Source organism: Bacillus sp. N447-1, from assembly GCF_022701035.1.
Lineage (GTDB): Bacteria > Bacillota > Bacilli > Bacillales > Bacillaceae_G > Bacillus_A > Bacillus_A cereus.
Window position 1 is genome coordinate 57,672 of the sequence record NZ_CP065509.1, and the last position, 57,671, is coordinate 115,342.

Here is a 57,671-nt window from a genome sequence, read left to right on the forward strand (position 1 = left end):
TTTATGGATACCTCATTTTAGAATAACTAACTTATAGAAAAAATTGAATAATTTTCATGTGTAAGGAAATTTTAAGAAGGATATAGAGGGGATATTTTCCTTTTGTTTTCTAGATAAATGATTACTTACAAAAAAACATTTAGTGGAACGGTTTTTTAAAGCTATTCTGTCAAGAAATTACTAACAATTGGGTTCAAAACATAAACCACTCGATAAATGGGGTAGTATGATGAAAAAACTTAGTAGAAAGCGTTTGAGAAAAGATATTCAGGAACTTGAGAGTGCAAGTATGCTGCTCCAAAATGATCAAGAGTGCGAACTCAAGCAGAGTGTATCTGCGAATGAAGAAGTTTTGAGACAAGTTTTTGAAAATTGTTCCGATATTGTTTTTCGTCCAATAATCATAGATAGTCAAAATAAAATTCTTTTTATTTATATAGATGGATTAATTGACACTAAAGTTGTGGAACAAGTTGTTTTGAAACCAATGATGTTCGAAGGTCTGCCTAGTGGAGTAAAGAGTGTGGATTCGGTAGGAGAAATTATACAAAATCAGCTAATTGCGGTTTCTCAAGTAAAGACAATCTCTAAAGTTCGTGAGGTTATAGAAGCAGTATTGAAAGCGAATGTTGTCATTTTAACAGAAGGAGAAAGTCAAGCTCTAGTCGCTGATTTAAAAGGTTTTGAAAAACGAGGTATTGAAGAGCCGGCTGCCGAGATCTCTGTTCGTGGCCCTCGGGACGGGTTTACGGAAACGATAAGGGTCAATACGAGCCTGATTCGCCGAAGAATTCGAAGCCAAAAACTAAAAATGGAACCTTATTCGATTGGGGAATTGTCACAGACAGATGTGGTAATTGCCTATATTGAGGGAATTGCACCTGATTCGGTTTTGGATGAAGTTCGCCAAAGGGTAAAGCGAATTCAAATTGATGGAGTATTGGAGTCAGCTTTCATTGAAGAGTTTATTGAGGACCAACCCTTTTCACCCTTTCCACAAATTCAAAATACTGAGCGGCCAGATGCGGTTTGTGCAAGTTTATTAGAGGGAAAAGTCGCCATTTTAGTAGATAACACACCTTTCGTTTTGATTGTTCCTATGACATTTTGGACTGGTCTACAAGCAGCGGAGGATTATTATGAACGCTCCATCTACACAACTTTTGTTCGATGGATACGTTTAATATTAATTAATATTTCATTATTTCTTCCTTCTCTCTATGTTGCTATTACAACCTTTCATCCTAAATTAATTCCGACAAATTTGCTTATTAGTATTGCAGCTGCGCGAGAAGGCATTCCGTTCCCGGCTGTCATAGAAGCGCTAATGATGGAGTTTTTATTTGAAGGCTTGAGGGAAGCGGGGGTTCGGTTACCAAAACCTGTTGGATCAGCAGTTAGTATTGTCGGAGCACTTGTTATCGGGCAAGCTGCTGTGCAAGCAGGTATTATTTCCGCACCTTTGGTCATTGTTGTGGCGACGACCGGTATTGCGTCATTTGCGTTCCCGCGCTACAACTTAGGAACAGCTTACCGGATGTTACGCTTTCCGATGCTGTTATTGGCAGGGATGCTCGGGCTATACGGTGTTGCAATAAGTACCCTTGCGATTTTGATTCATTTAACTAACATTCGTTCTTTTGGCATTCCGTATTTAAGTCCAGTTGCACCACAAACTCCTCGTGATTTAAAGGATGTTTTTCTCCGAACACCTCGTTGGAATATGACCCACCGCCCAATAATGGTATCTGGTGAAGAGAAAGTCCGTTTTCCAGGTGGACAAAAGCCAGATGAGAAACGGGGAGGGGAAACAGAATGAGCCTGCACAAGGCACTCTGTATGATACTGGTCATTTCTTTATGCTTCTTGACGGGATGTTGGGATCGGACAGAATTAAATGATTTGGCAATAGAATTAGGATGGGGACTTGATCAAGCGAAGAATAATAAGATTGAAATTAGTGCTCAGTTTATTATTCCATCAAAAATGGGAATGGGACAGAGCGGAAGAAGTAATGCAGGAAAAGCGTTTTTTACAGAATCGGGAACGGGAAGGGATACACATGAAGCTATACAAATGATGCAAACAAAAATGTCGAGAGAAATTTTTCGAGGGCACCAGCGTGTAATATTGATTGGAGAAAAAATGGCTAAAAGTGGTCTTGCTCCAGTTTTAGATGCATATAGCCGCGATCCTGATATTCGATTACGAGCAGGTGTGTTTGTCATAAAAGGGAATACTGCAAAAGATTTTCTGAAAGCATCCATCCCTTTAGAGTCTATCCCGGCACTTGGGGCACTTAAAGAGCATATGCAAATAGAGGCAGCGGGAGATATGTCTTTATTAAATTTTCTTATTGCTGGTACGAGTGATGGAATCACCCCGATTTTGCCCGTTATTAAACTAAATGTGTCTCATAAAAAAGGAAAAACTGAGGTCAAAGGGTTTCAAATTGTAGGCGGTGCTATATTTAACAACGATTTCAAATTGGTAGGATACTTGAACATGCAGGAATGGTTAACTACTCTTTGGATAGTGAATCGTTTAAGTAAACAGACAGTTACAGCAACGGCCTCTAAAGGAAATGGTAGTGCAAGTTTATATATGACAAAGATCAATAGAAAAATCATACCTACTATACAAGGGGACACAATTAAGTGTGACATTGTTTTTTCTGGTGAAGGAACAATTCAGGAGAACAATACGAATTTAGATCTTTCGCAGCCAAAAAATCTTACTCTTTTAGAACATGTATTGGAAAAACAGTCCGAAAAGGAAGCTCTCCAAACTATTAAAAAGGTTCAAAAACAATACGGAACCGATATCTTTGGATTTGGAGAAGCCATTCATCAAAAATATCCATCTGAATGGAAAGAGTTAAAAAAGAATTGGAGTAAACAATTTCGAAAAGTGGAGGTTTCTCTTCATACAAAGCTTACTATTCGGCGAGTAGGACTGACTGGACCACCGTTGCAGTTGAAGAAAAATGAAATGAAAAAATAAGGAGGAATATAGAGTGTGAGAAATTCGATGAAAATCTCTGGCAGGCAAATCTTTTGGATGATGTTCACTTTTGAAGTGGGACAATCGCTCCTTCTAGTTATTCCAGCGACGATTCGTACTGTCAAACAAGATGCGTGGATCTCGATTTTGATTGCAGGAGTGATAGGGGTTGCTCTTACTTTTTTGGCAACTACACTTGGTTCGCTTTATCCGAAACAAACTCTCATTGAATTTAGTCAAACTATTCTTGGTAAATGGCTAGGAAAGCTACTGATGATTCCTTACTTCTTTGGGTGGTACATGATAATTTGGATAACCGTCCGTGAATTTGGTGAATTCATTATTATCGCTTTGTTTCATAATACACCTTTGTGGGTCATTGTCTTTACTGCGATGTTATTGCTCATTTTTATCATTTACCAAGGAGGGGTGGAAGGTATTGGACGTTTAAGTGAAATCATAGGGCCAATTGTACTTTTAATGATAACGTTTGTAATCATTTTGAATGTTGGCAATATGAATTGGGATTATATGCGGCCTATTTATCACGATTCTGGCTGGCTTCCCATCCTTAAAGGTTCCTATACTCCTGTAGCCGCATTTTTTGGAGAGGCTGTTATGATGATGATGTTCGTTTTCTTTATGGATAAACCAGAGCAAGCGTCATCAAGGGCGATGTTGGGGGTAGGATTAGCCGTTTTCATGGTAACGATTGGAACATTAGCGGTCATTTTAACATTCGGTCCGAATTTATCTTCAAGTTTTTTGTATCCGGTTTACGATTTGAGCCGATACATATCTGTCATGGAGTTCATTCAAAATGTGGATATTTTGATAGTTATTATTTGGTTTTTTAGTATTTTTGTGAAATTGGCGTTATACATGTTTATCGCTTGTTATGGAACAGCACAAATATTTCATTTGAAGGATTGGCGAAAAGTAGCGTTAGTTCTTGCTCCTATTTCGTTCATCATAGCTGTGTCAGTTAAAAATATCCAAACATTTACCCATTATTACTACATATTTTTCGTAATTCCAATTGCATTTCCCGTTTATGAGCTAGGGATTCCTTTACTGTTATTGGTGGTTGGCAAAATTCGAAGGAAATATGCATAAACTCAATCGGTAATATGTTTGGAGGGCAGGTATACTTTTAGTTTTTTGACTAATATAAAAAGAGAAAAATCCTATTCATAAGTGTAGGATTTTTTGTTTGTATATTACGTTACAAGAGTTTCTTTATTTTCTCCGGAATGTCCTTTTTAGAAATCTATGCAACAGAGTCTTTATAGTAAGAGTATTTTGTTTTGGATAATCAAAAAAACGTATATCGCAATATAAAAATTCACTTTAATACTAAAGGATACATGAGAACGATTCCTATAAATTCTTCTCAATAATTGAAAATAAAATCAATCCAGATTATTATATTGTTATTGTAATTATAAATGTAATTACATTTTATTGAAGGAGGATACAAAGATGAAAAACTCAAAAGGCTCTATTGAATCAGAGATAAGCAAAGCAATTACTCACTGGGAAAAAGACTACCTAGGACGCGGGTCTATATCCGTTAAGACAGATATATTAAGGGATATGATTATCGTAAATCTACAAGGTATTTTAACGCCGGCTGAATATACGGTTTGCGAAACAAAAGACGGTATGCTAACGATAAAGAAAAATCGTTCGGAGCTAGTTGAATCTGGAATTGAAGATTTGAAAGAGATTATACTAGAATTAACTGGAGAAAAAGTGAAAAGTTTTCATACGGATATAAGCTCCCGTACTGGTGAACGAGTAATGATTTTTAAATTGTTTCATAATCTTGAGGAAAAATTTTAAAAATTAAAACCACCGTAGGGTTAGTGGGAGATAATTAAGAAACCTAAAAGTTTTGCGCTGTATTTAAATTTATTAACATTATAATAATTAATAACTTGAAATTATTTACGTATACTGAATTTTAATTGGAATAACGCTCAAAAAACTGATAAATAAATTGACAAACTGCTTAATATAGTTTATCTTATAATTGTTTTAAAAATTAATAGATGCTTATTTTAACTGTTTGCTATAATTAAGGCTTTAGCATTTTTTAATATGTAATATTGACTAAATGAAAAAGTTTCTTAATTGAAAGATAGCGCATAACATAAATTGATATATTGATTGCATAATCTAGGAGATCAGAGATATACTGTTATTTTTAATAGAGTAATACATACATTACTATCCTCTATAAAATGGGAGCTCTTCAAAAAACTTTATTGAAGTTAGTTGAAGTGAAACCGACAATCTCCATAATTCAATGATGATATAAAATCATTGAATTATGGAAGTTGTCGGTTTTTTTTATGGGAAAAAACGATGCACGAAAAAGAGTGAATGAAAATTGAAATTTAAAAAACTATCGTAATGAAAAGGAATTTTTATAGGCTATTTTCGCTTAGAAGGGAGTATTTAACATGTTAATTTCGCTGAGTTCATCAACACTGTTAACTTTATTTTTTATGGCGCTTAGTGCTTCTTGGCTAAGTGGATTATTATTTTTAAATGCAAGGATACCTTTACGTTTTGTTCATATCCATATTGGTATCGCTGCTTTACCTTCATTGGTTTCTTTACTCGCACTTGTTAATAACAATGGAGATAGAGTTGTGGGGCCTTGGCATCTAGATACTTTAGCTTGGTTAATGGCTTTCTTTGTTCTTACAATTGGTTTAATCATTCAGCGTTTCTCTGTACGTTATTTAATGGGAGATCGCTCATATCGAAAATACTTTGCACTTTTTACATTTACTACAGGTGTATCTTCGGTTGCATGGTTAAGTGATGATCTTCGCTTAATGCTCATTTGTTGGGGAGCAACGCTTATAGGATTGGTTCTACTTATAGGGCTAAATAAAGGGTGGAAAGTAGTTAGTGAAGCAACTAAAATCTCTGGCTACCTATTTACAATAAGTTGGATTGCCTTACTATCAGCTATCATTTGGCTTTTTCAAGTAACAGGACAGTGGCAGTTAACATCAGTTTTAACGAATGAAAATGTAGTGCTACATGGAACATTGGAGAGAACAGGAATTAACTTATTAATTATATTAGCGGTGATGATTCCAGCAGCACAATGGCCTTTTCAAAGATGGTTAATTGAGTCTGCTGTTGCTCCAACTCCTGTTTCTGCTATTATGCATGCGGGTTTAGTAAATGCTGGCGGTATCATGTTAACTAGATTTTCACCTCTTTTTCATGATGATATTGCACAAATAATTTTACTAATTTTCTCTAGTATTTCTATCTTAATAGGTACAGGAATTAGTTTAGTCCAAGTTGATTATAAACGTCAGCTAGTAGGTTCAACTATTGCACAAATGGGATTTATGCTTATTCAATGTGCATTAGGCGCCTATTTAGCGGCTATTATTCATTTAATTTTACATGGTTTGTTTAAAGCTACACTATTTTTACAAGCTGGTTCTTCCGTGCAACGTTTTGGGGTAGTGAATCAGTCTAATGAAAAGATGTCCAATTTATGGATTATAGTTGGGCGTGTTTTAGGATTATTTATAGCAATTACTTTCTGGTTTATGACTTCTGGAGAGGGGTATCAACTAGTTAGTGCGTTAATCTTAGGCTGGTCACTATACTTTTCATGGAAACAGCTTGTTGTTTTTGGAGAGGGAAGAATGGGACGAATTGCTGGCGTAATTGTTTTGATTGGATTTTCTCTCATTTACTTTACCGTTCATAATTCTCTTTATAAATGGTTGCATACTGATATTTATCAAAGTGTTCAACCTTCAGCTCCAGCCGTTATCTTTGTTATATGTATTTTACTATTTAGTAGTGTTATTAGTACTTTCGTTACTCGTCATCAATCTTCTACTTTATTCGCTGTACTTTATCTTTGGTTAGTTCGAGTAGGTGAGGCGAGACGAAAGTCAGTAGAAAGTCACCCAAGCTATCTGAAACATTATGTATCAAAGGGAGGTAATTCGTGATGAGCATACCGTCAATATTAAAGAAAGATACAAACATTGATATGCAAGAAAATAATATAAATGATTTAGTTGCATCTGCTAGCCGAGTTATTGCGCCACTTTGGCCTATCTCTACGTTTGCAGCTCACCACCCTTGGATGGGACTTGAAAAGCAATCATTTGAACAAGTCGCAAATTGGTTAAAAGAAGCTCGTAATGTGGATATTTATCCTAGTGCCTCCATGATTCATTCGGCAAAAGCGAAAGGTGAGATTGAGGAATCATTTTTACAAATGAGTTTGTCTCGTTGGCTGGATTCACAATCTTTTCATATTCCGCGAGAGAAAGCAGAGCGATTTTGCCAAGCAGCTTTAAAGTTAGAAAAATTACCTTCTAGTCTATTATCATCGCCAGAAGTAAATAAATTGGCAGAAGAAATGAATTATATAAATACAGCAAGTATGCAAGCCTCTGTTATGCAGCCAATAAGTTCGCTTATAGAGAGTCAAAATAGTGAAAACCTATCTGATGTTCTTAATTATCATATCATTAAATGGTGTAAATTATATCTTGATGAATCCGGATCAAATTGGACGATGCCAAATCGAGAGAAAGGTTTTTATCGCGCATGGCAACACCTTATTAAATTTGATCCAGCGCTCAGTAAAAATGAGCGTAAAGTTTTAAAAAATTGGGCACAAGATGCCGAAGTAGCTTTAGCGAGAGCATTATCTGAACTAGGAATTTCTGAATCTAACATACAATCTTACCTTGAAGGGCACTTACTTTCTTTGCCTGGGTGGGCAGGAATGATACGATGGCGCTCACAACAATCAATTCAGGAACAGGAACTTCTCATAGAATATTTAGCAGTTCGAATTTCTATGGAGCTGGCTATTGTAAAACCTTATTTACCTTTAAAAAATCAAAAGGTTGAGAAAAAAGTTTCGATCGTCCCACTTATAGCTTCTTGGATTTATTGGGGGAATATTTCAACACGGGAATGGTTACAAATGCCTGCTACTGAACAAAGTGAATTATTAGTATTCGCTTATCGTTTTGATGAAAATATTCGCAAGAAACTTTGGCTGGAAGCTTGGGAACAAACGCATGCAGAGCAATTAAGGGAGAAGATTGCTTCTACACAACGTGCAACCAATGATAAAAAGCGTGTATTAGCTCAATTAGCATTCTGTATTGATGTACGTTCAGAACCGTTTCGTCGCCACCTTGAAAAATTAGGTCCGTTTGAAACATTTGGAATAGCTGGTTTCTTTGGGTTACCAATTGCAACTAGTGAACTAGGTAGTAATAACAACCATCCTTCTTTGCCAGTTATACTCAAACCGAAACATCAAATAAAAGAGCTCACAAATGAAAATGAACTTAAATCTTATGAGCAACGTAAGAGGGTAGGCAGTTCGGTGCGTTATACTTTTAAAACGATGAAACAGAACGTACTGACAAGTATGGCGCTACCTGAGTTAAGTGGTCCTTTACTTGGTCTACAGATGGTGACAAGAAGCTTTGTTCCAAGAGGAGTTGGTGGTTTCATTCGTAACCTTCGTAAAACTATGTTACAAAAACCTGATACAACATTCTCGCTTAATCATGCTCATGACACAAAGGGTGAGATACCTATCGGTTTTACGAAAGAAGAAAAAGTGAACTATGTGCGTCAAGCTTTAAAAATGGTGGGACTGACAGAAAAATTTGCTCCTTTAGTTGTAATGTGCGGACATAGTAGTCAAAGTACGAACAATCCTTATGCTGCAGCACTTGAGTGTGGTGCTTGTGGCGGAGCAGCAGGAGGATTCAATGCAAGAGTTTTTGCTACTTTATGTAATCTCCCAGAAGTGAGAGAGGCGTTGTTTGCGGAAGGTATTAAAATTCCTGAGGATACCATTTTTGCAGCAGCTGAACATAAAACAACAGTGGATGAATTGGAATGGATTTACGTCCCAGAACTTTCGGAAACTGCGCAAGAAGCATTTGATTGTATCGAATCGATTATGCCAAATGTGAGCCAACATGCAAATAGAGAGCGTTTAACGCAATTACCAAATTTTAAAACGAAAATAAAAAATGCGAGTAAAGAGGCACATCGATTTGCAGAAGATTGGAGTGAAATACGTCCAGAATGGGGATTAGCTCGTAATGCATCTTTTATTATCGGGCAACGAGAATTAACTCAGGATTGTGACTTAGACGGTAGGGCTTTCCTCCATAATTATGATTGGAAACAGGATGAAAGTGGCGATATATTAGCTAACATTATTGCAGGACCAGGAACAGTAGCTCAGTGGATAAATCTACAATATTACGCTTCAACTGTAGCTCCTCATTATTATGGTAGTGGAAACAAAACAACCCAAACCGTAACCGCGGGTCTAGGTGTTATGCAGGGAAATGCAAGTGATTTGTTGCCAGGCTTACCTTGGCAATCCGTTATGCAGTCAGATAGTGAGACGTATCATTCACCACTTCGTTTACTAATTGTAATTCAAGCGCCTAGTCAATATATAGAACGTTTGCTAAATAATGATTTCACATTTCGAGAAAAAGTTCAAAATGGATGGGTTAGACTTGCAAGTGTTGATCCAGAGGGACACTGGAAAAACTGGTAACAATCATGTAATGAATTATCAACTATTGTTACTAACTTAAAAGTTTCATAAATACAATAATGAAGAAGGAGTGCTCCATATGAATTCAAAGAATAAAAAAGTTTTATTGTTAACAGACATTAAACATGAAATAGAGCCTATTATCCAACAAGTAACTAACATTCAACAAGAAAACATGTTGACTATACACAGCTACGATTCTGTAATTGTACATCCTTATGGAGATATAATGAGATCTATTATTATTGCTATTTATCAAGAAAATGTTGAAGAAATTTTTGTTGTAGGAATAGAGGATAAAGAAACTGATGTAGTTAATCTACAAATTCAACGTGATTCCATAAAAAATAACAGGGAACTAGACTATCTCTTTGAAAATTGCATGCCTGAATTTTCAAGTGGTAGCCTTGATGAATGGCTAAGTGGAAAAGAAAATGTTAGTGAAAATATTGAGAAGAGTATAGATATGATTTGTCATCATCCACTAGTACCGTCTGATGTTAAAGTTCATGGTTTCAAGATTGATAGAACAGGGGAAAAAGAAACGGTTGTTAAAGTTTCTGTTAATAAAGTAGTGAAACAAATGCATTCTTATGTGTAAGTTATCGATAGATAAGCAACTTTTATTTGGTAGATACTATAATATGTTAAATATTTGGATTTATTTCCTTTAAAAGAGTAAAAGAAATCTTCTATAAATGGAGGTCTTTTGCTCTTTTTATAATAAAAATAAAAATTATTTGACGTTTTTTCGAAAAATTTTTAAGACAAGGCTTTTAGGTTTATGAAAACCTTTATTCATGATAGCAAGATAATTTTGATAAGAAGTATATAGTAAGAATGATTTGGAGATACCGATGGGGATATAACTATTTTATTTAGGACGGTGCAATTAAAATGGATTTACAGAAAGGGAAATTATATTGGAACACGACTTTTTCTAATACACCTTCTTATCCTCGTTTGGACGAAGATATAAAATGTGACGTACTAATAATAGGAGCAGGAAGTTCGGGTGCTCAATCAGCATACTATTTGAGTGAATCAGATTTAAATATTGTTATCGTTGATAAAAGAAAGGTAGGACATGGAAGTAACCTTACAAATACAGCACTTATTCAATATTTAGGTGATAAGATGTTTTATGAACTTGTAAATACATTTGGGGAAGAGTATGCAGTTAAGCATATGAAATTATGTGAACAAGCTATTAATGATATTGAATATGCTGATCAAAACTTGCCTTATTGCTCTGACTTTAAACGACGTGACAGCTTATATTATGCAAGTTATGAAGAGGATATAAAGAAATTAGAAAAGGAACTGTATTATTTACATAAGCATGATTTTAAAGCGGCTTGGTTATCAGAAAAACAAATTGGACAGAGATATCCATTTAAAAAACGTGCAGCTATTTATACGTATAATGATGGTGAAATAAATCCTTATAAATTTACACATAGTTTATTAGAACAAGCCTCTAATAAAGGAGTTCACATTTATGAAGATACAGAGATTGTTGGCAAAAAGTTAGAGAAAGAATGTGCTATCTTTTATACAAAGGAGGGCAATTCTATTACTGCCAATAAAGTAATTGTGGCTGCAGGATATGAAGGATTGGAATTTAAAAAGGAAAAGAACGCTACACTGATTAGCTCATATGCAATTGTTACTAATCCTGTGGAAGATTTATCTTCTTGGTATAAACGCACTCTCATTTGGGAAACTGCGAGACCATATATTTATATGAGAACTACTGTAGATAATAGGATTATTATAGGTGGATTAGATGAAGATACAAACATTGCTCAAGAAAGAGATTCAAAATTAATCCATAAAAAAGAGAAATTAGTGAATGAATTTAATAAGCTCTTTCCCAATATAACAGTTGAACCTGAATTTTATTTAAGTGCTTTTTATGGTGGTACTCATGATGGTTTACCTATAATTGGAATGTATGAAGAGTTTCCAAATTGTCACTTTATCTATGCGTATGGAGATAATGGATTAGTTTATAGTATGGTACTTTCTAAAATTGTTCGAGATATAATTATTAACGGTTCAAGTCCAGATTTGAATTTATATTTACAAACTAGACCAAAACTAAATGAGTAAACTGCATGTATACAAAATCATAGTAGTAAGGAGCATATTTAGGATTCCATTATAAAAAGCTATTTTAAATGTATTAGTTTCATGTGACTATTTGTTATGTTTATGAATGCTTAAATAAAGCATTCATAAACAATATTATTTGTTAAATCCATTCATTTTACTAAGTTCAGTTATTTGTATAATCCATTCTTTTTAGGTAGGGTAGAGTTGCTTGGATATGATGATATTCCCATTCTTCCTCAATGGTAGGGTAAAGATTAAATAAGTATTTTTCTTCATCATTTGTTACACTTGCTTTAGGATTGCCAGTAAGTTTAAAATAAATGTCGCACCATCCGCTATAGTTTGTTAACATGAATAAAAAATTAGGACATGTGAATTCGATGAGGTATATTTCTTTCTCTAATTGAATATCTGATAGTAATTCTCTTGCAGTCTCATAAGTAGGCTTCTTTTGGTAACCATTGCATGAATGCCATGCCCAAATGGGTAAATCTATAATAAATTCAATACCTTTCTGTTTCATGTGTCTTACAATGTATTTATATGCTGTGCAATCTTCTTTACTAACAAAAATAGGATCGGCTATAAGCTTACCTTCATTCAAAAGTGTATTTATGGCATTTTGGTTTTGAAAAGTCCATAGGATTGTTGAATCTATAGATGTATTTAAGTTTGATTGTTTATAAAATTGTTTTTTCATCTTTCTCTCCATTTTCTTTTTATTTTATAAGAGTTTAAGATAAGTACAAAGTGCATTATATTTTTATCTTTATTAAGAGTTGGAAAAATCCATTAAAGATAGAAGAGTTTGTTTGCAATTACAAAAATGATTCTTATAATCATTTAAAAATAACAGAAGTATTTGTTCTAATAAAGAATGAATTGTGCTTTAAGAATTAGAAAGGATAGCCATGCAAAATAAAATTATTGTTATGTTTCAAAAAGATTTTCGTTTATATGATAACCCAGCTCTATTTGAGGCTGTTCAGTCTGGTGAGGTTCTTCCTGTATATATACAAGATGAAACTTTTTCAATAGGAAGTGCGTCAAAGTGGTGGTTGCACCATGCTGTAATAGATGTAAAGAAGCAACTTGAGGCATTGGGCTCTACTTTAATAATTCGTAAAGGACGTACGGAGGAAGAAATACTTTCTCTCATAGAGCAATTAGATATAACGGCTGTATATTGGAATATTTGTTATGATCCGGACAGATTACAATCTAATCAAAAAATGAAAATGATGTTAGAGGATAAAGGTATTATCTGTAAAGAATTTAATTCGCATTTATTATTAGAACCGTGGATTATTAAAAAGAAAGATAACACTGAATATAAGGTGTTTACGCCTTTTTACAATGCATTTCAAAAGCAGGTAATACCTAAACCTTTTAGCAGAGTGCAGAGTATAAAGTGGGGGAACTCTTTACCAGCAAGCTTATCTGTTTCAGAATTACAATTGTTGCCGATTATACCGTGGACATCTCATATGGAAGTAATATGGGATCCGACAGAAGAAGGGGCATATAAAACATTCAAGAAATTTTTCTCTAGTAAATTAGTCTCTTATAGTGAAGGAAGAGATTTTCCAGGTCAAAATGTCCATTCGATGTTGGCACCGTATCTTTCATTTGGTCAAATATCAGTAAAGCTAATGTTTCATTACTTAATAAATAAAAGTACCGAAAGACAATGTAGTCTTTTTGAAAAACAAGTTAATAGCTTTATACGTCAATTAATTTGGCGAGAGTTTTCTTATTATTTACTATATCATTATCCATTTACAGTATATAAACCTCTTAATAAGAGCTTTGAAAATTTCCCGTGGGATAAGGAAGAGGAGTTATTAAGAGTATGGCAAAAGGGGAAAACGGGTTATCCGTTTATTGATGCGGGAATGCGAGAACTATGGCAAACAGGTTTTATGCATAACCGGGCAAGAATGGCTGTAGCCTCTTTTCTTGTAAAGCATTTGTTAATTCCGTGGCAAGAAGGAGCAAAATGGTTTATGGATACACTACTAGATGCTGATATTGCAAATAATACAATGGGATGGCAATGGGTTGCTGGAAGTGGAGCAGATGCATCACCGTACTTTCGTATTTTTAACCCAATCACACAAGGAGAAAAGTTTGATAAAAATGGAGAGTATATAAGAAGATGGGTACCAGAATTAAGAGATATCCCAAACAAATATATACATAAGCCTTGGGAAGCACCTGAGCATATTTTACAAAAATCCAATATAAAACTTGGGGATACATATCCTTTTCCGATTGTTGATCATAAGGCAGCACGGGAGAGAGCCCTTTGTGCATATAAAAGTATGAAAGAATTTGTATGAAATAGGTTAAACAATATGTATTTTGAATTTTAATATTAGAATTTTATCCATTACAAGGACATACTAATCATATAAAGTTTCTATAATCTTCTAGTAAAAAGGAGAATGTTTATGAAAAAATCTAGTATTATAGTATTTTTACTAACATATGGTTTGTTTTATGTTTCTAGTGTTTTATTCCCTATTGATCGTACTTGGTATGATGCGTTAGAAAAGCCGTCTTGGACACCATCTGGTATGACAATCGGAATGATATGGGCTGTATTATTTGGACTTATTGCATTATCAGTTGCAATTATTTACAACAACTATGGATTCAAGCCAAAAACATTTTGGTTTATTTTCCTTTTAAATTATATGTTCAATCAAGCGTTCAGCTACTTTCAATTTAGCCAAAAAAATTTATTTTTAGCAACAGTAGATTGTTTACTAGTCGCTATTACTACGTTACTTCTCATTATGTTTTCTTCCAATTTATCTAAAGTATCGGCATGGTTGCTAATCCCATATTTTTTATGGTCTGCATTTGCTACATATTTATCTTGGACAATTTATAGTATAAATTAAAGACGTAAATGAAAACTTGAGCACAAAGAAAATGCTCGAGTTTTTATGTTTATTAATGATAATCTAAAGTATAGAATATACACATCTTAGGGAGGTCATATGTGTGAAGAAATGGATAAAAATTGTTCTGTACTCTGTATTAGGTATTTTAATGATCGGAAGTATTACTTTTTTAACTTGGTCTCAGTTTACTTATAAACCAACGAAAGAGGCTTTGTCTTTAGTAGATGATAAAAAAGATGCAGATTATATAGTTTTTGGAGAGAAAGATGCAAAAATAGGAGTTATTTTTTATCAAGGAGCTAAAGTAGAAGCCGAGGCTTATAGTTACTTAGGAGAAGCTCTTGCAAAAGATGGGCATTTTGTAGTAATGCCTAAGTTACCATTAAATTTAGCGATATTTGGAATAAATGAGGTAGATAGTGTAATTGAACAGTATCCGGAAGTTCAAAAATGGTATGTTGCAGGGCATTCAATGGGAGGAGCTATGATTTCTAAGTATGCCTTCCAACATGAAGACAAGGTAGACGGGATTATTTTCTTAGGTTCGTATCCTGCAGATGACTTCTCTACTAAGTCGATTCCGATGTTATCAATTTACGGGGAAGTAGATGCTTTAGCAACTGTAGAAAAAATAGAGAACAATAAAAAGTTCATGTCAAAGAATACAACTATGCACATGATAAAAGGGGGCAATCATGCTCATTTTGGCATGTATGGTGAGCAAAAAGGTGATAATGCGAGTTTAATTACGGCAAAAGCACAACGAGATGAAACAGTGAAAGTAATTGAAGAATGGTTATTGAAACAATGATAACGAATTTAATAAATCTACCGAAAGAATTATCCAAACGGTAGATGGGAGAGAGAATAAAGAGCCAAATCGTATGAATTGGCTCTTTTATTTATTTGCTATCTCCAATTGTCCCCTTATTTTCTCCGGAATATCCTCTTTAGAAATAATATCGTAAGAATACACATACTTTCCTTTTACATGAATTTTTAAGTAAGTTTTTCTTATAAAATCATTAGGCGTGTTCGTTCCAACATTATATTCTTTTTCATTGCTTAATTCATCAACAGCTTTTAGTGAGTACATAGCTTTTCCTTTTTGATGATAATCCGGAACACCATATCCTTTCGCAACGGCATATACATTTTTTTCTTCAGCAATCGGATTAAATCTGTCTAAATCACCGCGTAATATGAAAGGTAGTAAGTATATAGGAAGGCCTATTCCTAATATGCAAATTACAAACTTCTTCATGGTCATTTCTCCTCTTGTTCATTTACAGGATTCAGTATAGAAAAAAATTCTTATAAATATAGAGGGAAATTCCTTAAAGTTTTCTTAATAAAGTTTTACCATGTGAAAAAAACTAACTTGAGCATTAAGCTTGCGGAATGAATAACCAAATAACTTTTTCTTTATTTTTTGATATTTCTTAAGAACCTATCAAGAAATAAGTGAGTTTTAGGATTTAGAATAAATGTATCTTACAGTAATAAGAGAATTATCTAAATAAATTAGAGTGAGAACAATTAAAGAAAATATCTTGTGGGGTGCTGCTTTCTTTTAGAATAGAGAACCCCATGGGTCAGTTACATGTAATGCAGCGCTGTGCTTCTATGTCACTGAAAAATCTAATGATAAAAAAAGAGGGGGAAGGCATTTTTTATTGAAGTTTGTTAATGATAGATTTTTAACTAGTTAGGGGGGATCGTAAAATAGATTATTAATCTCTTTAATAATTTTTATTTTCCTTATAGTTGGCATATTGTATTAGAAATTTTTAATTTTGAAAGGAGAATCAATAATTATGGATAAGAAAAGAAGAATAAGTAATAAGCTATTACTTGTCAGTGCAATTTTTACAATAGCAATTCCCTCAGTCTCATATGCGGAGGAAGTAATTTCACCTGAAAATTTTACGAGTTCTTCAAGTTTGTATGAGGGACGGAATACGGAAATATTGAAAACAAGCTTATATCCTGATACATATAATTATCCGTTTAACTACCAATTTAGTTCGAAATTAAAGGAAGCAAACACAACTATAAAAAAGTAGACAATAGTGATGATGAAAATCCTATTATATCTACTACTCTTTCATTTATTCGCCATATGAATAGTGAAGATTATAAATCTGCATTTGATTTAACCTCAAGGTCATTACAGAAAATAATATCCGAAGAATGGTTGAAGAGCTATTGGGAGGGACTGCCAGTTCAATTACAAGCAGGTTCTTTTATAGAAATTGGAGAGGTTACACAAAAAGAGACAAATCCTGTTCATACAAATGTGGAGATTCAATTAGTTTTTGAAAAAATGACTGTACCTTTACTAATTAAACTAGATCCATCTGGAAAAATAGACGATTTTCAACTCAGCATGTCGTTTAGTCCTGTTGCAGAGCGTCCATCATATAGTAAGCCTGAGTCATTTGTTGATAAAGAAGTAGTAGTTGGAAGTGGTGCATTTCCATTACCAGGAACATTGTCGGTTCCAAAAGGAAAGGGGCCTTTTCCAGCGGTTATTCTTGTTCAAGGATCAGGAGCAACTGATCAGGATGAAACAGCGTTTGCTTTAAAACCATTTCGCGATTTAGCTGAAGGTCTTGCATCGAAGGGAATTGCTGTCCTTCGCTATAATAAAAGAACGTATGAACATGGGTTGAAAACACAATTCAGTCCCTTTTATACAGTTGATAAAGAGACAACAGATGATGCTCTTCTTGTAACTCAATTTCTTAAAAATGAGCCTCTAATAAATAAGAATCAAATATATATTCTTGGTCATAGTCAAGGTGGAATGATGCTTCCGAAAATGATTGAAAAAGACCAAAATAAAAATATTGCTGGAGCAATTGTAATGGGAGGGCCAGCTCGTACGATCCAAGACGTTGTTTTAGATCAATTTGAGTACCTTTTCTCTATTGGAGCAATGAACCTGGATCAATATAAATTCTACAAATCGCAATTTGAATTATTAAATGATCCCAATTTCTCTGGTCAGAATCCCCCAAAAGATTTTTACTTAGGGTCAGCAGTATTTTGGGATTCTATACGGAAAATTAAAGCGGCAGAAATGTCAAAAGAACAAAAGACACCGCTTCTTATTATTCAAGGAGAAAGAGACTATCAAGTTCAATCAAAAATTGAAATTCCTCTTTGGAAAGAACAATTAAAAGAACGAGATAACGTAGATTATCGACTATATCCAAAGTTAAATCATTTCTTTACAGAGGGTGATGGGGAAATAAGTAAGCCAGATGAATATTATAGTCCTGCTAATATCCCTGAGTATGTTATAAATGATATTGCTGCTTGGGTGCAAGGCAGATCGCAATTAAATTAGCAACCATATGTTTTAATAAGGACTTTCTTTCCGTAATCAAAATAGAAATATTTTGATTAGGTTGTATGTTTTTTTAAAGCACTCTTTGAAAAGGAGTGCTTTTTTATTTTGCTATGATTTCTATAAAACAATGGGCTTACCTTCCAAACAAATCGTTATTTGGAGCGCTTTTATCAAAGCAAAGTGCTTGTGACATTTCTTTGATATTAAAAACATGAATAACCTATTGTGTAAAATTTTTTGAAAATTTAGGTTTAACATCTTTAAAATAGGTGTATTACATATTACATAACAACTAAATAAAAAATAAAAAATCTAAAGGAGGAAAGATACGATGCATACGAATGAAAGAAAAACGGTAGTTTATGAATATCAAAATGAACAGGAAGTAGTTATGAAAGTAAAAGAGCTAGAATTGCAAGGGGTTCGCCACGATGACATTTATGTTTTAGCACATGAAAAACATATAACAAAAAGGATTGCGGATGATACAAACACAAATACGATTGGAGTAAAAGAACAAGGATTGGGAACAAGTATTATCAACTTTTTCTCCAAAAAAGGGGACGAACTTCGAAATCAAATGGAAGAAATGGGGTTGTCGAAGGAGGAAGCTAACTTATATGAAGAAAAACTAGATCAAGGGAAGATTTTACTCCTAGTAACAGCTGAAGTACCAATGGCGAATGCTAGGCAGCCGCAAAACTATCATTCTCTGTAATAGATTGCAACATCTGATAAATAGGTAAGGGAATTATTTTAGTTTGTAGCATGGAAGAAAATAAAAATAGAAAAGGATGAGAAAAATGAAACATACAATATTTAAATATGCTGTGATTGGAATTACGACCGGAGTCATAGTCTCCCTATTAAAAAAAGAAAATCGGAAAGCTATACAAACAAAAGGAAAAAGCGTAAAAGAAAAACTACAAGAAGGAAACATAAAGGAAACATTGGAGAAGGTAACTGAGACAAGTAAACAATTTTCTGTAACTGCAGCTAATGTTGCAAAACAAACATTACCACAACTGCTTACAGCCACACCAGTTGTCATTTCTACCATTAAAGACTTAACAGAAAACGAAAATAATAAAAAGAAAACAGGTGAAAAGGATTACGAAATAAATGAAAATAGTAAGAACTTAGACGGGGAAAAAACGAAAAATGAAAAGAAATATGTGAAAGAAGGGAAAGAAGAGAGTGCCTAGATTTAATTCTAAAAATAGAAAGTGAGGAAAAAAGTATGAAATCTCTGTATGCAATTGATGTAGGAATTGGCTTTACCAAAAGGGCATATCGACAGGATGTAGATTCTGAGATGACAATCAAGAGTGAAGCTTCCACACTAGCCCCTGTACCTAATCATGCTGAAAGTGAAGATTTAACAAAGGTAAGTTTTATAGACTTAGATTTTGCATACTACATGGGAAATGAAGCACATCAATCTGACGCTTCGTTTCTTCCTCCATTTGACGAAGAAATAGAAAATTATTATGAAAGCGAACGATTTAAACAACAAATATTTGGTTGCATTGCAAAGGATTATAAAGAAAATATCGTGTTACCTCTAGTTGTTACCGGGCTTCCCGTTACTTGTTTTGGTAGTCAGCATGAGCAATTACAACGTGCACTAAAAAAAGAAACTTCCGTACAAATTGATGGGAAATTTATTCATATTACGGTGGAAAATGCTTTGATTCTTCAGCAACCAGTCGCTTTACATGCCTATTTCTTAAAAGAGGGAATTATTCAGGAACGAGATCGCATCTTAATTATTGATGGCGGATTTCGTACAGTAGAAATGACAGATATGAAACAGAATGTCATTTTAAATCATTATGAGGCGGAACTAGGATGTAGCAAGCCTTTGAAAAATATTAAGAATATCGTGCAGAATCATGAGGGTGAAAGTAATCAATTGCATATTAACGACATGCCAAACATATTAGAAAAAGGATATGAATGTCGAGAAGAAAATCATGAGACAAGTCAAATTCATACTTTGATTCAAAAAGAGTTGGATGCACACTTCCAAGACGTCATGCGTGTATTACAAGAACAATTTAAGTTAGAACAGTATAACACTATTATTTGGACAGGAGGAATAGTAGATCTCCACAAAAAACGAATTGAAAAAATGCAAAGTGAAATTTCTTCTTTCCGTATGGTAGACGCTTCGAAAGAGGCTGCACTCCATGGATACTACATTATTGGGAGTCAAGTATTTGACGACATCACCAATCAATCTGCATATGAATCCAAATTATAATAACGAATGAAATGGAGTTCGTTGAATAGACGTACCAAATTATGTAGCTTCTTTTCCACATATAATAAATTCTTTATAAGAAAAGATAAAAGTGATTGTATAGAGGAAATGTTTAAAATTGAAAATAAAAATAACTAATATATAGGGTCTTCCTTTTAAAAGAATAAGACCTCCTATGTTATTTATTTTGTAATTTAGATGATCTAAAAACTTTTCCTCCAAGACATGAATACCTACATACAAATTTCGTATTACGGATATGATTCGATCAAACATAAAACTATTTAGAAAGGAAGAATAATATGGAATGCATAAAAATGACGAAATGGAGTTGGTATCATGTGAAAACTAGTGAGCTTGAAAAACTTTCTTCTATAATCCCTCGTGATGTAACATCTTATTTCGCTCAATTTGTAAAGAAAATAAGTTCTCCTTGTGAAAATGGATTATATGTTTATACGTTATCACCAAGTCAAACTTGTGTATATGGTTCGTTTTTATATGATCAAGATAAAAAGGACGCCAAAATTCAAAAATTTCTTCATTATTTCGTAGCTCATGGAATACTGATAACAGTTCAGGAAAAAGAGGAAGAGGATTTCCAAAAATTAATACATAATTTCTCTATGGGTACAAAAAATTGTAATAGTTCCGCTGAAGGATTATGTGCTATCTTATCAATGTTTATATCTCATTATTTGCGAAAGGTTGACTACTTTGAAAACAATTTCAGAAATGTATTATGGGATTTTTATCATCATAATAACATAGCAGTTTTAGAAAGGATTTATCATATTCGTCATGAATTATTTATGAACACACATGTGTTTCGCTTAATACAAGAAGTGTTACAAGGCCTAAAAGAAGCTTGGTTAGAAAAACTAACAAACACCCTTTGTTATAAACAAACACACGTAAAATTAGAGCGTGGATTACAACTTGTTAAAGAGTACCAAGAAGAATTAGACACGATGATTCATTTACAAGAAGTTGTTTCTTCTCATCGTGGGAATGAAATTATGAAAGCTCTTACTGTATTAACTGCTGTGAGTACGCCTTTGACAGCCTTAGGAGCATTATGGGGTATGAATTTTAAATACATGCCTGAACTAGAATGGAAATATAGCTATTTAATCGCTCTCTTATTTATTATTTTCACAACAGCGGGTATGTATATGTATATGCGATTCAAAGGATGGACAGGTGACTTATTACGAGTAAAGAAAAAGAAATCTTTTTTTAAATCTAATTAATCCTGTTTATAAAAAATATGATAGATATATGGTTTGTAATATTTATTAATTGAGATAGCACCATATCCCCATCAAGTTAAAGTTTTGATGTCCTCGCAATGATAAAAATGGTGAATATTTATATGAAAGATTAGAGCTCTCCTTCCTGTAGGAGAGCTCTAATCTTTGTTTAAAAACTATATCATATACTCTGAAATTTGTCCGGATTCAATTTAGAATATGGCAAAAGAGAACTTGCGATTAAAAACAAGCTCTCTTTAAAAGAAATAACGTAATTGAGATACTTATATATTAACAATTGTTTTCTTCTAATTCCATATGTCATATGTTGAGAAATAAATTATAAATAGATTGATAAAGCTAAAATGAATGATTGACATAATATTTTGACGATAATATAATGAATCTCGAATTCAAGATAACTTGTAAAGGATTGGTAATTATGAGCATGATTAACGATGAGAGCTTATCTTTAAAGTTATTTGTTATATTATCAAGGGCAGTACAGTCAATTACTAAGCGTATTGAAGAGGATATAAAAAGTTATGGACTTAATCCAACTGAATTTGCAGTGCTTGAGCTACTGTATAGTAAAGGCGATCAGCCTATACAAAAAATTGGAGACAAAATATTACTTGCAAGTAGTAGTATCACGTATGTAGTGGATAAGTTGGAAAAGAAGAGGTTCTTAATACGAAAACCATGTCCTAAAGACCGCCGTGTCACGTATGCGTCAATTACTTCAGAAGGTATTGAACTAATGGATATTATTTTTCCTCAGCATAAAGAGGCGATTCAGCAAATATTTGGTGGTTTGGACTATATTGAGAAAAAAATGATAATCGAAAAGTTGAAAAAATTAGGGTATTATGCACTCGAACTATAAATTTTTAGAAATATATCTCGAATTAGTAATGTCCTAATTAAATATAATTTAAATAAATAGGAGGAAAAATTAATAAATGGTAGTAAATTTATTATAATACAAAATGAATAAAGCGTGTAATTTCAATCGGTATAATATGAAATAAAGTTGTTATGTTAACGTATACATATCGTCCTTTAAATTATAAATCTTTCATAAAGCGGAGAGTGGGTATCAAGAATGGAATTACGTCATTTAGAGTATTTTATTCAAGTTTGTAATAATAATAGTTTCACTAAAGCTGCGGAAGTTCTAGGTATTTCACAGCCGACTTTAAGTCAACAAATACGAGTTTTAGAAGGTGAACTTGATACACCCTTGTTTCATCGAGTTGGAAGAGGTATCAAAATGACAGAAGCGGGTAAGCTGCTATTTGATAAAGGAAAATTTATCATGCAACAATTTGATGACGTTTATAATGAAATTTTTGAATTAAAGGGTGTAAAAAGAGGTGTGATTACTATAGGAGGTTTATTAGAGGATCTCACTTATTTAACACCTTATATTATGAAGTTTCAACAACATTATCCCAACATTGTAGTAAAGATTATAGAATCCGAAGTTGCTGTAAATCAAATCGTTGACAAAAATATTGATTTCGGGATTACACGTAGTGCTCAAATTCCAGACACATTAACAAGCACCCTTTTGTATAGTGAAGAGCTCGTTCTTGTCATTCCAAAAAATCATCCTTTGAATGAAAAATCATTTGTTTCTTTTCGAGAATTAGTAGGGCTCAGTAGAGTAATGGTTTCATGTAGTTGTCGTGAATCTATTAAGATATATTGTGAGAGTTTAGGGTTATCTTTATCTGAAGCAAATATAGAAACAAAATCTTCTATTTCTCTATTGAGCCTTGTATACAATGGACATGGGGTTGCCATAATACCTCTTTCACTGGTTAATTTTGTTAATAATGATACTTTGAGCATAGTTCGTATTACTGATCCAACACCAAGTCAAGATATTAATCTTATTCACTTTGATGATAAATTTTTAAGTTTTGCAGCACGTATCTTTATGCAGAAGTTAAATGATTCTCAAAAAGTATCAGTGTAATAGAAATAATAATGATTTTAGTGTAACAATTGAAAAATTAAGATCTATATTAAAGTCAAAGGGCAGTGGATTTATATGTGTGGTGTAGTCGATCAAAAGGGGATACCATTGACTTTTAATTAAGGAAAAAAGGAAAGACTTTGCAAGGAGAGAAGGCTGTCAAAAACAAGTTAAGTTAATTAATTCTTCGGTCTTATCGCATAGTAACAGATTCCATTAGGGATATACACTACTATTTTAAATTTACATATCCTTATTGTAGAAAGAAAACCACCGGCATTATACCGGTGGTTTTGATTTAGAAAGCAAAGCAAGTACAACCAATACCCCATTTAGTTCCATCTTTTCCTATTACGGTATGAGTGTGTTGATGGAGAGGGTTACTACAACTATGTAACTTGTTATCATGGGAATCGTGAGAAAGTATAGTGTTGGCTAGGTTAGCACCACCATACCCATAAACTCCCGTCGGTGACCAATCAGGTGATGCTGGCGGCAATTCAGGTGATAAGTTTTTAAATTCATTATTTCCATAAACAACCTGCCCACCCATAATGGTGAGTAATGATTCAAGGTCTTTGATTTCTTCTTCCGGCACAGTAAAGTAGTCAGCAGACAATACAGCAATATCAGCAAACTGACCTACTGCCAGGGTTCCTTTTTTACCTTCATCACCAGAGAACCACGCACTTCCTTTTGAATATAATTCCAGGGCTACTTTTCTATCAAGTTTATTTTTTTCATCGTATATGGAAAGCCCACCAATGGTTTTTCCAGCAACCATCCAGTAAAGAGCAACCCAAGGGTTATAGCTGGAAACCCTGGTTGCATCACTACCGGCGCCAACAGGTATACCAAGGTCTAACATACGATAAATCGGAGGTGTACGCTTTGCAGCTTCCTTTCCGTATAAGTCAACAAAGTATTCACCTTGAAAAGCCATGCGGTCTTGGATGGCAATACCGCCATTTAAAGCCTTAACACGTTCCATACTACGATCTGAGATTGTTTCTGCATGATCAAACCACCAGCGTAGCCCATTAAAAGGAATTTCTCTGTTAACTTCCTCAAATACATTTAAGAAACGTGTGATTGACTCGTCATAAGTTGCATGTAAACGGAATGGCCAACGGTTTTCCACCAATAGAGAAATTACTTTCTTTAAGTCGGCTTCCATTACTGTAGCTAGTTCGGGCCGTGGCATTTGAAATTTTTCAAAATCGGCTGCCGAGAATACTAACATTTCTCCGGCACCATTCATTTTATACTTATCATTTCCTTGACCGGGAGAAACAATTTTTGCCCATGAAGCAAAGTCTTCATATTCATGATTAGGATTTTGCGTAAATAGATTATAAGCAATACGCAAAGTTAATTGTTCCTTCTCGGCTAAATGTTCAACAACTTTGTAGTCATCAGGGTAATTTTGGAAACCACCACCTGCGTCGATGGCACTTGTAATACCTAATCTATTTAATTCACGCATAAAATGGCGAGTTGAGTTAATCTGGTCGTCAAGATTAAGTACTGGAGCTTTACCCAAACTTGAATAAAGAATAGAAGCGTTAGGGTTAGCAATTAAAAGGCCCGTTGGATTACCTCTTTTATCCCGCTGAATTAAACAGCCTGGAGGGTCTGGGGTATCTTTCGTGTATCCCAGTGCACGTAGCCCTGCACGATTTACAAGTGCTCTATCGTAAAGATGTAGCACAAAGACAGGCGTGTCTTCAGAAACAGCATTAATCTCTTCTAATGTTGGCATCCGTCTCTCTTTAAATTGAAATTCAGACCAACCTCCAACTACTCTTACCCACTGAGGAGCAGGTGTACGCCTTGCCTGTTCTTTGAGCATTTCTAGAGCAATAAAAAGTGATGGCACGCCTTCCCAACGTAATTCCATATTATAATGCAGACCACCACGAATCACGTGTATATGGGAGTCATTCAGGCCTGGAATAGCTCTCTTTCTTTTAAGGTCTATTTTTTTTGTTTTTTCCGTGGCACTATTAAGAAGCTCATCTCCACCTACTGCAGTGACTAAACCATCAGTTATGGCGATAGCAGATACCTCAGGCTGAGAAGGGTCAAGGGTAGTAATTTTTCCGTTATATAAGATCATATCCGGTAAATTCATGTTCACACCTCGTCTACTTTCTATTATTTTGTAACCATGGATGAAATAATTTACCGAAAATCGGCATGACTACCCATGATAGCAAGGACACTATACATACAGAAACAAAAAAAGCTGACATAATAGGATTCATATGTTTTATAATAGGTCCTATCACTTTAGGAACTAACATGCTAAGAGGCCATACACCCAGAAGGGTAACGATAGACATTTTCCATTTTGGCGGTGGAACTGGCGTTTTCGGAGTAACAAACCAATAAGCCAAACTGCTTTCAGTTTTGTAAGTTGGATTAGTGGCTTGAAATTGCTCCGCCGTTTTTAACAAATCCCGGCGAACATCTGATTCTTGCCAAGTACGTAGATGCTCATACGTATCAAAGCGAAAAATAACAGTATACTCTCTGGATTCGTTACTTGGGACTATTAGATTTACACCTAAATGTCCTGGGAATTTAGTAGCCGCAGCCTCAATTTCATGTCTCCATGTTTCAAACTGTTTTTCTCTACCTTCTTGAATTTCCCATGTAACAATGGTTATTACTGGATTGCCAGCATCCATCGTGTTCCCTGTATAAGTCTCTTCGACAGCTACTCCTTCTTGTTTCATATTTTCCTGCTTGGAAGCGCGCCATGCACCATAGTATATGCGTATTCTACACCTTGACCATAAGCACCAGTGTGTTCCTTTACAATCTCCATTACAGCATCATAAGTGTCTTTGTGTGCCCAGTCACGTTGGTATTCAAGTAAAACTTGAATTGCTGTCACTGGAATTGCACCAGCTTGTTCTACACGACGCATAGCAGCGTTATGTGCTGTCAAACTAGTACCACCTGAAGCATCATCAACTGCATATACCTCATAGCCAGCTTTAATTGCTTCAAGCACAGGGAATGCAAGGCAAACTTCAGTCCAAAGTGCTGCAAATATTAATTTCTTTCTACCGGTTGCTTTAACTGCCTCAACAAATTTCGGATCTTCCCAAGAGTTCATTGAACTACGTTCTATAATTTCATGGTTTGGGAATATATCAAGAATTTGTGGCCAAAAATAACCAGAAAAGCTGCGTGTTTCAACTGTAGTAAGAATAGTAGGTACGTTAAAAGTTTTTGCTGATTTAGCAAGTAGCATAACGTTATTAATCAATGTTTGTCTATCAATACTTGCAACTCCAAAAGTCATTTGAGGTTGAAAATCAATTAAAATTAAGGCACTGTTCTCCGGATTTAACAATTCTAAATTACTCATAATAAAACGCTCCTTTTTCAATTGTTTATTGAAAGTAATGTATCTTCTGTCAATTGAAGCTCTACTATACTTTTTAATTTAAATTTAGTGCTGATTTAATCAGCACTAAATTTATACTATCTACTTTAAAAAAGGTGATTTAAAGCTATTTCCTTGAGATACATTTATGCATTTTGTTTACTAAGATCTCGCTGAGCTCCTCTATAGCTTCCAATTATATTTTGATAGCCTGGAAGATTGCTAGCAAGCAAATTGCCAAAACCTTCGACATCGTTGCGCCAATCGCGTTGTAATTCGCAAGCTACGCTAAACCAGTTCATAAGTTGCACGCCACTATGTGCCATACGTGTATTGGCAGCATCTGCAACTTGTTTACTGAAAGTTCCTGAAGCATCAGTAACAGCAAATACTTCATATCCAGCTTTTATAGCGGAAAGTGCCGGGAAAGCAACACAAACGTCCGTAACTACGCCTGCGATGATAAGTTGTTTTTTTCCAGTTTCTTCGATTGCTTTTACAAAATCATCATTATCCCATGCGTTAATTTGTCCAGGTCGAGCTATTTTTGGTGCATGAGGAAAGAGATTAACCAATTCTTGCATTAAAGGTCCATTAGGCCCGTTTTCAAAACTTGTTGTTAAAATAACTGGTAAATTAAAAAACTTAGCAGTATGAGCAAGAGCTAAAACATTGTTCTTGAATTCATCAACACCATAGTCACGTACTAGTCCGGACATAAGACCAGTTTGATGATCTACTAAAAGCACAACAGCATCATCTTTGTTAATACGAGAATAGAGATCAGTCATTATGTATTCCTCCTAAAAATTAAGTAATCGAAGAAAGTTTAAATAGTCGGATACTATCATAAGTTTCTTCGTTTATAACTAAGCTGACCAATAATATTGGTTATAGCAGCATTCACAGAACATGAAGTGCTATACAAATTTATAGTATTTGAAAACTGATTCGTTAATCAATTCTAAATTATCTATAATTTGTATAGGTCGTAACTATAGTTGTTTTCACTATAAAATAGATTGGTTTTACCTATACATCCTATAGATAGAACGATATTGATAGTCACCTATTTTTGTTATTACAATTGAATAGGAGTAATGTTCAGTAATTATTTTATGATGCAAAAGGTATTAGAGGGGGGATTGTTCCAAAAGGAGAAAATGAATGCATTGGAACAATAGAGTTTCATACTTAGAATTCACAACATAAACGTGCATGAATAGGTTATGACATTCATCTAGATTATTGAAGAAAAGGATACATATTGGAATATTTTTAGGAGGTAGAAGCATGGCTAAAATTACTGTAGGAACCGAAAAGCAAGAACCAATTGAGATATATTATGAGGATCATGGCACAGGAAAACCAGTTGTACTCATTCATGGTTGGCCGTTAAGTGGTCGATCTTGGGAATACCAAGTTCCCGCTCTTGTTGAGGCTGGATACAGAGTTATAACATATGATCGTCGAGGATTTGGACAATCATCTCAGCCGTGGGAAGGGTATGAATATGATACCTTTACTTCTGATTTACATCAACTATTAGAACATTTAGAGCTTCAAAATGTCACACTTGTTGGTTTTTCTATGGGTGGAGGCGAAGTAGCCCGGTATATTAGTACGTATGGAACAGATCGTATTGAAAAGGCTGTTTTTGCTGGGGCAGTTCCTCCGTATTTATACAAATCAGAGGATCATCCTGAAGGGGCCTTAGATGATGCAACAATTGAAGCATTCAAAAGTGGTGTGATAAATGACCGCCTTGCATTTCTTGATGAATTTACTAAGGGATTTTTCGCGGCTGGTAATCGAACAGATTTAGTTAGTGAGCCATTCCGTTTATATAATTGGGATATTGCAGCCAGTGCATCACCTAAAGGAACACTTGATTGTATTACCGCCTTTAGTAAGACAGATTTTAGAAAAGACTTGGAGAAGTTTAATATACCTACTCTTATTATTCACGGTGATTCTGATGCAACTGTACCATATGAATATAGTGGGAAATTAACACATGAAGCAATTCCTAATTCTAAAGTAGCCTTAATAAAGGGTGGTCCACATGGGCTAAATGCAACGCATGCTAAAGAATTTAATGAAGCACTCCTATTATTTTTAAAGGACTGATTACAACTATATAATTGTTAGTTGATAAATTATAAATAAGTAAAAAATAAAGCTTTATAAAAGATGCTCTTGGATAAATCCAGGAGCATCTTTTTAAATGGTGGTATTGATATGTTAGGTTGATAAATCTTCATTAGTTTCGAATTGAATATTCTTCTTAACAGCAAAAATTTATTGTTTAGAGTTTTTAGGTCTTTTAGATGTATTGCTATATTACTATCAAGATAATATTTCTTCCTCAAAACAAAGAAATGTACATTTTTTGAGGAAGAAATATCTTGTCAGAAAACAATAAAATCTTATTAATTTTTATAATTGGTAGAATTTTTATGGAAATAATTCTCTTAATATATTAAAATAACATCGTATTATGTCAGATTTTAATTAGGGGAGAGAAATTTTATGTTGAAAAAAATTATTCCAGTTGCTTTAGCATTAAGTACAGTTACTTTTACTAGTGTATTTGCTGCGCCTTCAATCCAAGCAAGTACAGAACAAAATCGCTACATAGATGTACAAATGCTCGGTATTAACGATTTTCATGGGCAACTAGACACTGTAAAAAAAATTAACAATAAAGATGCAGGGGGAATTGAGTACTTAGGGGCTTATTTACGTGATCGTGAAAAACAAAATCCAAATACATTAAAGGTACATGCTGGAGATGTTGTTGGAGCAAGTACTCCTGTTTCAGCATTATTACAAGACGAACCTACAATTGAATTTCTAAATGATTTGAAATTCGATGTTGGAACGATAGGAAATCATGAATTTGATGAAGGTGTTGAAGAAATGAACCGCCTTATTTATGGTGGATACCATGAGAAAACAGGAAATTTTAAAGGAGCAAAATTCCCATATGTTGCTGCAAATTTCTATAATAAATCCACCGGTCGTTTATTTTTACCACCATTCACTATAAAAAAGGTACAAGGAGTCCCTGTTGGCTTTATCGGAGTCGTAACAACGGATGTTCCTAACCTCGTTATGCCTACTATGCTAAAGAATGTAGAAATTACAGATGAAGTTGAAGCTATTAACAAATCCGTAAAGCAATTAAAAAAACTAGGCGTTAAATCTATCGTTGTTCTTGCACATAACGGAGGTATAACAGATGGGAACGGCGTAACAAATGGTGATATCGTCCGATTAGCAAATGAGACTGATCCAGAAGTCGATGTTATTTTTGGTGGCCATAGCCACACCTATGTAAATGGAACTGTTAATAATAAACTTGTCGTACAAGCAAATTCTTATGGTATGGCTTTTGCTGATGTTGATGTAAAGATTGATCGTAAGACACAAGATATTGTTGAGAAAAAAGCAGAAATTGTTACAACTTATCATGAAGGCATAGAGCCTGATAAAAAAATAAAGAAGAAGATGGAGAAATATCAAGCAAAAATCGCACCTCTTGTTAATGAAGTTGTAGGTAAGTCTATCGCTCCACTAGATCGCAAACAAAATATGGCTGGTGAATCTACTCTTGGAAATTTAGTTGCTGATGCTCAGCGTACAACAATGCAATCCCAAATTGCACTTATGAATCCTGGTGGTATTCGTAATGACTTAGATGCTGGTGATATTACATGGGGAGAGATATATGGTATTCAACCATTCGGAAATCAATTAATAAAAGTAAATTTAACAGGTCAAGACATTCGTGATATTTTAAATCAACAATGGCAAAAAGACATAACAAGAATGCTTCAAATTTCAGGTATCCAATACACTTGGGATGCGAACAAGCCTAATGGAGAAAAAGTAACAAGTATTCGCTTAACAAATGGAGAAGAAATTATTCCTTCTAAAACTTACAGCGTCGTTGCGAACGCATTTCTAGCTTCAGGTGGAGATGGATTTGTATCCTTTAAAAACGGTAAAGATGCTGAAACAGGACCAACTGATTTTGAAGCATTAGTAGATTATATAAAAAAATCAAAAGAACCAATTCAGTCTATTATTGATGGAAGAATTCAAAAGATAAATTAGTTTTTTATTAATCTCAAAAACAACTAGATTACCTGTGCGCTATACTCTTTAGTGTGCAGGTAATCTATTTTTTTGATTTGAAATAGTCTAACTGTGGCCAATGGGTATACCGTCTAGATGCAGAGTGCCGAAAAAAATGAAGTGAACAAAAAATAACCCCTAAATTAACTCTATGATAAAGAGACTACAAACAATCAAAATTTGGAACTTCATATTAACCATATATTAACTACGTTAATAATACATACTGAAATTGAATACTTTTAATAACATCATTTATAACGAATATCTGTACATTATAATGTTATGCAATGAGGAATTTACAATACAATGAATTGAAGCTTATTTAGTTTTATATTTGTATAAATGAATTAAGAATTTCTTAAGAACCTATTAAGAAATAAGTGAGTTTTAGGAACTAGAATAAATGTATCTTAACAGTAATAAGAAAATGAATATTTTAAACGGAAGTTGGCAGAGTATGTCAAAAAGCTATAAGTAAATATTTCAGGAGGTTTTTTATGAAAAAGAAAATGATTATTGCAATTGTTGTTTCTGCTATAACAATGACTCATTTTGTAGGAAATACTTATGCAGATTCGAAAACAGAGGTTTCTGTTACAGCTCCCTATAATACAAATCAAATAGCGAAATGGTTAGAAGCACATGCAAAGCCTTTAAAAACAACTAATCCAACTGCATCTCTTAATGATTTGAAACCACTTAAGGATATGGTAGGTTCAGCTTCAATTGTAGGTTTAGGTGAAGCTACGCATGGGGCTCATGAAGTTTTTACGATGAAACACCGCATTGTTAAGTATTTAGTATCTGAAAAGGGCTTTACCAATCTAGTTTTAGAAGAGGGATGGGACAGGGCCTTGGAACTTGATCGATATGTTCTTACTGGTAAGGGAAACCCAAGCCAACATCTAACACCTGTATTTAAGACGAAAGAAATGCTAGATTTACTTGATTGGATTCGGCAATATAATGCTAATCCAAAACATAAATCGAAAGTACGTGTCATCGGGATGGACATTCAATCAGTAAACGAAAATGTTTATAATAATATAATAGAATATATTAAAGCGAATAATTCAAAACTGTTGCCTAGAGTAGAAGAGAAGATAAAAGGGCTTATTCCTGTAACAAAGGATATGAATACTTTTGAAAGCCTTACGAAAGAAGAAAAAGAAAAGTATGTTTTAGATGCTAAACAAATTAGTGCTTTATTAGAGGAAAATAAAAGTCATTTAAATGGGAAATCTAAAGAGTTCGTATGGATAAAGCAAAATGCTCGTATTATTGAACAGTTTACTACAATGTTAGCGACACCTCCTGATAAACCAGCGGATTTTTATTTGAAACATGATATTGCAATGTATGAAAATGCGAAGTGGACTGAAGAACATTTAGGAAAAACCATTGTATGGGGACATAATGGACACGTTTCGAAAACAAATATGCTTTCTTTTATATACCCTAAAGTGGCAGGGCAGCATTTAGCAGAATATTACGGAAAACGGTACGTATCTATTGGAACGTCAGTTTATGAAGGACAATACAATGTGAAGAATAGCAATGGTGAGTTTGGCCCCTATGGAACATTAAAATCGGATGATCCAAACAGTTATAACTACATCTTTGGACAAGTTAAAAAAGATCAATTTTTTATTGATTTACGTAAGGCGAACGGCGTGACAAAAACTTGGTTAAACGAACAACATCCAATTTTCGCTGGAATAACTACCGAAGGGCCTGATATACCAAAAACTGTTGATATATCATTAGGTAAAGCGTTTGATATACTCGTTCAAATTCAAAAAGTGAGTCCATCTCAACTACATTAATAAATTTAGAATCATGTGCCTTAATGACAAATTTCATAGTGTTTCATATAACACAATGAAATTTGTTTTATATAGCAAGAAGAATAATCGCATTAGAAAAAATCAGCAGTTTAACCTGTTAAGAGTAAAACGAATCTTACAATATGTAAAGCGCAAAAACACTGAAGCGAAAAGCATCGGTGTTTTTTGCGCTTTCGGGCACAGATGCTACTTCAACCCTAGTGTACAAGTAATTTTGTATGTAAGGAATTTGTAAGGAATAGGTAAGAAAAAAGAGATTTTCATTGTGTAGGATAAAAATATAAGGAGGCGTGAAGGGGGGAACAATTACGGCCTACATATAAAACAAATAATCAGTAACAAGAGTGTTTTAAGGAAAAGAAGTAATTTCTATGGTTAATATGTATGTGGAAAAAGAGTGATTTAGAGATTGTTAGAACACAATGGTGTTTGTGAAAATAATGATTAGTACGTTGATTGCAAATTCAGTGTTGACTTTTATCATTGGGAGAGTTGATAGCTGTGTGGTTAGCATATGACATAGTTATTAACCATCAATACGATTTTAATAGAAGAGAGGAATTCTTTATGAAAACAAGCAGTAAAATTACATGTGCAAGTCTAGCACTTTTAATAGGTGGAAGTTCCCTGTTATACATAACACCAACATCAGTTGTAAAAGCAGAACCTACGCAAAATGTATCTAGTTCGTTACAAACAAGTACGCAAAGCGATCGTACTTCCGTTAAGAAAGCAATGCGAGATGAACTGCAACTTGGATACCCGGGAATACTCGCTCAAATTTCTAAGGGTGGTAAAACTTGGAGTTATACGGCTGGGATAGCGGATCTGAGAACTAAGAAACCAATGAAAGCAGATTTTCGCTTTCGCATTGGCAGTGTGACGAAAACGTTCATTGCAACAGTTCTACTTCAATTATCTGGAGAGAACCGTTTGAATCTAGACGACTCCATTGAAAAATGGTTACCTGGCGTTATTCAAGGAAACGGATATGATGGTAACCAGATTACTATCCGTCAAATATTGAATCATACAAGTGGTATTGCTGATTATATAAATTCAAAAGACTTCGATATTACGGATATAAAAAAATCGTATACGGCTGAAGAATTTGTAAAGATGGGGATTTCACTTCCCCCAGACTTTGCCCCAGGAAAGGGTTGGTCTTATTCAAATACAGGATATGTAATACTAGGAATCCTTATTGAAAAAGTAACAGGAAACAGCTATGCGGAAGAGGTTGAAAATCGGATTATTGAACCGCTGGATTTGTCAAATACATTTCTACCTGGTAATTCAAGCGTGATTCCAGGCACCAAGCATGCCCGTGGCTACTTGCAACTAGACGGAGCGAGTGAGCTAAAAGATGTTACTTATATTAACCCAGGTAGCTCGGATGGAGATATGATTTCTACTGCTGACGACTTAAACAAATTCTTCTCTTGCTTACTAGGTGGCAAATTACTGAAGGAACAGCAGTTAAAACAAATGCTTACTACAGTTCCTACAAATAGAGAGGGAACCGGATATGGTCTTGGAATACTTGAAATTAAGCTTCCGAACGGTGTCTCGGTATGGGGACACAGGGGTGCCGTTCCAGGGTTTTCCACTTTTGCTGGTGGAACACTTGGAGGTAAACATACACTCGCTATCAATTCGAACAGTTTAAACCTTAATAACCCGGAAGTTTTTAAGAACATTTTACTTGCTGAATTTAGAAAGTAGGAAAAACGGATAAATTTTGTCATTTGTAATTTCCATCGGAATGGATTACCGCTTGAAAGAGTATAGAGGGATTAAGTATCTAGAAACAATCAAGCCAATCATGAAGAATGGCTAAGTAAAAGGATTTGTTTATACATTGGCCAATTAAAAGAGCAACAGATATAATGAGTGATTAGTATGTATCTAGTATTGCATTTGTATTGGTATCTTCATGGATTGTAAATTTGTATAAGGTGCGAAGTCTAATTTAAGACTTCGCACTTTTGCTGTTTAACAGCTTTTATTACGAAGCTATTAACAATAGAAAAAAGGAGAATGTAACTAGTTATGTGGATACTACTGTATGATTGGTGCAACAAATTGTGACTCTAACGTATTTGAAAGGCCTGATAAATTCAACGTTTATCGTCCTGACATTGATATTAAAAAGGCATTTAGTGGTACTGCAAGACATCTTGCTTTTGGATTAAGTATCTATAATTGTGTAGGAGCAGCATTTGCAAAATTAAAAATTGAAATAGATTCAACCATTAAAGATAATATTAGCAGGAAAAAATTGAGGGACATTAAGGATTTTGTGAAGAAGACTTCAAAAATGAACTGAAATCTAATAAACAACGTAAAAGCTAAAAGATTTTCGTTGTGAGAACATCTCAAAATATTAAATTGATGGTAACTTTGTTGTAGCTCTTTAAACATACCTATATTAAAACCCAAATATCTCAGCATTAAATTGAGAATTTGGGTTTTTCTAAAGGAATTAATTTTTAAAAAATTTTAGAAATTTAAACATAAAGTATTGTATACATGTAAGTATGATTAAAAATAAAAAGTTGTAAATGCTAAATTTAATTAAATACGCCTTACTCTCTTTAACATTGGCCTGAATGAATAGTTTATAGGAGATTACACTGGCTAAAGATGCGATAATTGTTCCAAGCCCTCCAATATTTACTCCTAGTAATAAAGCTTTCCAATCAGAAGTAAAGTTTGATAGAAGAATTGAAGTAGGAAAATTGCTAATCAATTGACTCAAAAATATGGAACTAAAGAAGACTGAAGTATCTCCTCTTAAATTAGCGCGAGCAAATGTCTCCAGTGCATCCGAATGTGAAATGTTTCCGATGAAAATAAAAAAACAGACAAAGGTTATTAGAAGAAAGTAATCGATCTTAAATAGTAAGTTTCTATCTAATGTAAATGCTGCCACTAATGTAACTATTAGCGCAATGTAATAATTAATGATACCAAAAATAGATGCAATGATAGTGAGAAGTATTAAAATCCAGACGGTAGCTTTTTTTCGATTTTTCACGGTAATAACAGGTAGTTCTATTTTCAAATCTGTTTTTTGAAGTTTTTGAGTACATATAAATAACATACTAATTCCAAGTACAGCTAAAAGCAGGATTGAACCTAAAAATGGGATGAGCTTAATTCCATAGTAAGAGTATAAGTATAAATTTTGTGGGTTTCCCATAGGCATCAAGCTACTACCGATGTTTGCCGCAATTGTTTGCAGGATGATTGTATCCATCATGTTCATTTGTGTTTTTTTACTAATGACAAGTGTTATTGGTACAAAAGTGAGGAGAGCGACATCATTTGTTACAAACATGGAGCAAATAAAGCATAACAAAATTAGAATAATAGATATTGACCTGCTGTTATTGCATTTATTTAAAATGGCAACGGCAAGTTTGTCTAATATCTTTAGCTGTTCCAAGGCCTTAATGGCCACCATTAGATTAAATAAGCTAATTAACACTTCAAAGTTAATATATTCGATCTTTGGCGAATGTATTAAGCAGCTTACAATTGCTAGTATTAGTGAAATGGTAAGCACTAAATCCTTTTTTAAAAATTCGAATTTCATAAGGAGTCTTTTTTTATTTTGAACGAATACTATTTCTTTCACAATACACCACCTGTAATCTATGTTAGTAAATATACGTTTTTTGGGATAACTCGATATTGCTAGAAAAGAGGATGTCATAAGGTCCTAAATAAGAGTTTTGTAATGTTTCATCCCTTCAATAAAATCCTTTTTTGCTTAGTGTCTTTCATGTTGTAAATATGTGCAATATAGACGAATCCAGCTAGGGGGATTAATTGAGAAAACAAATGTTTTTGTATGATACCATAAATAAATTAAATGCTTTATTTTTTAATATTCTTATAATATTCTATTGATTCTTGATTTCAAATACTTTATAAGAAGTTCTAAAAGAGAAAAAGTATGCATGTTTTTATGAAGAAAATAGAGGCTTGTCAAAGGTTAGGTAGAACAGAATCTGCGACGTTTGGATACTGTATAAAATTCACAAAATCTCAGTGTTTTTAGATGAAAAAACTTAAAATATTTTTTGTTTTTATAAAAATCTGTACTTTTTCGTAACATTCTGTACTTTTAATTATAAATTAAAGACAAGATTTTCTTAGTTGAATAGTGAAAGCGCTTTATAGAGTTTTCGCGAAGTTTTTACCTAGCCTATTTTTGAGATTAGTAGTGAGAAAGGAGATATTTCCATGTTCTTGAGAAGATTAACAAAAAACCACTTAATCACTATTGATTATTATGATTTAAATCACCGGTAAACGAAACAAACACAGTAGTACAACAATGTTAGTGGATAAAAATATTAGTTTTGCAGAAAGGGGTAGAGCATCCGTTTGTATAATCGTTAAGTACTTCAAAATTTCAGTTTTACGGTTACATGTTGTGATGTTTGCTTAAATAGGCCAATCCGATTCATATAGAAAATTTTTATCCTTGTTGTATTTGAATATGAAAGAGGTATTTATACCAGGAAATATAGGTGATTTTATATAGATTATGATAGATAAATTTTGGTATGGAGTGATGATATGGAAAGGTTTTTTGTAGATTTAGTCGGATCAACAAATGATTTTTTATGGTCTAAATTGTTAATTATTATGCTTGTTATTTGCGGAATTTATTTTACATTTAAATTGAATTTTGTACAGTTTCGAATGTTAAAAGAGATGGTCCGTGTATTAATGGAGGGGAAAAGTGGTTCTAAAGATCAAGTCTCTCCTTTTCAAGCGTTTTGTATTGGTATGGCAGCCCGCGTTGGAACAGGGAATATTACAGGAATTGCGATTGCAATTGCATTAGGTGGTCCTGGAGCTGTATTTTGGATGTGGATTATTTCTATTATTAGCTCGGCCTCCAGTTTTGTCGAAAGCACATTAGCACAGATATATAAAGTAAAAGATAAAACTGGTTTCCGCGGTGGTCCATCCTATTATATGGAAAAAGGGTTGAATAAACGTTGGATGGGAGTATTATTCTCTATTTTAATCACAATTACTTTTGGTCTTGTATTTAATTCAGTACAATCAAATACAGTTACAATTGCTTTTCAAAACTCATTTGGTACAGATCGTCTAACAGTTGGGATAATCATGGCCATTGCTTTCGCTGCGATTATTTTTGGTGGTGTACAACGTATTGCAAAAATGGCTGAATACAAGGTGGTATTTTTAGCGGTATTATACATTGGAGTTGCATTATTTGTTGTAGTTACCAACATATCAAAAATGCCGGAAGTTCTTTCTCTTATTGTTCAAAACGCATTTGGTTTTAAACAAATAGCAGGCGGTTCAATTGGTGCAGCACTTATGAATGGAGTTAAACGTGGTTTATTTTCAAATGAAGCTGGTATGGGAAGTGCACCAAACGTTGCCGCAACAGCAACAACAAGTCATCCGGTGAAACAAGGACTGATTCAAGCATTTGGTGTATTAACGGATACACTGATCATTTGTACTAGCACTGCCTTTATTATTTTGCTGTCTGATGCATATAAACAACCGGGATTAAATGGTATTGCACTTACACAAGCAGCATTAAGTGAACACATAGGTCCTTGGGCATCGGGTTGTCTTGCTATCTTTGTTTTTTTATTTGGATTTGGTGCGTTAATTGGCAACTATTATTATGGTGAAACAAATATTCGCTTCTTACATACAAGTAAAGTGTGGTTAATGATATACAGAATAAGTGTGTTGGCTATGATTGTATTTGGTTCTGTTGCAAAGATTCAAATTGTATGGGATTTAGCGGACTTATTTATGGGCTTTATGGTTATTATTAATTTAATTGCTATTACCTTACTTTCAAAAGTAGCATTTGCGGCGTTACAAGATTATATAAACCAGAAAAAAGCTGGTAAAGATCCTATTTTTTATAAAGAAAACATTAAAGGGCTTGAAAATATTGAATGTTGGGATAGTTATGAGAAAACTTCAAAAAAGAAAAGTGTGTAATAAGAAGGATATTCAGACTGCAATATGTCTGAATATTTTTCTTGGTTCTAGTGCAAATATTATTGATTATAGTAAAGAAAAAATCATTCTATATAAAGTTAATAGTACGGGGGAATATGATTAAATGATAAAGGATTCTAGCGTTCAAGTTGAGGGTCAAGAAAAAGTTTGCTTAGATCAATGGGTAGCTCATTATCGAGCGTATGCAGCTAAGGGACGAAGCGCCAGTTATATTCCCGCTCTGGGGGAAATAAATGTATCGCAGTTAGGTATTTGTATAGTAAAGCCAGATGGAACAATGATAAAATCAGGAGATTGGGAGATACCTTTCACATTACAAAGTATATCAAAAGTAATCGGTTTTATAGCCGCTTGTTTAAGTCGCGGTATTTCTTATGTATTAGAACGAGTTGACGTAGAGCCAACTGGAGATGCCTTTAATTCAATTATTCGTTTAGAGATACATAAACCAGGAAAACCTTTTAATCCTATGATCAATGCTGGAGCGATTACGATAGCTTCACTTTTGCCAGGGACATCGGTGCAAGAAAAATTAGAATCTCTATACGTATTAATTGAAAAAATGATAGAGAAGCGTCCCGCTATTAATGAAATAGTATTTCAATCAGAATGGGAAACGGCTCATCGTAATAGAGCATTAGCATACTATTTAAAGGAGAATGGTTTTCTAGAATCAGATGTGGAGGAGACACTAGAGGTTTACCTAAAACAATGTTCGATTGAAATAAATACAGAAGATATTGCCTTAATAGGGCTTATACTAGCACATGATGGATATCATCCTATTCGCAAAGAACAAGTGCTCCCTAAAGAAGTAGCTAGGTTAACAAAAGCTTTAATGCTTACTTGTGGAATGTACAATGCTTCTGGAAAATTTGCTGCTTTCATTGGATTACCAGCTAAGAGTGGGGTATCGGGCGGAATTATGACACTTGTTCCCTCAAAATCTAGGAAGGATTTATCGTTTCAAGATGGATGTGGTATTGGTATTTACGGACCAGCCATTGATGAGTATGGGAATAGTTTACCAGGAATTATGTTGTTAGAACATATTGCAAAAGAATGGGATTTAAGTATATTTTAAAAAGGAGCACAGATATTTTGGTGTTAGAGCGAGTCCAAAAGTGTTCAGACCTTATATTGTGTCTGAACATTTTTGAGTTATAAAGTATCTTTCTAAAGTAGAAGGGTGTAATGAATACTCACAATCTATAATGCTTTCGTTTATATCTTATTTATCAGTTTTTGAAAAAAATAGAGTAAGTATTGTATTAATGCAAATAGGTTTGTATACTGACTGTTAGGCGAAAGTGAGAAGTGATTATTTTGAATCTTAGTAATTTAGTAAAAAAAGACATCTATATTCTCGTTTTAATGATACTTACAGTACCCTTAGTAGGTGAAATAAAGTCATTTCCTTTAAATGAAACATTTAGAATGAGCTTTGGCGCACCAACATTTTTCTTTTTTTTGTTATTGTTTCGACGAATTCCAGCATTTTTACCGGGTTTTTTAACAGCGATAGTCGTGGTAGTATTTCGTATCTCAATGGATGTCATTATAAAGGGAAATATGGATTGGCTAGCCGCTTTTCATACTCACTATCCTAGTTTTTTCTTTTATTTTACTTATTCGTATCTCTTTCATTTAGCAAAAATTAAACGTTTTTATCATCAACCACTAATGATTGGTTTTATTGGTTGCATGATTGAAATACTGTCAGACTGTGTGGAATTAATGATTCAATATTTCGTATTAAAAACATCGATCACATCCGAGGCAATAAATGAGATCATTGTTATCGCATGTTCCCATAGTTTTATAGTTCTAAGCTTTTTCAATATGATGAAATTGTATGAAGCACAATCAAGGGAGAGACATATAAAGAAGCAAAATGAACACATGCTCATGCTCATCTCTAATTTATATGAAGATGCTGTTCATTTAAAGAAAACATTACAAGATGCTGAGAATATAACAAAAAAATCCTATGATTTATATAAAACCTTAGACTCTTTTGAGCACAAACAGATGGATTTTCAGTTTGAGGATTTAAGGCAACAGGCATTACAAATTGCTGGTGAGGTCCATGATGTTAAAAAGGATAACCAACGTATTTTTGCGGGACTTTCAAAATTAATTTCTGATGAAAGTTTTACAGATTATATGTCTGTGCATGAACTAGTAAATATCATTATACGGGCAAATACGAAATATGCACGGTTGCTAGAGAAAGACATCCAATTTGTGTATAAAATTGATGGTGTGCATCCTCATTATCATATTTACACAATCTTATCTATTATAAATAATATCGTTACAAACGCTGTAGAAGCTATCCAAGGTATGGGAACCATCACAATTGACATTAATAAAGACCACCATTTTGTTGAATTTCAAATAGGCGATAATGGTCCTGGTATTTCTTCAAAATATAAAGATTCAATTTTTGAGCCTGGGTTTACTTCTAAATATGATGATTTAGGCAACCCATCGACAGGTATCGGATTATCGTATGTTAAAGAAATGGTCGCACAACTTGAAGGTGATGTTACGTTTGAGGACAGAACCGAAGGAAAAGGATCAATTTTTATAATTAGATTAGGGATTGATCATATAATTTCGAAAGGGTGATTCTATGTATTTTTATATAGTAGATGATGAAAAAGCGGTTCGCTCAATGTTGGCTCAAATTATCGAGGATGAAGATCTTGGGGAGGTTATAGGAGAAGCTGAGGATGGTTTATCTTTAGAGCAACAAATGGTAATCCTTAAAAATATAGACATTTTATTTATCGATTTGTTAATGCCGAATCAAGATGGAATAAAAACAATTCGTCAAATAAAACCTTCGTTTAAAGGGAAAATCATCATGGTCTCTCAAGTAGAATCAAAAGAATTAATTGCTGAAGCTTATTCGCTTGGTGTTGAATACTATATTATTAAGCCAATTAACCGGATTGAAGTATTAACAGTTGTTCGGAAAGTCATTGAACGAATTCGTTTGGAAAAATCGATAAAAAACATTCAAGAATCGCTTAATATGGTACTAAAATTGGATAGTAATTTAAGTACGCAAGAAAAATACCGTAGTGAAAAACATTTAAATACTTTCAATCATTTTCAAAATTCCATTCATTTTCTTTTGTCTGAATTAGGAATAGCCAGTGAAAGTGGAAGTAAAGATTTAATGGATATGCTAGATTATTTATATAAATATGAACAAGATAACACGTTGGAACAAGGCTTTCCCTCACTAAAAGAGATTTTTATGAATTTAGCTCAAAAAAAACTTGGGGATTCAGCTGAAGATGCCGAATTAAAAAGGTTCATAGAAGCTTCCAAACAACGGATTCGGAGAGCAATTTATCAATCATTAAACCATTTAGCATCCCTTGGACTTACTGATTTTTTAAACCCGAAGTTCGAAAATTATGCTTCTAGATTTTTTGATTTTACTACCGTAAGGAGAAAGATGACAGAATTGAATAATGAACCAACATTACCTGCTCGTATTGATACGAAAAAATTTATTCAAGTTCTTTATTTTGAAGCAAAACGAATACACTTGGAGTTAAGATGATAAACTCTTGCTAATTATTATTTTCAATTGATAGATTGATAATTGTTTTAATGTTATTTTTTATATAATTTTTCTTTTATTCTCCTTTATTTCATATTAGTTTTAAAATCAGAAAATTCCGTATCGATTCGGTAGAAGTGTAGGAACTTAGAACAAAAGAATATGTAGTTTTTATTTTTTCAACATTAATATTCATTAAAAAACGAGTATTTTCACAATAAAATATAAATACATAGTAAGTTGAATTGAAAAAGATGCTATCTTCTAGCATCTTTTTCTTTAAGAGGAAATATCATTGATCCTTATATTATTTGAAATTCAAATGCGGGCATATAAATAAGGGAAAAGGAGATAATATTTAACAAATTATAATTGGAAATGGTATTTTAGGTCAGAAATGTTTTTATACTAATTAGGTTATTGGTACTAAATAAGCATAATGTCTCGCTTTTCTGCTCTTTAATCTTATCGTTATTTTTTATTAAGTACATATCGTTTTTTAGAAATCTCAATCCTAGCAGAGTATATAAATTGGGTGATAAAAATGTGGAACATAATTACTTCTTATCTTCCAGATTGGAAAGTCTTTGTACAAGCGTTTATCTTGTTTTTAATTCCGTATACTATCTCAAGATTTTTTCATTGGGTTCGTATGTCAGAGAAAGAGTGGGAAGAATGAGTTGGTGGAAGTCAAGAGACAAACAAGTGAAAAAAATAATATTCAAAGTAAAACGAAACAAGAGCATAAACCTTCTCAAAATGCAACCGTTCATTTCACAAATGACTTTGCCTCTAACTTAGAACTTATAAAGCAACAAATCGGACATAATTCTGATGTTCGCTTTCGGAAGTTTAATATTGGACGCACAGATATTCAGGCTGGGATCGTTTTTGTTGATGGTCTATCAGATAAAGAGATAATTGACAAACATATTATGAAATTACTAATGGATGATTTTTCTGATGAATATAAAAATGAATCTTCTTATGTGGAGGGTACTGTTTCAAAAGAATATATTAAAAATAAAGTTCTTACAATTAGTGAAGTAGCAGAAGTCCATTACATAAAAGATTTAATACCCAAAGTATTGATAGGTTCAACAGCTCTTTTAATTGATGGTTTAGCAGATGTGTTTATTCTTGGTACAACAAAAGCAAATAAACGAAACATTGAAGAACCAGTATCGGAGGCATTAGTCAGAGGGCCACGGGTCGGTTTTACTGAAGTATTAAGTGATAATACCTCACTTTTGCGACGGCATTGTGCGGATGAGAGCTTATCATTAGTAAAGCTACCAGTAGGAGAACGTGCAAAGAAAGAGTTAGTCGTCGCATTTATTAAAGATCTTGCTAGTACAGAATTGGTGGATGAAATAAAAAACAGAATTCAGAAAATTGACATAGACAGTGTACTCGAATCTGGTTATATAGAGCAACTTATTGAAGATAATTATCTCAGTCCTTTTCCGCAGATTCAAAATACAGAACGACCTGATCGTGTTATTAGTGCTTTGATGGAAGGTCGAGTAGCTATTTTGTTAGATGGAACACCATTTGTTTTAATTGCTCCAGTTACATTTAGCATGCTGCTGCAATCACCAGAAGATTATTATGAAAGGTGGCTTCCTGGTACACTTCTCCGCTTATTACGCTTCATGACAGCTTTTGTTTCATTATTTGCTCCAGCACTGTATATTTCTTTCATTTCATTTCATCCAGGATTAATTCCCACTAAGCTCGCTATTTCTATTATCGGATCGCGAGAAGGAGTTCCTTTTCCCGCTTTAATAGAAGCGTTAATTATGGAAATAGCTATCGAAGTTTTACGAGAAGCAGGTTTACGTCTGCCTAAACCGATTGGACCGGCAATGGGAATTGTGGGCGGTTTAATAATTGGTCAGGCTGCCGTAGAAGCAGGAATTGTTAGTCCAATAATGGTTATTGTTGTTGCGGTAACAGCTATTTCTTCTTTTACTATTCCGCAATATAGTGTGGGAATTACGTTACGCATTCTTCGTTTTGTAGCTATGTTTTGTGCTGCGATATTTGGCTTGTATGGAGTTATTCTCTTCTTTCTTTTACTTTGCAGTCATTTAGTGAAACTGAAAAGTTTTGGCGTTCCTTATACCAGCCCTGCTGTTCCATATCGATTCAGTGACTGGAAAGATTTTATGGTTCGCATGCCATTAAAAATAATGAGACGTCGACCGAAAATAATGCATACCAAAAAAACTATCCGCAAAAGGTAGCTGATGACGAAAGGAAGTGGCCTTCAATGATTACTATACCTAAAGACCGAATAACAACTTCACAAGCAGTTGTTATTATTGTAAATTACATACTTGGGACAGGAATTCTTACTTTGCCCAGAGCATCTGTGGAAAAAGTGAAAACACCAGATGTATGGTTAAGTGTGATATTAGGTGGGATACTCGCAATGGTTTCAGGAGTAATTATGGTCAAATTAAGTCAGCAGTTTCCAGAAAAAACATTTTACCAATACAGTCAAGATATTGTAGGGAAATGGATAGGCAGATTGCTTAGTTTTCTTATTATAGGGTATTTTCTTACAACTTCAGCATTTCAAATTCGTTCAATGGCAGAAGTAATAAGCTTTTTTTTGCTCGAAGGAACCCCCACATGGGCTATTGTTATGCCTTTTATGTGGATAGGTCTCTTTTTGATTATGGGTGGTATTAATTCAATTGCACGGATGTTTGAAATAATATTTCCTATTACTGTTTTTATTTTTTTAATCATTTCCTTTATGAGTATCGGAATATTCGAGATAGATAATCTCCGTCCCGTATTAGGTTTGGGAATTAAACCAGTGTTAGATGGGATAAAAACAACGTCTCTCGCATATACAGGTCCTGAAATTATGTTAATTCTTTTGGTATTTATGGAACAACGAAAGAAAGCAGTAAAAGCTATTTTAGTTGGAATTTCTATTCCGTTAATCTTTTATGTAATAACTGTTGTAATGGTCATTGGTGCATTATCAATTGATGGGGTTGTAACAAGAACATGGCCGACAATTGACCTTATGCGCAGTTTTGAAATTTCTGGTTTGATATTTGAACGTTTTGAATCTTTACTGCTTGTAATATGGATTATGCAAATATTTGCTACCTATACGATTAGTTATTATGCAGCTGCATTAGGATTAGCGCAACTCTTTAAAAAGAGTATTCATCCGTTTATTTTTGCTTTGATTCCAATCATTTACATCATTACTATGACTTCGAAAAATATAAATGACTTGCTTAAATTGGGGGATATGCTCGGTAATGTTGCATTATTTTTATTTGGTTTACTACCACTGCTTCTTCTTATTATTACGCGATTAAAAGGAGGAGTAGTGTGAAACATAAATTTAATTATATGCGGTTCTATTTGGCTTTGTTATGGACGCTTTTGCTTCTATTTTTAACAGGATGTTGGAGCAGTAAAGAAGTAGAAGAGTTGAGTTTAACTGCAGGTATAGCACTAGATAAAGGGAAGGATTCAACAATTGAGAAAGAGGATGAGGAAGGAGGTTATCCTAAAAGAAATCTTATAACAGCTACTTATCAAATTGTTAGTTCGCAAGCACAAAGTAAAGGAAATGGACAACAAAAACGTTATATAAATGTTTCTGAGACCGGTGATTCCATTCATCAAATTGTTCGTGAGTTTTCATTGAAAAGAGAGAGCACAATGTTCAGCCCACATTTAAAAAACATTGTTATTAGTGATAGTCTTGTACGTACATACAGTTTAGAACAATTACTTGAACAGTATCTCCGTGACAATGAAGTTCGGCTTAGCTGTATGCTCTTAATTAGCAAGGGTCTAGCGAAGGAGGTACTGGAATCAAACAAAAAAGGAGAAATCCCAGCATTTCGTTTGTCTGGAATTGCAGATAATAGAAATAGAACAACAAGGATTTTACCTCCTGTATCGCTCGCTAAATTGGAAGGAAAGATGCGGTCAGGGTCCAGTTTTCTTTTGCAAAATGTAATCTCGATAAAAGGAGAAACAAAATTTGCAGGAGCTGCTGTAATTAAAGGAAAGACAAAAAAGTTGATGGGCTTTTTAAATGAACAGGAATTGGAAGGAGTAGTATGGATAAACGGAAAAAGGAATGGTGGTGTGGTAAAAACTTTTGATAAAGAATCAAAGAAACTCATTATATACGAAATAAAGTCAATAAAAAGCAAAATCATACCACATGTTAACGGAAATAATATTTCCTTTGATGTAAACATTGAATCAGAAGGGCGTTTGTCAGAAAATTGGATGCAATCAGGAAAAGATTTTGAAAATGAATTTTTAAAAAGGGAAGAAAAAGCTATTGAAAAAGAAGTAAAGCACTTAGTACATCATGTTACAAAAAAAATACAAAAAGAATACCAAGTCGATATTGCGGGTTTTGGCAACCAATTAAGAATTAAACACCCGAGAACATGGGAGAAAGTCAAAAAAAATTGGGATCAAACATTTAGTAAGGTACCGATTAAATATCATATAAATGTAACTATACAAGATTATGGAGCGTCAAGTTTAAAACGGTGAGATACCTTAATTGAAATTATATTTGCATCAAAACAAAAAGTTACAAAAATTTTAATTTAAAAATTTTTGTAACTTTTTGTTTTTTTATGTCCTTCTTATTATAGATTAAAGAAATGATTTTATCCCGCTATTTGCCGGGCAGCAAGACCCCCACCTCAAAATTCAGCGAAAGCAAAGAAGTTATTAGAGGTATATGTAAGCTCTATATAGGAAGGAGAATTTTGAAATTCTATTGATAAACCAAGTAATTGTAATAGCCCTTATTTAGAATAATAATTTCAAAATCAATAAAATTTAGAGTAGAAGGAGCAAGAGCAAATTATTATGAATAAACAAATAGGATTCATCGGATGTGGAAACATGGGTATTGCTATGATAGGTGGGATGATAAAAAAATATAGTTTCTCCAGATCAAATAATTTGTTCAGATTTAAACGTCATTAATTTAAAAAATGCTAGTAATGAATATGGCATAACTATAACTACTAACAACAATGAAGTCGCTAACAGTGCTGACATTTTAATTTTATCAATCAAACCAGATTTATACTCATCGGTAATTAACCAAATAAAAGATCAAATAAAAAATGATGTAATCGTTGTAACTATTGCTGCAGGAAAAAGTATTAAGAGCACTGAGAATGAATTTGGTAGAAAGTTAAAGGTTGTTAGAGTAATGCCTAATACACCGGCACTTGTTGGAGAAGGAATGTCTGCGTTATGTTTTAATGAAATGGTTACAGAAAAAGATATAAAAGAGGTACTGAACATATTTAATATTTTCGGCCAGACGGAGGTCATAAATGAAAAACTAATGGATGTTGTTACATCTATTAGTGGTTCTTCTCCAGCATATGTGTATATGTTTATAGAAGCCATGGCAGATGCTGCTGTACTTGGCGGTATGCCGAGAAAACAAGCTTATAAATTTGCGGCTCAGGCTGTATTAGGTTCTGCAAAAATGGTATTGGAAACAGGAATACATCCAGGTGAATTGAAGGATATGGTTTGTTCTCCAAGTGGAACGACGATAGAAGCTGTAGTAACGCTAGAAGAAAAAGGTTTAAGAACAGCTATCATTTCAGCTATGAAACGTTGTACGCAAAAATCTATGGAAATGTCTAGTTTAACTAGTAAGTGAGAAGCGAATTTATATAATATTTCAAATCTATTTAATGTAAAAGAAATATTATGAGGCTAGTTAATAACTAAGTAAATTTATATACAACACTAACGAGAAGAACAAACCTTATTTTAAAGGGGATACAGAAAATATGAGTAATTTACTAAAAAAGAAATCCGTTACACAATTGTTAGAGCATAATCAAAGCAAGACTTTAACGAAAACATTAGGAGCATTTGATTTAATTATGTTAGGGGTAGGCTCGATAGTTGGAACGGGTGTTCTTGTGTTAACTGGATTAGTAGCAGCAACAAATGCTGGTCCAGCAGTTGTTTTTTCATTTATACTTGCAGCAATTATATGTGGATTTATAGCATTATGTTACGCGGAAATTGCTTCTACACTCCCGGCGTCTGGTAGTGTATATACGTACTCATATGCAACAATTGGTGAGTTTGTTGCTCATCTAGTAGGTTGGTCATTGCTGTTAATATATATCGTGGCAACAGCAGCTGTCGCTGCTGGATGGACAGGCTATTTCCACAATTTAATAAAGGGATTTGGATTAGAGATACCTAAAGCTCTAGTAACGATTCCTTCGCATGGTGGTATTGTGAATCTACCAGCAGTAATTATTACATTGATATTGGCATGGATGTTATCTCGTGGTACGAGAGAAAGTAAACGAATCAATAATATAATGGTATTGATTAAAATTGGAATGATTTTGTTGTTTATTACGGTTGGTATATTCTATGTAAAACCAATGAACTGGATACCAATTGCACCATACGGTTTAAGTGGAGTTTTTACGGGTGGAGCAGCTATTTTATTCGCTTTTACGGGTTTTGATATATTAGCAACTTCAGCAGAAGAAGTAAAAGATCCGAAACGTAATCTTCCCATCGGTATTATTGCATCATTAATCATATGTACAATTATTTATGTTATGGTATGCCTTGTTATGACAGGAATGGTTTCCTATAAAGAATTAAATGTTCCTGAGGCAATGGCTTATGTAATGGAAGTTGTAGGACAAGGAAAAGTCGCTGGTGCAATTGCTGCAGGTGCTGTAATTGGCCTTATGGCTGTTATTTTTTCCAATATGTATGCGGCAACACGAGTATTCTTTGCAATGAGTCGTGATGGATTGTTACCGAAATCATTTGCGAAAGTTAATAAGAAAACTGGAGCACCCACTTTTATAACTGGATTAGCAGGAATAGGGAGCTCTATAATAGCTGGGTTTATTGATTTGAAAGAATTAGTTAATTTAGTTAATATCGGTAGTTTGGTGACATTTGCGTTAGTTTGTCTATCAGTTATTATCCTTCGTAAATCACACCCAAATTTAAAACGTGGATTTATGGTACCTTTTGTACCTGTATTACCATGCGTTGCAATTGTATGCTGTGTGTTTTTAATGCTAAATTTACCGTTAAGGACATGGGTGTACTTTAGTATTTGGATTACTATTGGGGTAGTAGTATATTTCCTTTATTCGATAAAATACAGTAATTTAAATGAGGAAACGATCTCGAAATTACATGATAAAATAGCGAGATAATAACGATCGAAAATTTTATTAATAATCATATTGATAGTTGAGTAACATAGAAACAGTTTTTGACATTTAGCAAGAGATAAAATAAGAGATGCTAGGGCAGCTAAGTACTTTTTAGAAACCTTGCTTGTTTTTACGATTTAACACTGCTAAGGAGAGAGAAGTATGAGTGAATTGCATTTTATGAGTATAGAAGAATTGGATAATAAATTGAAAAAATCTGACAGTGGTATTTATTTCATTAAAGACTATAATGACAATATTATTTATGTAGGCAAGGCTTTTAGTATAAAAAGTAGAGTATTAGCTCATTTTAATAGTTATTCCAATATTGAGGAATATGTACATTTATTTAATAAAGTAGCGTATCTCATTGAAGATAGTTTGTTAAAACGCTCATTGTTACAAGTTACTTACATGATTAAATATAAACCAGTATTAAACAAAGAAGTACAAAAGAATTCCCAGAGTTGTATACTCAATACATTAAGCAGACAAATAAAAATCTATGTTGTTAGAAATTGATGAAGCTAAAGAAAAAAGGGATGAGTTAAAGAATAAATTAGTAAAATTAGTGGGTGGAAAAACTATGTTTTATGACATAATTTCTCTGTTAAATAATGGATATAACTATCATGTCCTCGCAAAAGTATTGAGCATAGAACTTCAAACTTTAATTATAATAAAAGAACACCGAAATAAATTCCCGATACCACATAATTATAAGAGGACAATAAAACATCAAGATATAATGTATGCTTTATCTGGAAAAAGAATTTAAGTACTTAAAGGTTAAACACTTAACTTTAAAATAGTAAATTCGTTGCTTTTGTAGCTTTTATTGTTATATTGAAATGCAATGTACATTTGTGTTTCAAATTTAATTGGTGAAATAAGGGGAGGGAAAGGGTTCCTATAAAAATACTGGAATAAATTAGGTTATTCATGCGTAAATAGCATAATTAGGTACATGTTATTTATAAATATTCAAAGATACGAAAGTAATACAAATGAAATTCTTATTTCTGCTACTACAAGTACTATTGAGCAAATGAAGTATGAAAGTGCTTTTGAACTAGGGGTCACACTGGGACCTGATACATCACATCATCTGCAAATGGTTCGGATCGGTGGAGAGATTACAAAACGCTTAGTTTGAATGGCTGAAAAACAGTTAACAGGTCAATACAGACTACACTAAGAAAATAATCCGTATATATATGGATTATTTTTCCTTTAATTTACAAAAAAAAAAATTTCGAAATTGAAAAAACCTCTCAGATTCCTTTGTAATAAACTTTTTTATTTGTGTTAATGACATAAGTATCAAAAGGTAATCAACCCGATACGAACGATGTATGAGCCTTTAAAAGAGTTTTGGTGTTATTTGCAATTTTAATTTCATAATACTTAAGCCGATATAATAAAATGTTTTATGTCTAAATTGATATAAAGTAATAATCATTAAATGATATTTCTTTTTTATAGAATAAGTAAAAACTGATATTGTAGTAATTACTGTTTTGAGGTCAATTTACTGTGCACCTTAATTAGTGAAGTTTTTTTGTTGATTAAAAACTATTGTATTTGGAAATTAATAATAAGTTTATCCCGCTATTTGCCGGGCAGTAAGACCTCCACCTCAAAATTCAGCGGAAGCAAAGAAGTTAGGTGGGGGGCGGGCTGCCCGTAAAAGCCCGATTGGTATGGGCTAATAATCAGTGGGGGATGAACAAAACCCCCACTGATTAAAGTTTCACTTTATGTGATGCGGTAATAAAACTAGCTAGTTTGCTATTTTTAGTATTTGTAAAGTCTATATATTTTTTCCTCTTTTGTGGAAAGTAAAACTAATGTTACGACCAGTAATATAGTGTCATTTTTTGAATATTCCATTCGTTTTTTATTTTTAGTTGATGAAAAGACCTTTCTCTCAATTAAATGTTTAATTGAATCCTTGAATTTCCTCTACCTTGTATTTTTCAAAGCATAGTGCTTCAAAAATAGCCGTATCGCTTTCATCTGTTTCCAATTTCACAACTTCTTTATTATCTTTTTCTAAAATTTGGAGCAAAATAGTTTTTCAGTTTCACATGTAAATTAGCAGTATTTATTTCTTGAATTCAATTTGTAGAAAGGATTGAATTGGAACTTTGACTGTTATTTCTTGCGGTGGTACAGTATCTCCTGTTACTTTCGCTTTATTTTAAATCTTTTTCCAGCGTGGTCCTCGCATTGACTACCACTGTATTTTGTAGTACTTCACTATTTTCTCAAGTTCAATAATTATATTTTGTAGAATTAAGAAAAGAACTTAGCTTATTTCCTTTACTTATCTTATCTACTCTGATATTTAGATGCTAACTACAATTAAATAATATATGATTTTTATAAAAAGATATAGTAATATTTTGTTGTGAATTGTACTAATTTGATATTTTATAGTATTATTTGTCGTGAATTATATATAACAGAATATATTTTATGGATCTATAAAGGAGAATGTAATGAATACTTCTATCGATATACAACACTTGTGTGATCTTGCACATAAAGCATTTAATGCCCTGTACATATTTTATCTGCAGACAGAAAAATTTTATATCATTCTACATCTGATAATGTTTGTAGTCCTTTTATTCTTCAAAAGAAGAACATCTTACTGATATTTATCAAGAAAACGATCCCTTTAACTTGCCACTTTTCCGAAGTAACAACTATCTTGAAAATTTTGTTCTAATTCATATAGAAAATCATGATGATATTAAAGGGACTATTATAATCGGTCCTACTATACATTCAAAAGATTCAGATGATATGATCATAAAATTTCAGAAAGAATTTAAATCAAATGATAACATTCAAGAAAGACTTGCCTATTATCAGTGTTTATCTGAGATTAAAAAACTACATTAATTGATATGGGAATTTTATTACATTACATGATTTTCAATGAAAAGTTAGATGTAGATATTGTCTTGGAAAAAATAAAGTACTAGAGGAAGTTCCTAATAAAATTGTGAAACCGGATTTATATATTTTAAAACGCCGACAAAACAAACCTAAAACGCACAATATGGCATTAGTAAATGATTTCTTTTCGACTATTAAAGAAGGAAATAAAAAAAAGTTAATACAGTATATGTATGCGGTTTCGCAAGAAGATGTTGAACTTATGCTAATAGAGGATCCGCTCAGGAATCAAAAAAACCTTGGAATTATTGCGATTACCTTAGCCACTCGATATGCAATAGAAGGAAACCTGCCACCAGATATTGCTTTTGCCCATAGTATTTTATATATACAAACCCTAGAACAATTAGATAATGTAGAATCTGTAAAGCGATTATCAGGGGACGCTTTACGTACCTTTGCAGATCGTGTGAAAGAATACAATGCAAAAAAGTATTCTTACGCGGTTACTACATGTATAAAACATATTAATAAAAATGTTTACGATGGAATATCTCTGAATGAACTTGCTAATCATTTAGAAATTACGCCTACTTATCTGTCTAAACTATTTAAAAAAGAAATGGGAATTACTTTAAGCGAATATATTCAAAGGGAAAGAGTGGAAGAAGCAAAAAAATTATTAACACTCACTACTTATTCGTTATCAGATATCTGTGCGTGGCTTAACTTTAATGACCAAAGTTATTTTATAAGAGTTTTCAAAAAAATCACTAGTATGACTCCTAGGCAGTACCGTGAAAAATATACAGTAATATAAGCTTGTTATCCGCTGTCTTCAATGTAAAGACTTAAACATGGGTATAAGTATCCCAAAAAATGAAAATACACTAACCATTATTTTGTTAAAGAAAACAAAAAGACAGAAGGCTGCAAAGTGTTCCAAGGAAGCTTTGCAGCTTTTTTGTAATTTAAAACCTATGTTTATAACGATGATAAGTTTATAGACTAATATCTTCATACTGAATATTTGTTAATAATGATATTAGGATGTTTTGTGAAAAATCAACAATATAACATATATTACTAAATATATCTACATTTTATGCAATTATACATAACTAAATAAAGGTAAAAAGTATAAAAAGACCTATTATATTATTCTATAAGTATTTTTTCTAAAATAAAATTTCTCGGTTGAGCTAAAATAGTTATTTTTAACCGTATACACATTAATTTGTAATCATTACAATTACAGAAATGAAATTTACGGATAACTATATTTGTATAATTTTTTCGGTTCATATTTTTATTTAACAGTAAATTATCGATCGTAATCGACAAAATTTTTCTATTTACGCATTAAAAATTTAATGTTTTAATGAACAACATAACTGGTATGACCAGACAGAAAGGATAAGGTTACGCTAATAGGAATTATAGTGAAGTTGTAAGTAACATTATGTTGAAAATATTTTCGAATAGTCTATTTATTTACAAGAGGTCAAGAATCAAGTTTGTAATAAACGTGTTCTAAGTTTCTGCATAACAAAAGTGAAGTTATTCCGCAATAAAAGTATAAGCGATGTACAGTATAATTTTACCTTTTTAGTCTAGTAAGGAGTTTGCTGATAAAACTAAGAGTAATATTATTAAATTTAAATTAAACAATGTTATGGCAAGATTAACTGTAAGCATTGGTTTATTGATTCTCGCGGTTCTGTAAGTTAAACCGCAATTCTAGGAAGAATTACACATTTACTATTCATAGGGTGCTTGATTCAAATATAGTTAATAAATTTTTGTTATTTATATTTGAAAAAATAGAGTATCGAAGTGAGAGGTAAGTAAAATCCTTACATTCTATTAGAAGTAAAAATAACGATATTATCCTATCTGAAAGATTTCTCCTTCTTAATCAGTTTACAAAGAGAGAGGTCATACAAGTTATATGAATTAAGTTATAAAAACAATGGTAAAGGAGTGTACGGAATGAAAACTAAAATAATTACAGGATTATTAGTCACATCCATTGTAACTGGAGGAAATATTCCTATCAATACTCTCGCAACACCAATCGTTCAAGCAGAAACTCAACAGGAAGGCATGGATATTTCCTCTTCATTACGAAAATTAGGTGCGCAATCTAAATTAATCCAAACGTATATTGATCAATCTTTAATGAGTCCTAATGTACAGTTAGAGGAAGTCACAGCTTTAAATACAAATCAATTCCTAATCAAACAAGATATGAAGGAATGGTCATCGGAACTCTATCCACAGTTAATTCTATTAAATTCAAAAAGCAAAGGATTTGTAACAAAATTTAATAGCTATTACCCGACATTAAAATCGTTTGTAGACAATAAAGAAGATAGAGAAGGGTTTTCGGATAGACTTGAAGTACTTCAAGAAATGGCTATGACGAATCAAGAAAATACGCAACGGCAAATCAATGAATTAACAGATCTTAAATTACAGCTTGATAAAAAATTAAAAGATTTTGATACCAATGTGGCAACTGCGCAAGGCATACTAAGTACAGATGGAACAGGAAAAATAGATCAGTTAAAAAATGAAATATTAAATACAAAAAAAGCAATTCAAAATGATTTACAGCAAATTGCATTAATACCAGGGGCTTTAAATGAACAGGGATTTGCTATATTCAAAGAAGTTTATAGTCTTTCAAAAGAAATTATTGAACCAGCTGCGCAAGCAGGGGTGGCAGCATATAACAAAGGAAAAGAAATTAACAACTCTATTCTAGAAGCTGAGAAAAAAGCAGTGCAAGAAGCAACAGAGCAAGGTAAAACGGCTCTAGAGATTGAATCAGCAAAAAAAGCAGCTCGTGAAGCAATTGAGAAAAGCAAACAAGGTGAAATAGCAGCCGCAGCCGCAGCAAAAACACAAGAGTATGACCTGATGAAGGTCATTGATACCGAAAAGATTAAGAAAACATTTGGCGTTTTTGCTGAAGTAAATAAATTAACAGCAGAACAGCGAGCATATTTAGATGATTTAGAGAAACAAAATCAAAAAATATATGATTTAACAACGAAATTATCAATAGCTGATTTACAAAAATCAATGCTTCTTCTTACACAAAATGATTTGCATACGTTTGCAAATCAAATAGATGTAGAACTTGATCTACTAAAGCGCTATAAAGAAGATTTAAATCTAATAAAAATAGCATTACAAAATTATCTACTAATGTTGATACAACTAGCGAGCAGTCTCAAAAAGATACATTAAGACAATTAAAAAATGTAATAAGTTACCTTGAAGAACAAGTATATAAATTTTAATATTGCGTTTTTTAGGAATTCATAAAGATTATAAGCATTTAGCGAAAGAAGGAGAATAGTCATGAAAAAATTTCCATTCAAAGTACTAACTTTAGCTACATTAGCAACTGTTATAACTGCTACTACCGGTAACACTATTCATGCATTTGCACAAGAAACGACCGCTCAAGAACAAAAAGTAGGCAATTATGCATTAGGCCCCGAAGGACTGAAGAAAGCATTAGCTGAAACAGGGTCTCATATTCTAGTAATGGATTTATACGCAAAAACAATGATTAAGCAACCAAATGTAAATTTATCTAATATCGATTTAGGCTCAGAGGGGGGAGAGTTGCTCAAAAATATTCACCTTAATCAAGAGCTGTCACGAATCAATGCGAATTACTGGTTAGATACAGCGAAGCCACAGATTCAAAAAACTGCTCGTAATATTGTAAATTACGATGAACAATTTCAAAATTATTACGACACATTAGTAGAAACTGTACAAAAGAAAGATAAGGCAGGTCTAAAAGAGGGTATAAATGATTTAATTACTACAATCAATACAAATTCAAAAGAAGTTACAGATGTGATTAAGATGCTACAAGACTTCAAAGGGAAACTATATCAAAATTCTACAGATTTTAAAAATAATGTTGGTGGTCCAGATGGGAAAGGTGGATTAACTGCAATATTAGCAGGTCAACAGGCAACGATTCCACAACTTCAAGCTGAAATTGAGCAACTTCGTTCTACTCAGAAAAAACATTTTGATGATGTATTAGCATGGTCAATTGGTGGTGGATTGGGAGCAGCTATTTTAGTTATTGCAGCTATTGGAGGAGCGGTCGTTATTGTTGTAACTGGCGGTACAGCAACACCGGCTGTTGTTGGTGGACTCTCGGCTCTTGGTGCAGCTGGTATTGGTTTAGGAACAGCGGCTGGTGTCACAGCATCTAAGCATATGGACTCCTATAATGAAATTTCTAACAAAATCGGAGAATTAAGTATGAAAGCAGATCGTGCTAATCAAGCAGTTCTTTCGCTTACTAACGCGAAAGAAACATTGGCATATTTATATCAGACTGTAGATCAAGCGATATTGTCTCTAACAAATATTCAAAAGCAATGGAATACAATGGGCGCAAATTATACAGATTTACTGGATAATATCGATTCTATGGAAGACCACAAATTCTCTTTAATACCAGATGATTTAAAAGCCGCTAAAGAAAGTTGGAATGATATTCATAAAGATGCAGAATTCATTTCAAAAGATATTGCTTTTAAACAGGAGTAGAACTGAAATATAAAACCTAAATTGGAGGAAAATGAAATGATAAAAAAAATCCCTTATAAATTACTCGCTGTATCGACGCTATTAACTATTACAACTGCTAATGTAGTTTCACCAGTAACAACTTTTGCAAGTGAAATTGAACAAACGAACAATGGAGATACGGCTCTTTCTGCAAATGAAGCGAGAATGAAAGAGACCTTGCAAAAGGCTGGATTATTTGCAAAATCTATGAATGCCTATTCTTATATGTTAATTAAGAATCCTGATGTGAATTTTGAGGGAATTACCATTAATGGATATGTAGATTTACCTGGTAGAATCGTACAAGATCAAAAGAATGCAAGGTCACATGCTGTTACTTGGGATACGAAAGTAAAAAAACAGCTTTTAGATACATTGAATGGT

General features: G+C 33.2%; 40 protein-coding genes and 7 pseudogenes (1 of these 47 only partly in view). 39 read left to right on the forward strand and 8 right to left on the reverse strand.

Features of this window, described 5'->3' with window-relative positions:
* Nucleotides 1–226: 226 nt before the first annotated feature.
* The 8 genes from IQ781_RS00275 (at nt 227) to IQ781_RS00310 (ending at nt 11,725) form a co-directional block, all read left to right on the forward strand.
* Nucleotides 227–1,819: a spore germination protein gene (locus tag IQ781_RS00275; RefSeq protein WP_025688055.1), complete on the forward strand. Its 1,593-nt coding sequence runs from the start codon at nt 227–229 to the stop codon at nt 1,817–1,819.
* A complete protein-coding gene (locus IQ781_RS00280; RefSeq protein WP_000052112.1) occupies nt 1,816–3,003 on the forward strand; it encodes a Ger(x)C family spore germination protein in 1,188 nt (395 codons plus the stop codon). The genes IQ781_RS00275 and IQ781_RS00280 overlap by 4 nt, the downstream gene beginning before the upstream one ends.
* Nucleotides 3,004–3,030: 27 nt before the next feature.
* A complete protein-coding gene (locus IQ781_RS00285) occupies nt 3,031–4,119 on the forward strand; it encodes a GerAB/ArcD/ProY family transporter (RefSeq protein WP_000703146.1) in 1,089 nt (362 codons plus the stop codon).
* Nucleotides 4,120–4,485: 366 nt separating this feature from the next.
* The gene (locus IQ781_RS00290) at nt 4,486–4,848 is read left to right on the forward strand and encodes a Na-translocating system protein MpsC family protein (protein WP_000798162.1); all 363 of its coding nucleotides are present in this window, start codon (nt 4,486–4,488) and stop codon (nt 4,846–4,848) included.
* 623 nt (nt 4,849–5,471) lie between these two features.
* Complete coding sequence (locus IQ781_RS00295) at nt 5,472–7,004, forward strand: NADH dehydrogenase subunit 5 (protein ID WP_000908940.1); 1,533 nt, start codon at nt 5,472–5,474, stop codon at nt 7,002–7,004.
* Nucleotides 7,004–9,610 carry a DUF2309 domain-containing protein gene (locus IQ781_RS00300; protein ID WP_063220664.1) on the forward strand — a complete coding sequence of 869 codons (2,607 nt, stop codon included), beginning with the start codon at nt 7,004–7,006 and terminating at the stop codon, nt 9,608–9,610. The genes IQ781_RS00295 and IQ781_RS00300 overlap by 1 nt, the downstream gene beginning before the upstream one ends.
* Nucleotides 9,611–9,689: 79 nt before the next feature.
* Nucleotides 9,690–10,211 (forward strand): carbonic anhydrase, encoded by a 522-nt coding sequence (locus IQ781_RS00305; protein ID WP_001086255.1) that lies wholly within the window; start codon nt 9,690–9,692, stop codon nt 10,209–10,211.
* Nucleotides 10,212–10,507: 296 nt separating this feature from the next.
* Nucleotides 10,508–11,725 (forward strand): NAD(P)/FAD-dependent oxidoreductase, encoded by a 1,218-nt coding sequence (locus tag IQ781_RS00310; RefSeq protein ID WP_000365634.1) that lies wholly within the window; start codon nt 10,508–10,510, stop codon nt 11,723–11,725.
* A gap of 135 nt (nt 11,726–11,860) precedes the next feature.
* On the opposite strand, the pseudogene IQ781_RS00315 reads toward IQ781_RS00310, so the two are convergent.
* Nucleotides 11,861–12,428: pseudogene (locus tag IQ781_RS00315) on the reverse strand (DUF3841 domain-containing protein).
* Between the two features lie 211 nt (nt 12,429–12,639).
* Here IQ781_RS00315 and IQ781_RS00320 point away from each other — a divergent pair.
* The 3 genes from IQ781_RS00320 to IQ781_RS00330 all read left to right on the forward strand — a co-directional run bounded on the left by IQ781_RS00320 (nt 12,640) and on the right by IQ781_RS00330 (nt 15,451).
* Complete coding sequence (locus IQ781_RS00320; RefSeq protein WP_001179969.1) at nt 12,640–14,070, forward strand: cryptochrome/photolyase family protein; 1,431 nt, start codon at nt 12,640–12,642, stop codon at nt 14,068–14,070.
* Nucleotides 14,071–14,181: 111 nt separating this feature from the next.
* On the forward strand, nt 14,182–14,637 hold the full coding sequence (locus IQ781_RS00325) for a TspO/MBR family protein (RefSeq protein ID WP_025688067.1): 456 nt from the start codon (nt 14,182–14,184) through the stop codon (nt 14,635–14,637).
* 103 nt (nt 14,638–14,740) lie between these two features.
* Nucleotides 14,741–15,451 (forward strand): alpha/beta hydrolase, encoded by a 711-nt coding sequence (locus IQ781_RS00330; RefSeq protein WP_139847102.1) that lies wholly within the window; start codon nt 14,741–14,743, stop codon nt 15,449–15,451.
* Nucleotides 15,452–15,538: 87 nt separating this feature from the next.
* On the opposite strand, the gene IQ781_RS00335 is transcribed toward IQ781_RS00330, so the two are convergent.
* Nucleotides 15,539–15,904, reverse strand: coding sequence for a YxeA family protein (locus IQ781_RS00335; RefSeq protein ID WP_065382364.1), 366 nt, complete (start codon nt 15,902–15,904; stop codon nt 15,539–15,541).
* Between the two features lie 553 nt (nt 15,905–16,457).
* Between IQ781_RS00335 and IQ781_RS00340 the strand changes: the two are divergent.
* The 7 genes and pseudogenes from IQ781_RS00340 (at nt 16,458) to IQ781_RS00370 (ending at nt 23,501) form a co-directional block, all read left to right on the forward strand.
* Nucleotides 16,458–17,995: pseudogene (locus IQ781_RS00340) on the forward strand (alpha/beta hydrolase).
* A 334-nt stretch (nt 17,996–18,329) separates the two neighbouring features.
* Nucleotides 18,330–18,716 (forward strand): YflT domain-containing protein, encoded by a 387-nt coding sequence (locus IQ781_RS00345; RefSeq protein ID WP_000557320.1) that lies wholly within the window; start codon nt 18,330–18,332, stop codon nt 18,714–18,716.
* 85 nt (nt 18,717–18,801) lie between these two features.
* Nucleotides 18,802–19,203, forward strand: a complete 402-nt coding sequence (locus IQ781_RS00350) for a hypothetical protein (RefSeq protein ID WP_000683216.1) — start codon at nt 18,802–18,804, stop codon at nt 19,201–19,203.
* Nucleotides 19,204–19,238: 35 nt separating this feature from the next.
* A complete protein-coding gene (locus tag IQ781_RS00355; RefSeq protein ID WP_139847100.1) occupies nt 19,239–20,264 on the forward strand; it encodes a ParM/StbA family protein in 1,026 nt (341 codons plus the stop codon).
* A gap of 302 nt (nt 20,265–20,566) precedes the next feature.
* Nucleotides 20,567–21,517 carry a magnesium transporter CorA family protein gene (locus IQ781_RS00360; protein ID WP_088338854.1) on the forward strand — a complete coding sequence of 317 codons (951 nt, stop codon included), beginning with the start codon at nt 20,567–20,569 and terminating at the stop codon, nt 21,515–21,517.
* Between the two features lie 442 nt (nt 21,518–21,959).
* A complete protein-coding gene (locus IQ781_RS00365) occupies nt 21,960–22,403 on the forward strand; it encodes a MarR family winged helix-turn-helix transcriptional regulator (protein ID WP_063536794.1) in 444 nt (147 codons plus the stop codon).
* 219 nt (nt 22,404–22,622) lie between these two features.
* Nucleotides 22,623–23,501: a LysR family transcriptional regulator gene (locus tag IQ781_RS00370; RefSeq protein ID WP_063536793.1), complete on the forward strand. Its 879-nt coding sequence runs from the start codon at nt 22,623–22,625 to the stop codon at nt 23,499–23,501.
* 298 nt (nt 23,502–23,799) lie between these two features.
* Here IQ781_RS00370 and IQ781_RS00375 read toward each other — a convergent pair whose 3' ends face one another.
* From IQ781_RS00375 to ycaC, 4 genes are all read right to left on the reverse strand, one after another.
* Nucleotides 23,800–25,635, reverse strand: a complete 1,836-nt coding sequence (locus tag IQ781_RS00375; protein ID WP_139847099.1) for an amidohydrolase — start codon at nt 25,633–25,635, stop codon at nt 23,800–23,802.
* 13 nt (nt 25,636–25,648) lie between these two features.
* Nucleotides 25,649–26,242, reverse strand: a complete 594-nt coding sequence (locus IQ781_RS00380; RefSeq protein ID WP_242808209.1) for an antibiotic biosynthesis monooxygenase — start codon at nt 26,240–26,242, stop codon at nt 25,649–25,651.
* Nucleotides 26,239–26,883 carry a hydrolase gene (locus IQ781_RS00385; RefSeq protein ID WP_000067162.1) on the reverse strand — a complete coding sequence of 215 codons (645 nt, stop codon included), beginning with the start codon at nt 26,881–26,883 and terminating at the stop codon, nt 26,239–26,241. Before IQ781_RS00385 ends, IQ781_RS00380 begins: the two co-directional genes overlap by 4 nt.
* A gap of 164 nt (nt 26,884–27,047) precedes the next feature.
* Complete coding sequence (gene ycaC / locus IQ781_RS00390; RefSeq protein ID WP_000131229.1) at nt 27,048–27,692, reverse strand: isochorismate family cysteine hydrolase YcaC; 645 nt, start codon at nt 27,690–27,692, stop codon at nt 27,048–27,050.
* A gap of 502 nt (nt 27,693–28,194) precedes the next feature.
* Between ycaC and IQ781_RS00395 the strand changes: the two genes are divergently transcribed.
* From IQ781_RS00395 to IQ781_RS00415, 5 genes are all read left to right on the forward strand, one after another.
* On the forward strand, nt 28,195–29,031 hold the full coding sequence (locus IQ781_RS00395) for a bromoperoxidase (protein ID WP_001074300.1): 837 nt from the start codon (nt 28,195–28,197) through the stop codon (nt 29,029–29,031).
* 402 nt (nt 29,032–29,433) lie between these two features.
* Nucleotides 29,434–31,023: a bifunctional metallophosphatase/5'-nucleotidase gene (locus IQ781_RS00400; RefSeq protein WP_000913780.1), complete on the forward strand. Its 1,590-nt coding sequence runs from the start codon at nt 29,434–29,436 to the stop codon at nt 31,021–31,023.
* Nucleotides 31,024–31,544: 521 nt separating this feature from the next.
* On the forward strand, nt 31,545–32,873 hold the full coding sequence (locus IQ781_RS00405; RefSeq protein WP_139847098.1) for an erythromycin esterase family protein: 1,329 nt from the start codon (nt 31,545–31,547) through the stop codon (nt 32,871–32,873).
* Nucleotides 32,874–33,461: 588 nt separating this feature from the next.
* Nucleotides 33,462–34,619, forward strand: a complete 1,158-nt coding sequence (locus tag IQ781_RS00410) for a serine hydrolase domain-containing protein (protein ID WP_139847097.1) — start codon at nt 33,462–33,464, stop codon at nt 34,617–34,619.
* Nucleotides 34,620–34,962: 343 nt separating this feature from the next.
* Nucleotides 34,963–35,223: a cytochrome P450 gene (locus IQ781_RS00415; RefSeq protein WP_002204756.1), complete on the forward strand. Its 261-nt coding sequence runs from the start codon at nt 34,963–34,965 to the stop codon at nt 35,221–35,223.
* Nucleotides 35,224–35,379: 156 nt separating this feature from the next.
* Here IQ781_RS00415 and IQ781_RS00420 read toward each other — a convergent pair whose 3' ends face one another.
* Nucleotides 35,380–36,537, reverse strand: a complete 1,158-nt coding sequence (locus tag IQ781_RS00420; RefSeq protein WP_242808210.1) for an anion transporter — start codon at nt 36,535–36,537, stop codon at nt 35,380–35,382.
* A gap of 950 nt (nt 36,538–37,487) precedes the next feature.
* Here IQ781_RS00420 and IQ781_RS00425 point away from each other — a divergent pair.
* From IQ781_RS00425 to IQ781_RS00475, 12 genes and pseudogenes are all read left to right on the forward strand, one after another.
* Entirely contained in the window at nt 37,488–38,912 is a 1,425-nt protein-coding gene (locus IQ781_RS00425; protein ID WP_139847095.1) for an alanine/glycine:cation symporter family protein, read from the forward strand.
* 124 nt (nt 38,913–39,036) lie between these two features.
* On the forward strand, nt 39,037–40,017 hold the full coding sequence (gene glsA, locus IQ781_RS00430) for a glutaminase GlsA (RefSeq protein WP_000588648.1): 981 nt from the start codon (nt 39,037–39,039) through the stop codon (nt 40,015–40,017).
* A 233-nt stretch (nt 40,018–40,250) separates the two neighbouring features.
* Nucleotides 40,251–41,567, forward strand: coding sequence for a sensor histidine kinase (locus tag IQ781_RS00435; RefSeq protein WP_000584789.1), 1,317 nt, complete (start codon nt 40,251–40,253; stop codon nt 41,565–41,567).
* 4 nt (nt 41,568–41,571) lie between these two features.
* Nucleotides 41,572–42,516 (forward strand): response regulator, encoded by a 945-nt coding sequence (locus tag IQ781_RS00440; protein WP_000274085.1) that lies wholly within the window; start codon nt 41,572–41,574, stop codon nt 42,514–42,516.
* A gap of 544 nt (nt 42,517–43,060) precedes the next feature.
* Nucleotides 43,061–43,195 (forward strand): hypothetical protein, encoded by a 135-nt coding sequence (locus IQ781_RS28130; RefSeq protein WP_000267088.1) that lies wholly within the window; start codon nt 43,061–43,063, stop codon nt 43,193–43,195.
* Nucleotides 43,192–44,765, forward strand: a pseudogene (locus tag IQ781_RS00445) (spore germination protein). Before IQ781_RS28130 ends, IQ781_RS00445 begins: the two are co-directional and overlap by 4 nt.
* A gap of 26 nt (nt 44,766–44,791) precedes the next feature.
* On the forward strand, nt 44,792–45,883 hold the full coding sequence (locus tag IQ781_RS00450) for a spore germination protein (RefSeq protein WP_242808211.1): 1,092 nt from the start codon (nt 44,792–44,794) through the stop codon (nt 45,881–45,883).
* Nucleotides 45,880–47,073, forward strand: coding sequence for a Ger(x)C family spore germination protein (locus IQ781_RS00455; protein ID WP_000680796.1), 1,194 nt, complete (start codon nt 45,880–45,882; stop codon nt 47,071–47,073). The genes IQ781_RS00450 and IQ781_RS00455 overlap by 4 nt, the downstream gene beginning before the upstream one ends.
* A 324-nt stretch (nt 47,074–47,397) precedes the next feature.
* Nucleotides 47,398–48,214, forward strand: a pseudogene (gene proC / locus IQ781_RS00460) (pyrroline-5-carboxylate reductase).
* A 133-nt stretch (nt 48,215–48,347) separates the two neighbouring features.
* Entirely contained in the window at nt 48,348–49,763 is a 1,416-nt protein-coding gene (locus IQ781_RS00465; protein WP_000067463.1) for an amino acid permease, read from the forward strand.
* A 162-nt stretch (nt 49,764–49,925) separates the two neighbouring features.
* A pseudogene (locus IQ781_RS00470) lies at nt 49,926–50,541 on the forward strand (GIY-YIG nuclease family protein).
* A 189-nt stretch (nt 50,542–50,730) separates the two neighbouring features.
* Entirely contained in the window at nt 50,731–50,919 is a 189-nt protein-coding gene (locus tag IQ781_RS00475; RefSeq protein ID WP_000897406.1) for an alpha/beta-type small acid-soluble spore protein, read from the forward strand.
* 786 nt (nt 50,920–51,705) lie between these two features.
* Here IQ781_RS00475 and IQ781_RS00480 read toward each other — a convergent pair.
* Entirely contained in the window at nt 51,706–51,834 is a 129-nt protein-coding gene (locus tag IQ781_RS00480; protein ID WP_000939298.1) for a hypothetical protein, read from the reverse strand.
* Nucleotides 51,835–52,267: 433 nt separating this feature from the next.
* Here IQ781_RS00480 and IQ781_RS00485 point away from each other — a divergent pair.
* The 4 genes and pseudogenes from IQ781_RS00485 to hblA all read left to right on the forward strand — a co-directional run.
* Nucleotides 52,268–53,493: pseudogene (locus tag IQ781_RS00485) on the forward strand (helix-turn-helix domain-containing protein).
* 1,172 nt (nt 53,494–54,665) lie between these two features.
* Nucleotides 54,666–55,984, forward strand: a pseudogene (gene hblC / locus IQ781_RS00490) (hemolytic enterotoxin HBL lytic component L2).
* A 61-nt stretch (nt 55,985–56,045) separates the two neighbouring features.
* Nucleotides 56,046–57,266: a hemolytic enterotoxin HBL lytic component L1 gene (gene hblD / locus IQ781_RS00495; RefSeq protein ID WP_000714434.1), complete on the forward strand. Its 1,221-nt coding sequence runs from the start codon at nt 56,046–56,048 to the stop codon at nt 57,264–57,266.
* Nucleotides 57,267–57,302: 36 nt separating this feature from the next.
* A protein-coding gene (gene hblA / locus IQ781_RS00500) for a hemolysin BL binding component B (protein ID WP_000591975.1) crosses the window boundary here: on the forward strand, nt 57,303–57,671 show its start. The gene runs 759 nt beyond the window's last position; the window shows 369 of its 1,128 coding nt (coding positions 1–369); its start codon is at nt 57,303–57,305; its stop codon lies off the right edge, out of view.

What these genes read in the sequence shown, in the direction of transcription:
- IQ781_RS00275 (WP_025688055.1), top strand. Translation starts at nt 227, where the DNA reads ATGATGAAAAAACTTAGTAGAAAGCGTTTGAGAAAAGATATTCAGGAA.
- IQ781_RS00280 (WP_000052112.1), top strand. Translation starts at nt 1,816, where the DNA reads ATGAGCCTGCACAAGGCACTCTGTATGATACTGGTCATTTCTTTATGC.
- IQ781_RS00285 (WP_000703146.1), top strand. Translation starts at nt 3,031, where the DNA reads ATGAAAATCTCTGGCAGGCAAATCTTTTGGATGATGTTCACTTTTGAA.
- IQ781_RS00290 (WP_000798162.1), top strand. Translation starts at nt 4,486, where the DNA reads ATGAAAAACTCAAAAGGCTCTATTGAATCAGAGATAAGCAAAGCAATT.
- IQ781_RS00295 (WP_000908940.1), top strand. Translation starts at nt 5,472, where the DNA reads ATGTTAATTTCGCTGAGTTCATCAACACTGTTAACTTTATTTTTTATG.
- IQ781_RS00300 (WP_063220664.1), top strand. Translation starts at nt 7,004, where the DNA reads ATGAGCATACCGTCAATATTAAAGAAAGATACAAACATTGATATGCAA.
- IQ781_RS00305 (WP_001086255.1), top strand. Translation starts at nt 9,690, where the DNA reads ATGAATTCAAAGAATAAAAAAGTTTTATTGTTAACAGACATTAAACAT.
- IQ781_RS00310 (WP_000365634.1), top strand. Translation starts at nt 10,508, where the DNA reads ATGGATTTACAGAAAGGGAAATTATATTGGAACACGACTTTTTCTAAT.
- IQ781_RS00320 (WP_001179969.1), top strand. Translation starts at nt 12,640, where the DNA reads ATGCAAAATAAAATTATTGTTATGTTTCAAAAAGATTTTCGTTTATAT.
- IQ781_RS00325 (WP_025688067.1), top strand. Translation starts at nt 14,182, where the DNA reads ATGAAAAAATCTAGTATTATAGTATTTTTACTAACATATGGTTTGTTT.
- IQ781_RS00335 (WP_065382364.1), bottom strand. Translation starts at nt 15,904, where the DNA reads ATGAAGAAGTTTGTAATTTGCATATTAGGAATAGGCCTTCCTATATAC.
- IQ781_RS00345 (WP_000557320.1), top strand. Translation starts at nt 18,330, where the DNA reads ATGCATACGAATGAAAGAAAAACGGTAGTTTATGAATATCAAAATGAA.
- IQ781_RS00350 (WP_000683216.1), top strand. Translation starts at nt 18,802, where the DNA reads ATGAAACATACAATATTTAAATATGCTGTGATTGGAATTACGACCGGA.
- IQ781_RS00355 (WP_139847100.1), top strand. Translation starts at nt 19,239, where the DNA reads ATGAAATCTCTGTATGCAATTGATGTAGGAATTGGCTTTACCAAAAGG.
- IQ781_RS00360 (WP_088338854.1), top strand. Translation starts at nt 20,567, where the DNA reads ATGGAATGCATAAAAATGACGAAATGGAGTTGGTATCATGTGAAAACT.
- IQ781_RS00365 (WP_063536794.1), top strand. Translation starts at nt 21,960, where the DNA reads ATGAGCATGATTAACGATGAGAGCTTATCTTTAAAGTTATTTGTTATA.
- IQ781_RS00370 (WP_063536793.1), top strand. Translation starts at nt 22,623, where the DNA reads ATGGAATTACGTCATTTAGAGTATTTTATTCAAGTTTGTAATAATAAT.
- IQ781_RS00375 (WP_139847099.1), bottom strand. Translation starts at nt 25,635, where the DNA reads ATGAATTTACCGGATATGATCTTATATAACGGAAAAATTACTACCCTT.
- IQ781_RS00380 (WP_242808209.1), bottom strand. Translation starts at nt 26,242, where the DNA reads ATGAAACAAGAAGGAGTAGCTGTCGAAGAGACTTATACAGGGAACACG.
- IQ781_RS00385 (WP_000067162.1), bottom strand. Translation starts at nt 26,883, where the DNA reads ATGAGTAATTTAGAATTGTTAAATCCGGAGAACAGTGCCTTAATTTTA.
- ycaC (WP_000131229.1), bottom strand. Translation starts at nt 27,692, where the DNA reads ATGACTGATCTCTATTCTCGTATTAACAAAGATGATGCTGTTGTGCTT.
- IQ781_RS00395 (WP_001074300.1), top strand. Translation starts at nt 28,195, where the DNA reads ATGGCTAAAATTACTGTAGGAACCGAAAAGCAAGAACCAATTGAGATA.
- IQ781_RS00400 (WP_000913780.1), top strand. Translation starts at nt 29,434, where the DNA reads ATGTTGAAAAAAATTATTCCAGTTGCTTTAGCATTAAGTACAGTTACT.
- IQ781_RS00405 (WP_139847098.1), top strand. Translation starts at nt 31,545, where the DNA reads ATGAAAAAGAAAATGATTATTGCAATTGTTGTTTCTGCTATAACAATG.
- IQ781_RS00410 (WP_139847097.1), top strand. Translation starts at nt 33,462, where the DNA reads ATGAAAACAAGCAGTAAAATTACATGTGCAAGTCTAGCACTTTTAATA.
- IQ781_RS00415 (WP_002204756.1), top strand. Translation starts at nt 34,963, where the DNA reads ATGATTGGTGCAACAAATTGTGACTCTAACGTATTTGAAAGGCCTGAT.
- IQ781_RS00425 (WP_139847095.1), top strand. Translation starts at nt 37,488, where the DNA reads ATGGAAAGGTTTTTTGTAGATTTAGTCGGATCAACAAATGATTTTTTA.
- glsA (WP_000588648.1), top strand. Translation starts at nt 39,037, where the DNA reads ATGATAAAGGATTCTAGCGTTCAAGTTGAGGGTCAAGAAAAAGTTTGC.
- IQ781_RS00440 (WP_000274085.1), top strand. Translation starts at nt 41,572, where the DNA reads ATGTATTTTTATATAGTAGATGATGAAAAAGCGGTTCGCTCAATGTTG.
- IQ781_RS28130 (WP_000267088.1), top strand. Translation starts at nt 43,061, where the DNA reads ATGTGGAACATAATTACTTCTTATCTTCCAGATTGGAAAGTCTTTGTA.
- IQ781_RS00450 (WP_242808211.1), top strand. Translation starts at nt 44,792, where the DNA reads ATGATTACTATACCTAAAGACCGAATAACAACTTCACAAGCAGTTGTT.
- IQ781_RS00465 (WP_000067463.1), top strand. Translation starts at nt 48,348, where the DNA reads ATGAGTAATTTACTAAAAAAGAAATCCGTTACACAATTGTTAGAGCAT.
- IQ781_RS00475 (WP_000897406.1), top strand. Translation starts at nt 50,731, where the DNA reads ATGTTATTTATAAATATTCAAAGATACGAAAGTAATACAAATGAAATT.
- hblD (WP_000714434.1), top strand. Translation starts at nt 56,046, where the DNA reads ATGAAAAAATTTCCATTCAAAGTACTAACTTTAGCTACATTAGCAACT.